Source organism: Herbidospora yilanensis (assembly GCF_001570565.1).
Classification (GTDB): Bacteria; Actinomycetota; Actinomycetes; order Streptosporangiales; family Streptosporangiaceae; genus Herbidospora; species Herbidospora yilanensis.
On the sequence record NZ_BBXE01000034.1, the window covers coordinates 114,548 to 160,009 of the forward strand.

The following is a 45,462-nucleotide window of genomic DNA, read 5'->3' on the forward strand; positions in this document are numbered from 1 at the left end:
GCCAACCGGCTCCGGGCCGGTGTCGTGTGGTCGAACACCTTCAACAAGTTCGACCCCACCTCGCCGTTCGGCGGATACAAGGAGTCCGGCTACGGGCGTGAGGGCGGTCGCCACGGGCTTGAGGCGTACCTGAAGGAGATCTCGTGAGCGAGCGGCTGTCGGTACGGAAGACGTACAAGCTGTACATCGGCGGTGCGTTCCCACGGTCGGAGAGCGGGAGGTCATACGCCGTGACCGGCGCCAAGGGCGAGTTCCTCGCCAATGCCTCCAAGGCCTCACGCAAGGACGTCCGCGACGCCGTCACCGCGGCGCGCAAGGCCTTCGCTGGCTGGTCCGCCGCCACCGCGTACAACCGGGGGCAGATCCTCTACCGGATCGCCGAGATGCTCGAAGGCCGCCGCGCGCAGTTCGTGTCGGAGGTCGCCGAGGCCGACGGGGTGTCGGGGAAGAAGGCCGGGGAACTGGTCGACGCGGCCGTCGACCGGCTGGTCTGGTATGCCGGGTGGTCCGACAAGATCTCCTCGCTGCGCGGGTCGTCGAATCCGGTGGCGGGGCCCTACTTCAACCTGTCGACGCCCGAGCCGACCGGGGTGGTCGGGATCGTGGCCCCTCCCATGGGGCCGCTGTTCGGGCTCGTCTCGGTGATCGCGCCGGTGATCGTCACGGGGAACACCTGTGTGGTGATCGCTTCTGAGCGGGCGCCGCTTCCCTCGATCACCCTGGCCGAGGTGCTGGCGACCTCTGACCTGCCGGGCGGGGTGGTGAACATCCTGACGGGGTCGGCGGGGGAGATGGCGCCTTGGCTGGCGGGGCACATGGACGTCAACGGGATCGACCTGACCGGGGCCGACGCGGAGCTGGCGCAGAAGTGCGAGGAACTGGCGGCGGAGAACCTCAAGCGGGTGCTGCGGCCGAACGGCAAGACCGACTGGGCGGCCGATCCGGGGACGGGGCGGATGACGGCCTTCCTGGAGACGAAGACGGTCTGGCACCCGATCGGGATCTAGGGGTCGAGCAGGCCTTCCGCCTGTGCCCAGGCGATGAACGTGTCGCCGTCGCACGGGAGGAAGGCCTCATGCTCAGCGAGCAGGTCGATTACCTCGCATGCTTCTTCGGTCGAAATCGCACTTTTCCGGATGTTCTGACAGAGCAGCTCCAGTGTGCCGGTCATTTTGACGCCACGGCTCTTGCCATACTTGCGAGCCGACCGATCGTCGATCATGGCGGTTATGCCATGCACCTCGGCATAGGCGAGGGTCATGGATTCGCCGATGTCCCGTCTTCCTCCACCGAGCCGGAGGTGGTACATCGTCAACAGGGCGTAGAAATCCCGGGTGAACTCTTCCGCTACGGTGATCCAGGGCTGGATGGAGACCTGATAAAGCTTCGGATGCTTGGACGCGCCGACCAGAAGCTCTTCCTCCACTGCTTTGGTGATCAGGCAGGAACGTCCGCTGAGCAGCTTCTCCAGAACGGGTAACTGGTTGGAGCGGGCGAAGTAGTTGAGGGGCGAGCTGTCGATGACGAGCCGCTCGCTGCTCACTCCAGTTCACCGCGCAGCTCGGCGCGTAGTGCCTCAAGCGGAATCTCGTTCGGCGGCGGGAGCTCCTCAACGGTGACCTGGTCTCGGAGTATTTCGATGGCTCGGCTGGCTGAGATGTCATAAGTGCGATATGCGCGGATCGCCGCTGCGGACAGGCCGGTGGCGATGTAGGTAGGGGCGAGTTCCTCCACAACGCGCACGTTACATTCCAGGTAGTCGGCCTTGGTGGGAGAACGCGAATCCAAGGTCTTGTATTCATCGCCGGAAATCAATTCGAATCTACGCAATTGTCGTAGAGCGGCCGTCCAGCTCACCCGATATTCGGCGCTGATGATGATGGCCGACTGCCGGGGGCCACCTTCTTCGCGCAGCGTCTTCCAGCGGCGGGCGACCCCTGGGCGTGGAAAGAGCAGGTTGACGGCGAAACTGTCGATGGCCTGTTCGGTCGCACTGGTGCTGGCGCTCCAGTCGAGAGAATGCGCGTCACCGAACAGGTGGTGGCCGAGTTCGTGAGCGAGCGTCGACCGCCTTCGGCCGGCCGGCAGATCGCCGTTCACCACGGCCATGCCGACACCGTCGATCAGGCTGTAGGCGCCGTCGGCCGCCGAATCGCCCAGCGGGAACGAGAAGGCGAGCAGACCGGCGCGCTCGACCACCTCGGCCAGTTCGTGAACCGGCTCGTAGGGGTCGAGGGAGAGCAGAGACCGCGCGTCGGCCGCAGCCGCCTCTGCGGCCCAATCTGAATCGCCGGGCTTGATCGCACGTAGGTATTCGTCGCGCTTGGGCTTCAGAGCCTTCGCGTCGATGAGCATGGAAAGATCGCGCGTCAGGTCTTCGATGACTCGCTCGATCTTGTCTTCCACGCCATCCCCGAGAGACGCGCGACGGCTCACGATGGCCGGATGGGGCGGCAGGATGAACCAGTCCATGGGACGCGAGAGAAGGTCGGACAGGTGGATCAGCTCCATCGCCCTGAGCTGTCGTCGACCTGCCTCCAGCTTGGTGACCGCGGTCCGGTCAAGCTCCAGCGCGTCGGCGAGCTGCTGCTGGGTGAGCTGCTTGGCCACCCGCGCCGCTGCGATGCGCTGGCCGATCTCCACCCATTCTGGCTCTATCTCCATGGTGCTATTTTCGCACATGTACGTGATGAGTCACGGGTGATATACGGATCGTTTCCATGGCCGGGCCTGCTCCAGATGTCCCGCCAGGCTCAGCAGTAGCCTCTCCCCGTCCGGCGGCGCGATGAGCTGGACCCCCATCGGCAGCCCCGAGCTGTGCCGTCCGAACGGGATCGTCATCGCCGGCCAGCCCGCCATGTTCCACGCCCCCGTCAGCGGCGCGAACCTGATGTCGGCGTAGGCGTTGCGCGCCATCCCCCGGGAGGCCCGGCCCTCGGCCGAAGGCGGCAGGTGGGCGATGGTCGGGGTGACCAGCACGTCGATGTCGCCGAACCACTGGTCGGCGCCGTAGGCGCGCCACTGGTCGCGGCGGCGGGAGCCGTCGCGGCGGGTGCGCCGCAGGAGGCGGCCCACGCGGGCCATCGAGCGGGTGCGGGGTTCGAGTTCGTGTTCGTCGAGGTCGTCGGAGTCGGCGGCGGCGCAGGCGTACCAGGCGGCGATCGTCGACCAGCCCAGTGACATCGGGAAGCGGCGGCCGTGGTCGACGACGGTGTGGCCGGCTTCGCGCAGGGTCGCCCCCGCTGCTCGGGCGGCCTGCCGGAACTCCGCGTCGACCGAGAAACCCGGTGGGAGGGGGTTGGGGGCCACGGCGATGCGGAGGTCTTCGGCCTCGGGGAGGATCGGGGTGCCGGCCATCACGGTCAGGGCCAGGATCGTGTCGTTCACGGTCGTGGTCAGCGGGCCGTTCTCGGACATCGCGAACCAGTCGTGGGGCGGGGGCTCCAGGAGGCCGTGGCCGGGTTTGAGGGCGACGACGCCGCAGGCGGCGCCCGGGACGCGTAAGGAGCCGAGGCCGTCGTTTCCGAGGGCCAGGGGGACCATTCCGGCGGCCACGGCGGCGGCGCCGCCTCCCGACGATCCGCCGGCGGTTCGTTTCGGGTCCCAGGGGTTGCGGGTGTCGCCCATGGCGTACAGGCAGAGTTCCGGGCAGTTCGTCAGGCCGAGCACGATCGCGCCCGCGGCGCGGAGGCGGGCCACCACGGGGTGGTCGTCCGGCGCGGGTGCCGGGGACGCGGCCCGGGTGCCGTTGGTGGCGGTCTGGCCGGCCACGGCGAGGTTGTCCTTGACAGCGATCGGCACGCCCGCGAGGGGCAGGTCGGGGCGGTGCCCGAGGGCCTTCGCGTCGGCCATGGCCGACTCCGCCAGGACGGTGCGGAAGGCGCCGACGGCGCCGTCACGTGCGGCGACGGCCTCCAGGTGGTCGGCCACGACCTGTTCCGCGGTCGCCTCGCCGGCGCGCACGGCGTCGGCTATCTCCACGGCGGTTCGTCCGGCCCACGACATGTCCAGAGTGTGGACCGGACGTACCTGCCATTAGAAGCCTCGTAACCAAGACGATGCCTAGTCGGACCTTTTCGGCGCCCGTCCCGCCTGAGTCAGCGCCATGCGGAGCGCGAATTCGATCTGCGCGTTGACGCTGCGGAGATCGTCGGCCGCCCACTTGGCGATCGCCTCGTGGACGGCCGGGTCGAGCCGCAGCAGGAGCTTCTTGGGCTCCTTCTTGGCGGGACGTTCGTCAGGCATACAGACTGCCGGTGTTGACCACCGGCTGCGTCGCCCGGTCGCCGCACAGGACGACCAGAAGGTTGGAGACCATCGCGGCGCGGCGCTCCTCGTCGAGCTCGACGACGTGCTCGGCGCTCAGCCGGTCGAGGGCGAGCTGGACCATGCCGACCGCGCCTTCGACGATCTGCCGCCGGGCGGCGACGACCTGGGCGGCCTGCTGGCGGACCAGCATGGCCTGGGCGATCTCGGGGGCGTAGGCCAGGTGGGTGATGCGGGCCTCCAGCAGCTCGATGCCGGCCAGGTCGGTGCGCTCGCGGAGCTCGCTGGTGAGCTCCTCGGCGACCGTCGCGCCGTCGCGGAGGCTGGTGCGGTCTTCGATGTGGCTGTCGTAGGGGTGGGAGGTCGCCAGGTGCCGCACGGCGGCCTCCGACTGGATGGCGACGAAGTTCTCGTAGTCGTCCACGGAGAAGGACGCCTTGGCGGTGTCGACGACCCGGTAGACCACGACGGCCGCTATCTCGACGGGGTTGCCGTCGGCGTCGTTGACCTTGAGCTTGGTGGTCTCGAAGTTGCGCACCCGCAGGCTGATGCGGTTCTTGTCGGTGAACGGGACCGTCCAGGTGAACCCGGCGGTCTTGACGGTGCCGATGTAGCGGCCGAAGAACTGCACGACCTTGGCCTCGTTGGGGTTGACCACGGCGAAGCCGGACGCCGGCAGGAACACGATCACCGCCGCCACGACCACGCACACGATGAAGAACGCCTCGTCCTGGGTCATGCCGAACAGCACCAGCGCGGCCGCCACGACGAGCAGCGCGACCAGGACGACGAATCCGTTCATCCGGAAGGCCTCTCGCTCCATGCCCTTCCTCCTGACTATCGAAGTGATATCACTAAGATAGCTTCCCGCTAGCATTCAGAGTCAAGAGTTCGGCCACGACGACTCTGTAGTGATATTTCGCGGTCATCCCTTTGATGGTGGTCAGGTACTCGTCGTCGCTGATGCGGTAGACGCTGCGCACGCCGTCGTTCATCGGGTGCTGCGGCCGGTGCCGCACGGCGAGCTCGTACGCGATCGACCGCGCCTCGGCGCGCTCGCCCTTGACCTCGTAGATGTCCGAGACACGCCACTCCTTGCGGGTGGTGGTGCCGACGTTCTCCTCGATGAGGACTCTCCACTGGCTCATGACCGGCGATCATGCCAAAACGCGCCCTCCCCGTAGGGAGGGCGCGTCTAGATGGCTGCCGGGCTACTCGCCCAGGAGGTTCTTCAGGGTCTGCGGGTCGACGTCCTTGACCTGGCCGGCCGGCGGCGTCTGCACGGTGACCGGCTTGTCGTAGTCCTTGACCGTGAGGTTCAGGTTGAACGGCCGGCCGCCTTCCTCGTTGCGGTACTGCTGCCGCCTGACCATGCCCGAGGAGTCGACCCAGGTGTCCACTCGCAGGGTCTTGGGCCAGTTGGTGGGCGTGGGCGTCGGCGCGGGCAGGCCGGCGGCCTGTGCCGCCTCCTGCGTGTCGAGGGTGGAGCTGTAGTGGGTGACGGTCTGGCCGCCGACCTGCTCCTCGCCCTCGTTCTGGACGTCCTTGTACGCGCCGGCCATCTGCTTGATCGTCGAGGGTTCCTGGAGGCGGCCACTCGTGAGCAGATCGGAGATCATCTTTCCGCGTTCGCCGGGCAGTTTGTTCAGCGCCACCCGCCACCAGGTGTTGCCCTGGTTCGGGATCAGGCCGTCGCCGTTCACGTAGGCGGTCTCGCCGTCGACGATGATCTGTGGTTTCGCGGAGTTGGCCTTGCCGTTGAGCGTGAGCTGGTTGACCTTCACGGTCAGGAGGTTGGGTTTGTTCTGGCGGGCCCATGTCCCGCGCGCGTCGATCTTTCCTTGGCTGCTGAAGTGCATGGTGCCCGACGCCGTGTTGGCCTCGGCGCTCTTCGTGAGAGCGTCCTGCAGGGCCGTCGCCGGTTCTGCGGTCGTCGTGGGGCTGGCAGACGGGCTCTCCGAGCCTGATGGGCTCAAGGACGGCTCAGGACTCCCCGCGGGTGCGGATGAGGGGACGTCCGGGACGGGTGTTGCCCATGCCGCCGTCGTCCCGACCCAGGCGGCGGCGGTGACCACTGCCGAGGCCGTGCCGAGAGCGGCGAGCCGAAGACGAGCGTGTCGCATTTGTCCCCCTGGTATGCGATTTGTGCTGTCCCCAGCACCGTAAGTGGACAAATGGGCGAAAAGTAGAGGAATGTCCATTTACGGAATAACGCGGATGATCGCTTGACCGAAAAGGACATGATCTTGACTGATCGTCTAGCGACGCCGGGGATTGGTCCGGGCCGTGGGCGTCGCGGCGAGCGGGTCCTCCGGCCAGGGATGCTTCGGATAACGCCCCCGCAGCTCGGCCCGGACCTGCCGATAGCCTTCCCGCCAGAACGACGCCAGATCCCCGGTCACCGCGACCGGCCGTCCGGCCGGCGAGAGCAGGTGGATGGTGACCGGGACCCCCGCGACGACCGGGGTCGCCGTCCAGCCGAAGAGTTCCTGCACCTTGGCCGCCAGCACCGGCCGCTCGCCGCTGTAGTCGAGGCGCACGTGCGACCCGCTGGGGATCTCCAGTCGTTCCGGCACCACCTCGTCGAGCCGCACCTGCCACGGCACCAGCCCCCTGAGGGCGGCGGCGACGTCGAGCGAGGCCAGATCGGCCCGGCGCCGGACCCTGGACAGATCGAGCCCTTCGACCAGCGCCTTCTCGACCTCGGGCCACGGCTCGCCGAGCGCCTTCCTGGCGAACTCCATCCGCTCCCTGAGCGCCCGGGCGGCCGGCGTCCAGGTGAGCAGCCCCACCCCCTCCTGGCGCAGCCCCTCCTTGACGGCCGCCGAGACGTCGGTCTTCAGGGCTCTGGACGACAACTCGATCGCCCCCAGCCTGCGCACCCGCCGGGCGACGACGTCGCCGTCGCGCCAGGCGATCTCGTCGTCCTCGACGACCGGGCCCGACATGAGCGCGACGCCCTCGTCGACGACGGCGGCCTGGCGGACCCGCGCGGCGGCCCTGCCGGTGGCCCGATCGGCGACCGCCACGGCCAGCCACTCTGCCTCGGCCAGCCGCGACCCCTGCTGGACCTCGGCCCCCGTCCCCGAGGCCATGACGAACCCGCCCCCGGCCCGCCGCCGGGCCACCCGCTCGGGATAGGCCAGCGCGACGACGATCCCGGCGACCTGGTCGTCGGAGAGGCCGCCCCCCTCGGTCTGCGAAGGCGCCTCACGGGCGAGCCGGGCGGCCTCGCGCCGCAACTCGGGGGTGCGGGCGGCCCGCCACGCCGTCACGAGATCGTCGGAGGCGTCGCGGGGAAGCTGCCCGCCGAGCAGGGCGACCACCTCGGCGGCCCGCTGGACCCCGGTCAGCGGCGCGGCGTCGAGCAGCGCCCGCGCCAGGCGGGGATGCACGCCTGTGGTCGCGATCCGGCGTCCCTTCGCGGTCACCCTGCCGTCGTCGAGCGCGCCCAGCAGCGTCAGCGTGTCGCGGGCCGCCTTCAACGGCCCGGCGGGAGGCTGGTCGAGCAGCGACAAGCGGTCGGAGCCCCAGCAGGCGGCCTGGAGAGCGAACGATGTGAGGTCGGCCAGCGCGATCTCCGGCTGCGGATGGTCGGCCCGGCGTTCGGCCTCCGGCCAGCACCGGTAGACGACCCCCGGGCCCTCCCGTCCCGCCCGCCCGGCCCGCTGGACGGCCGCGGCCCGCGACGCCGGAACCGTCACCAGGGACCCCAGCCCCCGGGCGTGATCCATCCGAGGCTCCCGGGCCAGCCCGGAGTCGACGACGATCCGCACGCCGGGCACGGTCAGGCTCGACTCGGCCACCGACGTCGCCAGGATGACCCGCCGCTCCCGGCCGGGGGAGAGCACCGCGTCCTGGACGTGGGAGGGCGACCCGCCGTGCACCTGGAGGACGTCGAGGTCGCCGAGCCGGCGCCCGACCGCCCCGAGTTCGGCCACGCCGGGCAGGAAACAGAGCACGTCGCCGTCGTGCTCCCGCCAGGCCCGCCGGACCGTGTCGGCGACATGGGAGAGGAAGGCCCCCTCGACGCGGGGCCAGATCACCGCGGGCCGGGGCGGCGGCGCCCACACGACGTCGACGGGATGCACCGCCCCCGGGGCCTCGACCACGGGCCCCTCGATCAGGGACGCCCACCGGGGCGCGTCGGCGGTGGCCGACATGGCCAGGATGCGCAGGTCGGGGCGGAGCGCGGCGCGTACGTCGAGAAGAAAGGCCAGTGTCGTGTCGGCGTCGAGATGGCGCTCGTGGCACTCGTCGACGATGACCACGTCGACCCCGGTGAGTTCGGGCTCACGCTGGAGACGCCGCAGGAGGACGCCGGTCGTCACGACCTCGATCCGGGTGCTCGCCGAGACCTGGCGTTCGCCCCGGATCGTGTAGCCGACCCGTTCGCCCGTCTTCTCGCCGAGCGACCAGGCCATCCGCCGCGCGGCGGCCCGCACGGCGATCCGCCGGGGCTCCGCCACCACGACCTTGCGGGGGGCCAGCGCGAGCGGCACGAGCGTGGTCTTGCCGCTGCCGGGAGGAGAGGTCAGCACGGCCGCGCCGGCGGAGTCGAGGGCGGCCAGCAGCCGCGGCAGGGCGTGGGTGACCGGGAGCACGCCCGTCAGCTTAGGCCGCCTGGGTGAGACCGAGGAGAAGCTCGGCGTTGGAGCCGGTGTCCTTCAGCCTGGACAGAAACGGCTCGAAGCTCTCGTGCGTGTGGAGCCTTGCGGAGCTGCCAGACGAGCGGCAGCTCGGCGGGATCGAGGAGGAGCTCCTCACGGCGGGTGCCCGACCCGGTGACGTCGACGGCCGGGAACACCCGCCGCTCCGACAGGGCGCGGCTGAGCCGCAGCTCCATGTTGCCGGTGCTCTTGAACTCCTCGAAGAGGTTGTCGTCCATCTTCGACCCGGTCTCGACCAGGGCCGTCGCGATGATCGTGAGAGACCCGCCCTCACGCAGCTTCCGCGCCGCGCCGAGGATCCGCTTCGGCGGATGAACGGCCCGCACGTCGATCCCGCCGCTGAGCGTCTTCCCGCCGCCGGGCAGGACCATGTTGTACGCCCTTCCGACCCGGGTGATCGAGTCGATGAGCAGCACGACGTCCTTCCCCTGTTCGACAAGGCGCTTGGCCCGCTCGACCGCGAGCTCGACGACGGCGATGTGATCGGCCGGCGGCCGGTCGAAGGTCGAGGCGATGACCTCGCCCTTCACCGACGCCCGCATGTCGGTGACCTCCTCGGGCCGCTCGTCGACGAGCACGACCATGAGATGGACGTCGGGATGGTTGGTGCTCACGGCGTCGGCGACGGCCTTGAGGATCAGCGTCTTCCCGGCCTTGGGCGGGGCCACGATGAGCCCCCGCTGCCCTTTGCCGACGGGCGTGAGCAGATCGATGACCCTGGTGGACAGAACGCTCTTGTTCGTCTCCAGCCGGAGCCTCTCTTCGGGGTGGACGGGCGTGAGATCGGCGAAGTGCGGCCGATCGTCAGGCGGCCCGGCCACGACGGACACGAGTTTGCCGCCCTGGGCGGCGCCGTCGACGACGTCCCCCTGCCGGAGCCCTTTCAGCAGCTCAGGCGGGACGACGACGTCGTCGGGCGATTTGAGGTAGCCGTCGACCCGCAGGTGACGACCGTCGAGGATGCCGCGCACGTTCCGGGCACGGCGAACGAGGGGGGTTGCCATGGTGGGCTCCTTGGGAGCACGGGAAGGCAGGCCACGGAAGGTCAGTGGGATGCCTTCGGTGAATCAGAGTGTGAGGTCTGGGAGCGTGTGCCCGAGAAGGGGCCAGAAACACGCAATCCCGATGACACCGTAACACGGAGAGAGCCGCCGGTGTTCCCCGACTTCAGCCGATCAACCGTGCGGCCAGAAGCCTCGCCACCGCCTCGGGCTTCAGGTCGATCTCGGCCAGCCGGCTGACGGGGATCTCTTCGACGAGGTATTCACCACGCGCCGGATCGGCGAACTCCGGGCCTGTCCTGAGGGTGGGATCCCAGGCGTGGATCCGGCCCAGATAAAAGTGTTCGCGGTCGGCGACGTGGAAGAGCGAGTCGATGACCGCGGCCCCGCCCAGCTCTTCCCGCACCTCTCTGAGCAGCGCTTCTTCCAGGCTCCCGTCACCGGGCTCGACGCCACCGCCGGGAAGGACCCAGTAGGGCGCCCGCCCCGGCCGGACCCGTTTGATCGTCAGCAGGTGCCCGCCGGGGGTGCGCAGAATCGCCCGCACCCGGCTCGTCATGTTCAGGCGGCGGGAACGCGGGGAGTCAGCCGGACCTCCACATCGGCGTCGAGAGCACGTGCCAGACGTTCGAGGACGGGGATCGTCGGAACGGTCCCTCCGGCCTCGAAGCGGGCCACCGCCGACTGGGTCATCGCCGCCCTGGCCGCCAGGTCGCTCTGGCTCCAGCCCCGCTCCTCACGCATCGCCCGGACGGTCTTGCCCAGCTCGTAGGCGATTCGCGTCGCCTCGTAGGCTTCCGCCGCGCCGGGCTCCGCCATCCGTCGGCTCCGGAGTTCCCTGTAGTCCATCCCACTCATCAGACCTCCTCATCGTCGCGGTCCGCCGCTGCTTCGACATACAGGCGTAGCGCTCGCCGGGCACGCTCGACCTGCCGGGTCTCGCGCATCCGTGTCTTACGGAACACCGTGAGAAGCACGATCCGCCGCTCCGGCGCTATCCAGTAGGTGATGCGCATCTGGTCATTGTTCAGATAGAAGCGCAGCTCACGTAGCTTGCCATCGAGTTGGCGCGTGTAGGGCTCACCGAGGAGTGGCCCTTGGTCCTCCAACAGACGAATGTAGAAGTCCGCGCGGACGAAAGCCGCCGTGGTCAGTCCTTCCAGCCAGGTGAACACTTCCGGTTCGAGCTCAACGGTACCCCAGGTCATAGCATTGATGCTATGGACGTATGTTCGACAACGTAGGGGCGATCAAACAAATCGTGACAGACGTAATGCGCAACGTAGTGAGAGTCGGTGTCTATCTGCCCCGACGGATAGGCGGATTTGTCACCGGGACTGCAGCGCGTCCAGGGCCACCGCCATCGCGATCACCAGTCGCCGGTCCAGCCGGGGATCGTTGATCTCGATCGCGTACCTGTCGCGGAGGCCCCACTTGCGGTCGACCGAGAAGGCGATCGACGCGCCCACGCTGAAGTCGAAGTGGTAGGGCAGCCACTCCAGCGAATCGGAGAAACGCCGTAACAGCGCCACCGACAACCGCCGTTCCGTGCCCGTGTAGGTCGGCAGGCCGGGCTGCTGCACGTGCCACGTCGAGCGCAGGAGTGACTTGCCGAAGTCCTTGCGGAACATGCCGATCGAGGTTCCCGACGCGTCGACCACGTCGTAGCCGCTCGCCAGGTCGATGACCTTGCGTGCCTTGAAGGCCGCCAGGGCCTCGGCACGGCTCTCGTCGGTGTAGAACGTCACCTGCTCCTTCAGGGCCAGGCGTTTCTGCTCGGCGAACGCGACCACCGTGTCCTCGGAACCGTCGGGTGAGGTCGTGCTCACCACGTAGCGGTTGACCATCGGGGTGATCTTCTGGCGAAGGATCAGCTTCGACTGGGTCTGGAGGGCCGCCGCGTCCACAAGAACCTCCGTTTTCAGGGCTTTTTCCACCCTATTACCCAAGATCCCCTGTCAGATAGCGCTGGACCGACGGGGCTACGAAGATCACCAGTTCGTCGACGGTCATCGACGCGATGGGCTCCACGGCGAGCAGGTAGCGGGCGAAGGCCATGCCGATGAGCTGGGCGGCGGCCAGGATCGCGCGGTGTTCCGGCTGGTCGCACGGGAGGCTCTTGGCCAGCGGGGCGGCCAGTTCGCCGCCGACGAAGTCGCGCATGATCTGGGCGGCGGCGGGGGTGGAGGCGATGGAGCCGACGACGGCGCGGATTCTGGGGCCGGTCTCGGGGCTCTCCCAGACCTCCAGGTAGCGGCGGGTCAGGCGGGCGCCCAGTGAGGAGACGTCGCCGGCCAGGACGGTCGACAACTCCCTCACCGGCATGGCCTCGCGCAGGGCGGCGTCGAAGAGGCCGTCTTTGGAGCCGAAGAAGTGCATGACCAGGGCCGGGTCGACGTCGGCCGCGCGGGCGACGCCGCGGATGGTCGTGGCGGCGTAGCCCGACTGGACGAAGGAGGCGACGGCGGCGTCGAGGATCGCCTCTTTCGTCTGGGGTGTGCCCGGTCGCCGGCCCGTCTTGCTGCTTTCCATGAGGGCTATTCAACCACGTTGAATTCATCTAAGTTGAACTCAACAGTGTTGAAGTCATCAAGGAGAGAAATCATGCGGAGGCTGATCCCGGCGGTGGTCCTGGCCACCCTCATCGGGATGTTCTTCATCGGCTCGTTCGTGGGCGCCCTGCACTCGCCCGAGCCGCACGACGTGCCGGTGGCCGTCGTCGGGCCCGCCTCAGGCCGCGGCGCAGCTCGCGCCGAAGCTCGCCGGGAAGTTCGAGCTCGCGGCCTACCCCGACGAGGCGGCGGCGCGGGCGGCGCTGGCCGGGCGCGAGGTCGACGCGGTCCTGCTGCCGCAGCAGGGGAAGCTCCTGGTCGCCAGTGCGGCGAGCCGGTCGGCGGCCACGGTCATCACCTCGGTGTTCACCGCCGCCGCGCCGCTGACCGTGGAGGACGCCCACCCGCTGCCGCCCGGCGACCAGGGCGGGATCGCCGGGATGTTCTTCGTGATCGGGCTGGTCGTCCCGGGCATCGCCATCGGGGTGGCGGCCGCGAAGGAGAGGCCGCTCGCCGGCATCGGGGCGATCGTGCTGGCCGGGGCCACCGTCGGGCTGGCCGACGCCTGGCTCGGCGACGTGGTGTTCGGCGCGCTGCCGGGCGCGTTCTTCGGCCTCGTGAGCGTCTCGGCCGCCGTCGTCGTCACGCTGGGGCTGGTCGTCATGGGGCTGGTGCGGCTCATCGGGACGCCCGGCGCGGGGCTGGCCGGTCTGCTCTTCGTGCTGATCGGGGTGCCGGCCAGTGGCGGGCCGCTCGGGGCGCGGTTCATCCCCGAGTGGTACGCGGCCGTCGGCCAGGTGCTCCCCGTCGGGCAGGGGGCCGTCGCCATCAGGAACGTCGTCTTCTTCGACGGGGCCGCGCTCGGACTGCCTTTGCTGATCCTTGCCGGTTGGGCGGTCGTGGGCTTGACCCTGACCCTCTCAGCTGTGTCTCAGGTCAAACGTGCATCATTTGCGAGGTGAGGATGATTCGCCGGTTGAAATGGCCGGCCATGGCGGGGCTGGCCGTGCTGGCCTACCTCACGTTGCGGGACGCCCTGCCGTCACCGTCCGAGGTGTGGGATGTGATCACCGCGGCCGACGCCAACTGGCTGCTGGTCGCGGCGGTGTTCCAACTGCTGGCCATGGTGGTCTTCGCGCGGTTCCTCCGCGGACTGCTGGCGCTGGGCGGGGTCCGGGTCTCCCGGCCCCGCATCCTGGCCGTCACCTTCGCCCGCAACGCCGTGGCGGGGTCGCTGCCGGCCGGGCCGGTGGTGTCGGTGGCGTACACGACGCAGGTCTTCACCAAGCTCGGGGCCGGGAAGCGGCTGATCGCGGCGGTGCTGGTGCTGGCGGCGGCCTACTCCGGCGGCACGTTCGGGGTGCTGGCCCTCCTGGCCCTGGTCGTCTCGCCGGAGACCCGGGTGGTCACGCTGATCGTGCTCGGCGGGGTGATCGTGGTCGGCGCGCTCGTCTTCAAGGCCGGGCACCTGATCGACCGGATGCCCACGGTCGCCAAGCAGTTCCGGGCCACCTTCAACACGGTCGGCGGCACCCGCCGCGACCATCTGCGGCTGGCCCATCTGGCGCTGCTGAACTGGGTGCTCGACGTCATCAGCCTCGGGGCGGTGTGCGTCGCGATCGAGGCGACCGCCAACCCCCACACGGTGCTGCTGGGGTTCGTCGCGGCCAAGACGGCCGCCGCGCTGGCCGTGGTGCCGGGCGGGCTCGGGGTCGCCGAGGTCGGGATGGCGGCCACGTACATCGCGGCCGGGATGTCGGGCGGGCAGGCGGCGGCGGTCGTGCTGCTCTACCGCCTGGTGTCGTACTGGATGAACCTGATCATCGGGTGGATCGCCTGGATCTTCCTGCACGACCCGGTCAGGAAGGCGACCGTCGGGGCGCTGGCCAGGCTCGGATGGTCGCTGAGTCCCTACGTGTACGACCGGCATCCGACCCCTTAGGGGTTTTCTCAGGGTTCGTGGTGGAACGGGGGTTAGTCACCGGTTCGTTCAACCGGTAACCGATCCACACGATGGAGGAACTCCTGATGCACCGATCCCGTCACCACAAGATGATCGCCGGGGTCTGCGGCGGTATCGCCGAGCGGTTCAACATGTCCCCGACGGTCGTCCGGCTCCTGTTCCTCGCCTCCTGCATCCTCCCCGGTCCGCAGTTCATCGCGTACCTGATCATGTGGGTGGTCTTTCCCAAGGCGCCGGCGCAGAAGTACGCGCACCGCTGACCTATCCTCGGTCCCATGGACGCACGGCCGCTGACCCTGATCCACGACGAGCTGGTCGACTATGAGAAGGCCATGGCCACCATGGACGAACTCATCGCCGACCGGCAGGAGGATCGCCGCCCCGACACCCTGTGGCTGCTCAGCCACCCGAAGGTGTTCACGGTCGGCCGGCGGACGCTGACGGAACACCTGCCCGACCCCTCCCACGGCATCCCCGTGGTGACGACCACCCGGGGCGGGCAGCTCACCTACCACGGCCCCGGGCAGCTCGTCGGATATCTGATCGTCAAGCTGCGCACCGGCGAGGGGGTCGTCGACTACATCCGCGAGGTCGAACTCCGGCTGGTCGAGGCCCTCGCCGCGGTGGGCGTCGACGCCGAGCGGCGCGACACGCCGCCCGGCTCCGAGTTGCTCACCGGGGTCTGGACCCGCGCCACCGGCCGGAAGATCGTCTCGATCGGCATGCGCGCCTCCAAGGGCGTGACCAGCCACGGGTTCGCCGTCAACGTCGACGGCGACCTCTCCCCGTGGGACCTGGCGGTGCCCTGCGGCATGCCCGAGGTCGACATGACCTCGGTGTCCCGCGAGACCCACGCCGGCGACATGACCTCGGTGGCCGCCGCCGTGGCGACGGCCTTCGAGGCCCACTAGGTTTCTACGGCTTGACGAAGGGCTCGGGCTCGTCGACGGTCCGGCGCGGGCCGCTGAACCAGTGGCGGGCCGACAACGCCCACCACAGGCCGACGCCGAGCACCATCACGCCCACCACGATCGGCGCGTAGTTCACGGCCGTCCAGGTGAAGTCACCGGTGAACGGCACCCCGGCGGGGGCCAGCGGCATGATGAAGTAGATCGACACGACCACGATCTCGATGATCGCGATCCAGCCCATCACCTTGTACTTGCGCCCGAGCGTCCACGGTCCGGGCTGGAACCGGTCGCCCATGCGCAGCCGCAGGTAGATCGGGATCGCGAAGGCGATGTAGAGGCCGATGACCGCGACCGAGACGACCGCGTAGAACGCGAGCGGGGTGCCCGTCGGGGCCTCCCACAACGCCGGCAGGGTCAGCACCAGGGCGGCCACGCAGCCCAGGATGATCGCGTTCACCGGTGTCCGGTTCCGGTCCACCTTGGACCAGAGCCGCCACCCGGGGACGGCGCCGTCCCGGGAGAACGCGTAGGTCATCCGCGACATCGAGGTCACGCAGCTCATGCCGCAGAAGAACTGGCCGATCGTGGAGATCGCGAAGATCGCGTTGGCCAGGTTGCCCGGCACGGCCGTGTCGAAGATGGCCCCGACGAAGCCGAACTGGTTGTTGATCTCGTTGACGTCGGTGGCCGCGAACAGGAACGCGAGCAGCAGGACCCAGCCGCCGATCGCCGAGTAGAAGATCGACTGCCACAGGCCGCGCGCCGCCGCGGTGGACGCGCCCTGGGTCTCCTCCGACACGTGGGCGCAGGCGTCGAAGCCGGTGATCGTGTACTGGGTGAGCAGGAAGCCCAGCGGCAGCACGAAGAACCAGAAGCTGTTGTCGCTGAAGCCGGAGTTGTTGATCGTCTCGGTGAAGACGAACGACATCGACTGGTGCGAGTCCGGGCCGAAGATCAGGATCAGCACGACCACCGCCGCGCCGAAGACGTGCCACCACACCGAGACGTTCTGCAGCAGGGAGATCAGCCGGTGGCTGTAGATGTTGATCAGCGCGTGCAGCGCCAGGATGATCGCGAACAGGATGAAGGTGTTGGTGAGTGACACCTCGTAGCCGAAGAACCGGTCGAGGGTGATGTTCATGAAGGTCGCGCAGCCGTAGTCGACCGACGCGGTCACCGCCACCAGGCCGATCAGGTTGAACCACCCGGTGAACCAGCCGTGGATCGGCTTGCCCATCTTGGCGGCCCACCAGTAGATGCCGCCCGCCGTGGGATAGGCCGACACCAGCTCCGACATGCACAGGCCGATGATCAGGATGAAGATCGAGATGATCGGCCAGCCCCACGAGATCGCGATGGGGCCGCCGTTGTTCCAGGCCTGGCCGAAGGTGGTGAAGCAGCCGGCCAGGATCGAGATGATGGAGAAGGAGATCGCGAAGTTGGAGAAGCCGCTCCAGGTTCGGGACAGCTCCTGTTTGTAGCCGAGTTCCGCCAGTCGCTTGGCGTCGTCGTCGAGGGATTGAGCCATCGAGGCCTCCTCATGCCGTGCAGTGGGGGGTTACCGGCCGGCGGCCTCCATGAGGGATCCGAAGCCGGGGTCCGTGAGATCGCCCGTCGCCTTGGCGTACTTCGTGGCGGCTTCGGCGCTGTAGTCGAAGTCGCGCTGCTGGGCCACCAGGCGGTCGTGTACGACGAACCAGAGTGTCCAGGTCAGGTTGGACATGATCACGTTCAGTCGTACGCGGGCGATCAGCGCCTCGTCGTGGGTGCCGAAGTAGGCTCGCGTGAGCCGTTCGACGTCGTCGGGGTCGAAGGAGGCCTCGGCGGCGATGTCGCCCAGTTCGAAGCAGGGGTCGTTGTTGCCGGAAAGCTGGTAGTCGACGATCCTGACCCGTCCCTGCGCCTCGATGAAGTTCTCGGGGAGCAGGTCGTTGTGGCAGGGTACGTCCGCTATGTGACGTTTCGCCAGGGTTTCTTCGATCGTCCGGACGGTGCCGGCCCAGTCGGCGAAGCCGCCGGGCATCGGCAGGTCGTGTTCCCGGCAGAGGGCGACGAAGTCGTCGTACTTGCGGAAGATCGAGAAGTCGTTGGCGAAGCGCGGGCCCGCGTGCAGGGTGCGGGCCGCCGCGGCGACCTGGGGGATGCGGGCCCGGACGGCCGGCGCGTCGAGGGTGAGGCCGTCGATGTACTCCAGGATCAGCGCGCCCGGCAGCTCGTGCAGCACCCGGGCGCCCACGCCGGTCTCGGCGGCGACCACGGTGTTGGCGATCTCCTGGTCGAGAGGGAGGCCCAGGCCGGTCGCGGCGATCTTCGGGTCGAGCACCCGCAGCAGCCAGCGGTCGCCGTCGTCGGTCTCCACGCGGGCGATGTAGTGGCTCAGCCCGCCCTTGATCCTCGTGTGGGTGACCGGCCGGCCGGCCCAGGACGCGACCAGACCCAGCGCGGACGCGACGGGATCTGGCATGCGCTGCTCCTTTTGGTCTACGTTTAGACCATTGATCGCATTTTGGGCGTCAGTTGTTACAGGACGGTACCGATGGTGCAACTTCCCGCAGACGCCCGAGCGGTCGTCGTCGGGGGCGGGGTGGCCGGGTGTTCGGTCGCCTACCACCTGGCGCGGCTCGGCTGGCAGGACGTCGTCCTCGTCGAACGGCACGACCTGACCGAGGGCACGACCTGGCACTCGGCGGGCTTCGTCGGGCAGTTGCGCTCGACGGTCACCCAGACCCGCATGATCATGTACTCGGCTGGTCTGTACCCCGAACTGCGCGATCTCACCGGCCTCGACCCGGGCTGGCACGGCGTCGGCGGGCTCCGCCTCGCCACCACGCCCGAACGCCACGAGGAGCTCGTCCGGCAGGCCGGCGCGGCCGAGACCTACGGCCTTGACCTGGAACTCCTGACCGGCGCGCAGACCAAGGATCGACTGCCGCTGCTGGAGACCGGCGACGTCGTCTCGTCGTTGTGGTTGCCCGGCGACGGCTGGCTCGATCCGGCGCGGCTGGCGAAGGCGCTGGCCGAGGGCGCGCGCAGGCTCGGCGTGCGGATCTTCACGGGCGCCGCCGTGACCGGGCTGGAGACCGCGAACGGCGCGATCACCGGGGTCCGGTTCGGCGACCACGTGATCAGGACCGAGACGGTCGTCAACGCGGCCGGCGCGGCGTCGGGGGTGATCGGGCGGATGGCCGGGGTCGACCTGCCGATCGTGCCGATCAAGCACCAATACGTCGTGACCGAATCGACCGGTGTTCCGGTCGACACGCCCACCGTCCGCGACCCCGACAACATCGTCTACTTCCGCGAGGAGGACGGCGGCATCCTGGTCGGCGGCTACGTCCGCACCCCGCAGGTCTGGGACGAGCCCGATCCGCTGGCCACGCCGCGCCACCTGTTCGAGCCGGACATGGCGAAGTTCGGGGAGTCGTGGACCTCCGCCGTCCACCGCCTGCCGCACCTGCGGGAACGCGGGGAGATCGTCAAGGTCGTGCACGGGCCCGAGGCGTTCACCCCCGACGGGGAGTTCCTGCTGGGGGAGACGTCGGTGCGCGGCCTCTGGGTCGCCGCCGGGTTCTGCGTGCACGGCCTGGCCGCCGCCGGAGGCGTGGGCAAGGTGACGGCCGAGTGGATCGTCGACGGCGCCCCCGAATACGACATGTTCGCCATGGACGTCGCCCGCTTCGGGCCGCACGCCCGGTCCTCCTCCTGGGCGCGGGCGAAGGTGCTGGACGCGTACAGCGCCTACTACGACATCGTCTACCCCGGTCAGGAGCGCACCGCGGCCCGGCCGCTGCGCCGGTCGCCCGCCTACGCCCGGCACGCCGCGCTGGGCGCGGAGTTCGGGGAGAAGGCCGGGTGGGAGCGGGTCAACTGGTACGCCCCCACCGGAGACGACGCGCCGCGCCCGAGGGGCTGGGCCGGGCGGATCTGGTCGCCCGCCGTCCGCGAGGAGTGCCTGGCCACCCGCGACGCCGCCGGGTTGTTCGACCAGACCTCGTTCGCCAAGTTCGACCTGCGCGGCTTCGAGCGGCTCCAGGCCCTGGCCGGGGCCGACCTCGACCGCCCGGTCGGCACGGTCGTCTACACCCAGCTCCTCAACGCACGCGGCGGCATCGAGGCCGACGTCACGATCACCCGGCTCGGCGACGACCGGTTCCGCCTGGTGACCGGCACCGCCTTCGGCGGCCACGACGCGGCCCTGCTGCGCCGGCACGGCGTCGACGTCACCGACGTGACCTCGGCCTACGCCTGCTACTGCCTGTGGGGACCGGACTCCCACGACATCCTGAGCAGCCTGACCGACGACGACCTCGGCTTCGGCTACATGCGGTCGCGCGAGATCAGTGTGGGTTTCGTGCCGGTGCGGGCCCAGCGGGTCACCTTCGTCGGCGAGTACGGCTGGGAGCTCTACACGCCGGTCGAGTTCGGGCTGACCCTCTGGGATTTGCTGGCGGAGACCGGCGTGCGGCCCGGCGGTTACAAGGCGATCGACTCGATGCGCCTGGAGAAGGGCTACCGGGTCTGGGGGGCCGACATCACCCCGGAGACGACCCCGTTCGAGGCCGGCCTGGGCTTCGCGGTGCGGAAGTCGGTGCCGCGCACCGAATCCGCCGTGGAACTCGCCTGCCTCGTCGTCGACGACCCCGCCGAGGTCTGCCTCGGCGGGGAGCCCGTGCGGGTCGACGGGGTACCCACCTCACGGGTCACCTCGGGTGGCTACGGCCACCGGGTCGACCGGTCGATCGCCTACGCCTACCTGCCCAAGGGCGCCACCCGGGCGGAGGTCGGCGTGAACGGCGGCTGGGTGGGCGCCGAGGTCGTGAACGGCGCCGTATACGACCCGCAGAACCTGCGGGTCAGATCACGGGGGCAGCTCTGACCTGGTGGGCAGCCCCTGCCAGGTCGAGTGGGCGGCCACCGCGAAGGCCGCCACCGAGATGCCCCGCTTGAGCCGGTCGGAGGGGTGCACGCCGTCGAGCAGCGCGCTCAGATATCCGGCCACGAACGCGCCGCCCACCTCGGTCGCGTCGACGACCGTCACGGGGGCGGCCTGGGTGTCGTACCGGAAGCCCTCGACCGTGGCGCTGGCGCCCTTGGAGCCGCGCATCACGACGAGCTCGGGCACCTGGGCGATGGCGCTCTCGACCAGTCCGAGCTCGTCCTGGTTGGCGAACAGGATGTCGGCCGAGGCGGCGAGCTCCCGGAGCCCGTCGCGGGCCTCCTGCACGCTCTCCCACAGGTTCGGCCGGTGGTTCACGTCGACCGAGACGAGCACCCCGGCGTCCCTGGCCAGCTTCACCGCGTGGTGGACCGCGCTCCACGCGTATCCGCTCAGCGCGGGGGTGATGCCGGTGACGTGGAGGATGCGGGCGTCCTGGACCTCCGTCGGCACGTCGCCGGTCGACACCCGCGACCCGGCCGAGCCGCCCCGGTAGAAGACGGCGTGCGCGACCCGGCCGATCCGGCGCTGGCGCAGGGCCAGGCCGCTGGCGGCGGTCTCGTCGACCCGCAGGTGGGAGACGTCCACGCCCTCGCCGCGCAGGACCGTGGTGGTGCGGACCCCGATCTCGTCGTCGCTGACCCGGCCGACGTAGGCCACCGAGTGCCCGAGCCGGGCCAGGCCGACCGCCACGGTCAGTTCGGGGCCCTCCAGGTCGAGCCGGGCGGACATGTCGTGCCGGATTCGGTCGGCGGTCACGACGCCCAGCACCTCGCCGAGCGTGAACAGATCGGTCATCGCACTCTTCTCCGCAGCTGATCGGGAAAAGCATGGCAGAACCGTTCCAACGGGGGAACGCCGATCGGCCCCCGCCTTGCCTCAGGCGGGGGCCGATCGGTGTGTCCTCGGTTCAGAAGCCGTCGTCGCGGCGCGAGGGGCGTCCACCGGCGACGAGCCGGTCGCCGTCCTCCACCCGGTCGACCGGACGGGTCTCGTCACGGTCGTCGACGCCGTTGTGGTTCCGGTCGACGAGCTGCTGTTCCAGATTCCGCTTCTCGCTCTCCAGCCGGGAGACCCGGTCACGCTCGGCCAGCCGCTCCTCGCGCATCCGGCGGCGCTTGGCGACACCGCGGCGCATGCCGCCGCTGACCATCGCCAGGCCGATGAGGACCCCCGCGGCGGTGGCCGCGCCGAGCAGGAACATCTCGAAGGAGGTCAGCGTGAAGTTCCAGTCGAGCACGGTGATGGGGGTGGCGGCCGTCGCGGTCGTGTCCTGAATGGAGATCTCGATCAAGACTGCACCCGCGACCACGATCAGGAGAAGGCCCAGAAGAACCATGTGTTCTCACCTCGAATGCAGATGTGGCTTGGCCCACTTGTCTGCCCCCGATTCAGCCGTTCATGTCCGCCATGGCGCCTTTCGGAGTTTTACAGGCGCTCGTCCATGATCTCCGTTTGCTTGGGTATGGGGCCGTTATGAGTGAGCTGCAGCAGGTGGAAGAGGAGATCGCCCGCATCCGCGCGGAGGCCCGTTCCCTGCGGGAGCAGATCGGCGACCGGGCGGGTGACGGCCCGGCCGATTCGGCGGAGCTGGCCACCCTCATCGCCAACGCCGATCAGCTCGACACCCTCGCGGAGGAACTGGAGGGCCGGCGCGAAGCCCTGAAGAGCCGGGGCTGACCGGCTGACGGCCTTCGGTGCCGGTCGGGTCCGGCGCGACCCTTCCGGCACCGGAGGCCTGCACCTTCTTGCCGCAAACCCGGGCCCTGCCTTTTGCCCTGCGTCGGGCCCTGTCTCGCGCTCTGTCCCCGGCCGACGCACGCCCGCTCACCTGGGTCGATCCCATGGGAACCTCCTTGGAAGACGGCGTCGAGCCGTACCCGAGAGAACAGAAAGCGCTCTCGCGATCGGATCGTCCTGCGACTTCTGGACTTTTGTCAAGACTAGGTTTAACTTGCAGGAAACCCGCGAGACTTTTGAGAAAGCGCTCTACCTGATTCAGGAGATCCTTGGATCACGTCTGTGACCTGCTGAAACGTGTGAAAACTCCAGGGAACGTTCCCTAGAGGTCACGACGATCGTTATCTCTCAGCCCATTGACAACCCCACGGGCCCAGCTCGACCCTCACTCCAGGGAACGTTCTCTTCATGATCAAAAATAGGAAGGTTCCATCGGCATGTCTCACCCCCCTCGCCGCCGTGCCGCGCGGCTGCTGGCACCCCTGATCGCCGCTTCCCTCCTGGCCGCCGCCTGTGGTGGTGGGGAGAACACGCCGGCCCCCGGAGCCGCCAGCGGCGGTGCCGCCGCCCCCGCCGAACCGGTCAAGCTGACCGTGGCCCTCTTCAGCGACTTCCACTACGGGCCGCTGTACGAGGAGTTCAAGAAGACCCACCCGAACGTCGAGATCACCGAGCGCCGGGCGCAGTTCAACGACCACCACAACAACCTGGTCACCCAGGTCGCCACCGGCGCGGGCGCCGCCGACGTCGTCGCCGTCGAGGGCGGCTTCATCGCCACCTTCCGCGAGGTCGCCGACAAGTTCCACAACCTCGGCGACTACGGCCTGAGCTCACGCCAGTCCGAGTACCTCGACTGGAAGTGGCAGCTCGGCCTGTCGAAGGACGGCTCCCAGCTCATCGGCCTCGGCACCGACGTCGGCGGCCTGGCCATGTGCTACCGGCCCGACCTCTTCAAGGAGGCCGGCCTGCCCACCGATCGCGACGAGGTCGGCGCCCTGTGGCCGACCTGGGAGCAGTACGTCGAGACCGGCAAGAAGTTCGTCGCCGCGGGCGGCAAGGCCGCCTTCACCGACGGCCCCGGCGAGCACTTCCGCGCCATGGTCGAGCAGGCCCCCGTCGGCTTCTACGACACCAGCGACAAGGTCGTCGTCGGCACCAACCCCGACGTGCGCAAGGCCTGGGACATCTCGGTGTCCATGATCCAGAACAAGCTGTCGGGCAAGCTCGTCGCGTTCACCCCCGAGTGGACCACCGGCATCGCCAAGGGCACCTTCGCCACGATGGTCTGCCCCGCCTGGAAGACCGGCGTGATCAAGGACCAGAAGCCCGGCGAGGGCACCTGGGACATCGCGGCCGTGCCCGGCGGCGGCGGCAACCAGGGCGGCACCCACCTGCTCGCCCCCAAGCAGGGCAAGCACCCCAAGGAGGCCGCCGAGCTGATCAACTTCTTGACCAGCAAGGAGAGCCAGCTCACCCTCTGGAAGGACGCCTCGGCCCTGCCGTCGCTGCCCGCCCTCTACGAGGACCCGGCCGTCGCCACCTTCGTCAACCCCTACTTCGGCGACGCCCCCATCGGCAAGATCTTCACCGACGCCGCCAAAGCGCTGAAGCCGCAGTACACGGGCCCCAAGTCCGGTGACGTGAACGTCGCCATGGGCAACGGCCTCGGCCGCATCGAGCTCCAGGGCCAAGACCCCGAAGAGTCCTGGAAGCAGGCCGTCGCGGACTCCGAGAAGATCAAGTAGCCGTACGCCGCGGGGTGGCCGGTCCGGCCACCCCGCCGCTCCGCCGATTCAGTCCCCTGAAAGGAGCCGCCATGGCCACGCGCGCCCCGGAACGCGCCGACGCCGCGCCGCCACGGCGACCGGCGGGCAAGCGCCGGCCGACCGGCCGCCACTGGCGGCACGCGGTCGACGTCAAAGCCTCGCCGTACGCGTACGTCGCGCCGTTCTTCCTGCTGTTCTGCGCCTTCGGGCTGTTCCCCATCGGCTACACGCTCTGGGTGAGCCTGCACGAATGGACCCTGCTGGACGACGAGCACACCTTCCTCGGCCTGGAGAACTTCAGGGTTCTGCTGACCGACTCGTACTTCTGGAACGCCACGTACAACACGCTCTCCATCGGGATCCTCTCGATGGTGCCCCAGTTGCTGCTGGCCCTGTGGCTCGCGCACCTGCTCAACCGGCCGCTGCGGGCGCAGAACTTCTTCCGGATCACCCTGCTGCTGCCCAACGTCACCAGCGTCGTGGCCGTCGTGGTGATCTTCTCGCAGATCTTCGGCCGTGACTTCGGCCTGATCAACTGGGTCATCACGTCGTTCGGCGGCGAGGGCATCGCCTGGCGCGACGCCAGCCTGAGCTCCCACCTGGCCATCTCGACGATGATCATGTGGCGGTGGACGGGCTACAACGCGCTCATCCTGCTGGCCGCGATGCAGGCCGTGCCGAGAGAGCTCTACGAGGCCGCCACCATCGACGGCGCGTCGAGCTTCACCCAGCTCCGCAAGGTCACCGTGCCGATGATCCGGCCCACGATCGCCTTCGTGGTGATCACCTCGACCATCGGGTCGATGCAGATCTTCGCCGAGCCGCTGCTGTTCGGCGCCTACACCCTCACCGGCGGCCAGGACCGGCAGTACCAGACGCTCTCGCTGTTCTTCTACGAGAACTACATGCGTCTCGACTTCGGCTACTCCTCGGCCATCTCGTGGATGATCTTCGTGTTCATCCTGATCATCGCCGGCGTCAACTACCTGCTGACCAGCCGGATGAAGGGAAACCTGCGATGACCGGCCGTCGGGTCAACAACCGGCTGACCTACCTCACGCTCACCGCGGTCGCCTTCTTCTTCACGATCCCGCTCTACTACTCGATCGTGGTGGCCTCCCGCGACAACGCCTCCCTCGCGTCGGTGCCGCCGCCGCTCTTCCCGGGCGGCAACTTCTTCGAGAACGTCAGCCGGGTCTTCGACACCGTGCCGTTCGGCCTGGCGATGCTGAACTCGGTCCTGGTGGCGGGCACGATCTCGATCTCGGTCATGTTCTTCTCGACCCTGGCCGGCTTCGCCTTCGCGAAACTGCGGTTCCGCGGCCGCAACATCCTGCTGCTCATGACCGTCGGCACGATGATGGTGCCGACCCTGGCCGGCATCATCCCGCTCTACATCCTCATGGTGAAGCTGGAGTGGGTCGGCTCCCTGTACGCCGTCGTCGTGCCCGCCCTGGTCAACGCGTTCGGCGTGTTCTTCATGACGCAGTTCCTGTCCCGCGCGCTCCCCACCGAGCTGCTCGAAGCGGGCCGCGTCGACGGCTGCACGACCTGGGGCCTGGTGTGGCACGTCGTCTTCCCGGCGGCCCGCCCGGCGGCGGCCGTGCTCGGCATGCTGACCTTCATGACGGCCTGGAACGACTACATGTGGCCGCTCATGGTGCTGACCCCGGAGAACCCGACGGTCCAGGTGGCGTTGTCGACCCTGGCCGCGGGCTACGTCAACGACTACGTGATGGGCCTCGCGGGGACCGCGCTCGGCACGCTGCCCCTCGTCATCGTGTTCGCACTTCTCGGCAAGCACATCATCGGAGGAATCATGCAGGGGGCGGTCAAGGGATGACGCCGGAAATCCAGTTTCCCGAGAGGTTCATCTGGGGTGCCGCCACGGCGTCATACCAGGTGGAGGGGGCCGCCCGGGAAGACGGCCGCGGCGTGTCCATCTGGGACACCTTCGCGCGCACCCCCGGCAAGGTCGCCGACGGCCACACCGGCGACGTCGCCTGCGACCACTACCACCGCTATCCGGAGGACGTGCGCCTCATGGCCGATCTCGGCCTGGGCGTCTACCGGTTCTCCACCGCCTGGCCCCGGGTCGTGCCCGACGGCTCCGGCCCGGCCAACCCGCGCGGCCTCGACTTCTACGACCGCCTGGTCGACGAACTGCTGGGCGCCGGGATCACGCCGTACGTGACCCTCTACCACTGGGACCTGCCGCAGAACCTGGAGGACCGCGGCGGCTGGACCTCCCGCGAGACGGCCTACTACTTCGCCGACTACGCGGCGGCCGTGCACGCCCGGCTCTCCGACCGGGTCTCGACCTGGACCACCCTGAACGAGCCGTGGGTCTCGGCGTTCCTCGGCTATGGCAGCGGCGTGCACGCCCCCGGCGTCACCGACGCCTCCGCCGCCTTCAAGGCGGCCCACCACCTGCTGCTCGCCCACGGCCTGGCCGCCCAGAACCTCACGGGCACCCTCGCGCTGACGCTGAACATGGCCCCCGTGGTCACCCCGGCCCAGATCATCGACGTCGCCCACGTGCTGACCGACGGCGACGCCGAGGCGGTCAGCCGGGTCGACGCGCTGCTCAACCGGCAGTTCCTCGACCCGGCGCTGAAGGGCGTCTATCCGGCCGAGGTGCTGGACATCGCGGCCCGGCACGGCGGCCTCGACCACATCCGCGACGGCGACCTGGAGATCATCTGCCAGCCGATCGACCTGATCGGGATCAACTACTACAACCCGTGTGTGGTCCAGGCGTCGCCCGGCGCGGTGGCGCCCCTGGCGTGGCCCGGCGCCGACGGCGTCGAGTTCGTCTCCATCGAGGGCCCGCAGACCGCGATGGGCTGGCCGATCATCCCCTCCGGCCTGTCCCGGCTGCTGGTCCGGTTGTCCCGCGACTACCCGGACGTCGGCCTGCTGGTCACCGAGAACGGCGCCGCCTTCGACGACAAGGTCGTCGGCGACCGCGTCCCCGACGGCGACCGGGTCGCCTATCTCGACGGTCACCTGCGCGCCTGCCACGAGGCGATCGCCGAGGGAGCCGACCTGCGGGGCTATCTGGTGTGGTCCCTCTTCGACAACTTCGAGTGGGCTGAGGGATATCACCAGAGGTTCGGTATCGTGCGGATCGACTACGCCACACAGCGCCGCCTGCCCAAAGACAGCGCTCTGTGGTACCGGGACGTCATCCAGCGGAACGGCATCGAGTGAAACGTCCAACCTTGGAGGCGGTCGCCGCCCGCGCCGGCGTGTCCAAGTCGACCGTCTCAAGGGTGGTCAACGGCGACACGACCGTGACGCCGAACTTCCGCGAGCTGGTGCTGCGGGCGGTGAACGAGCTCGGCTACGTGCCGAACTCGGTCGCCCGCAGCCTGGTGACCCAGCGGACCAACTCGATCGCCCTGGTGGTCTCCGACCCGCCTGCCGGGCTGTTCTCCGACGACCCCATGTTCTCGGCCGTGGTGCGGTCGGCGTCGCGGGCCCTTGAGGCGGCGTCCAAGCAGGTCGTCCTGATGCTCGCCGGGTCCGACGAGAGCCGGGTGCGCGTCCAGGAGTACGTCGCCGCCGGTCACGTCGACGGCGTGATGCTGGTGTCGTTCTACGGGGCCGACCCGCTGCCCGCGGCCCTGATGCGGATGGGCCTGCCGATGGCGTCCTTCGGCAAGCCCGTCTCGGCCCCCTCGGTCCCCTACGTCGACAACGACAACCTCGGGGGAGCCCGGCAGGCGGTCGAACACCTGCTGAACCGGGGCCGCCGGCGGATCGCCACCATCTCGGGCCCGCTCGACATGATCGCCTCACAGGACCGGCTGACCGGCTACCGGGAGACGCTGCGCGACACCGGCCGACGGTCGATCATCGCGGTCGGCGACTTCACCCGGGTGTCGGGCGACCAGGCGATGTGCCAGCTCCTCGAAGACGACCCGGGCCTCGACGCCGTCTTCGCCGCCAACGACCTGATGGCGATCGGCGCCCTCCACGCGCTGCGCCGGGCCGGTCGCCGGGTCCCCGACGACGTCGCCGTGGTCGGGTTCGACGACATAGAGGCCGCGCTCTACACCGACCCGCCGCTGACGACGGTCCGCAGCCCGATGGCCGACCAGGCGCTGGCGGTGGTCAGCCTGCTGCTGGGCCTGTTCGAAGACGGGCGCACCGACCCGGTGATACTGCCGACGGAGCTGGTGGTCCGGGAGTCGGGCTGAGGCGGGTCACCATGTCCCGCCGGGGTCGGGACCGTCGCCTCACGACGCCCGCACGTCCCGGCGTGGATCCTCGGAGGGTCGCCACCCAACACGAGGAAAGCCCATGTCATCCACAGGGAAACCGTTCGCCCTCGCCGTCGTCGTCGCCGTCGGCGTCCTGCTCGTCATGGACGTCGCCGGTGCCGTGATCTCGTCGTCCGCCGGACTCAACCGCACGTTCCTCGACGCGCTCGGCTCACAGGCCCGGCTCTCGGCGCCGCTCCCGATGATGGTCGCCCAGGCGATCCTGGCCTTCGCGGTCACCAGGGGGCGCCGCGCCGTCGCGATCCCGGCCGCCACGCTCCTGGTCGTCGCGGGGGTGCTGGCGTTCGTCTCCGGATTCTTCGACGGCGGGTACGCCGCCGACCTCACCCCGGGCCAGCGGGTGTTCCAGATCGCCCTGGTCACGGGCCACCTGATCCTGAGCGCGCTGGCCGGGCTCCGGCTCGCGTGGTTGCTGCGGTCAGCGGCGTAGCGCCCACTCGACCGCCGGGCAGCGGTTCATCACGACGTCGAGCCCGGCCGCCAGCGCCCGGTCGCCGGCCGCCTCGTCGTACACGTCGAGCGGCAGCCACACCGCGCCCGCGCCCACCGCGATCGCCTCGTCGATCACGCCGCCCGCGAAGACGGTGCGCCGGTAGACGGCCACCACGTCGATCGGGACCGGGATCTCGGCGAGGGCCGGGTAGGTCGTCTCGCCCAGGACCGGCCTGCCGCCGGGATGCACCGGGATGATGCGTTTGCCGCGTCGTTTCATGAGTTCCGCCTGGTTGTGGACGGTCCGGCTGGGATCGCCGGAAAGGCCGACGAAGGCCCAGGTCGTCGTGTCGTTCAGCAGGCGCCTGATGACCGTCGGGTCGGCGAAACGATCTCCCATGTCCTGGTGCAACAAGCCGATCACCGGGTCTCTTCCGGCACAGGTCAGGCCGGGTTTCACGACGGCACCCATGACGTTTGCCCACGAAGGATTGATTGAACTTGTAACTAGAAGCTCTTGGGGTTATCCGGAATTCTTCCTGTTAGCAGAAAGCAGGGAGATGGCAGTGAATGACCAGTATGAGCTTTATTGCCTCGCGGACCGGCTTTTCTATGACACCGCCGACCGGCGCGGAACCGACATTCCCGATTTCGCCGTGGCCGGACGTGACATTCCGCGTGGCTGGTCCCACCAGCCGTCCGACACCTGGTTCCACTACGCCCCGACCGGCCATGATGTTCCGCCGCAGGGCTGGAAGATCCACGTGTCGGCCGGGCTGGCCGACGCGGCGCGGGTGCTGGAAATCGTCTGGGACTATTGCGTCGAACGTGATATCCCATTCAAATTCCTGCGCAGCAGGTCGGTCGTCACGATGCTCAACTCGAAAGGCGCGGCGCGGGGCGCGAGCGGCAAACTGGTCACCATCTACCCCCGGCAAGACTGTCTGGAGCTGACGCTCAAGGAGCTCGACGGTCTGCTGGCGGGGGTGCGGGGGCCCTACATCCTGAGTGATCTCCGCTACGGCGAGGGGCCCCTCTTCGTCCGCTACGGCGGATTCACGGCCCGGCGCTGCGTCGCCGCCAACGGCGACCTCGTGCCGGCGATGGAGAACGACCGGGGTGAGCTGGTGCCCGACGTCCGGGGCCCGTCGTTCACGGTTCCCGACTGGGTCGAGCTGCCCGACTTCCTCACGCCCCACCTCGCGGCCAGGAACGCGATCACCACGACCGAGCTGCCCTACGCGGTCGACTCCGTCATGCACTTCTCCAACGGCGGCGGCGTCTACCTCGCCACCGACAGGCGCAGCGGCGAGCGGGTCGTGCTCAAGGAGGCCCGGCCGATGGCGGGGCTCGACGCGGCCGAGCGCGACGCGGTGGCGCGGCTCCAGCACGAACGCGACATTCTGCGGCGGCTCGACGGCCTCGACTGCGTGCCCGGCTACCGCGACTACTTCGTGCTCGGCGACCACCATTTCCTGGTGATGGAGTTCGTCGACGCCACGCCGCTGCAGCGCACCCTGGTCCGCACGTTCCCGCTGACCAAGGCCGACGCGACGGCCGAGTCGATCGCCGAATACACCGTCTGGGCGCTCGACACGCTGCCCAAGGTGCGGGCCGCGATCGAGGCGCTGCACGAACGCGGGGTCGTCTTCTGCGATCTCCATCCCAACAACATCCTGGTCACGCCCGAAGGGCGGCTCGTCCTCATCGACTTCGAGGTCGCGACCTTCGTCGAAGACCGCGGGCGGTCGGTGCTGGCCCATCCGGCCTTCCAGGCGCCGGCCGACCGCCGGGGCGCCGACGTCGACCACTACGCCCTCGCCTGCCTGACGCTGGGCCTGTTCGCGCCGCAGCTCACGATCACCGTGCCGCTGGCGCGGGCGAAGGCGGGCCAGCTCGGGCGGCTGATCGTCGACACGTTCCCGGTTCCGCCCGAGCTGATCAAGCGGGCCGTCCACACGATCAGCGGGCCCATCGGGGGCGGGCCCACGGCGAGCGTGACCCTGGGCGACCCGATGGCCGCGATGGCGCGGGCGATCCTCGCCAGCGCCACGCCGGAGCGGGAAGACCGGCTGTTCCCCGGCGACATCGCGCAGTTCCGGCCCGGCGGCGGCGTCAACCTGGCCCACGGCGCGGCCGGGGTGCTGTTCGCGCTCGACGTGGCCGGGGCCGGGCGCTTCCCCGACCTCGAAGAATGGCTGCTCAGCCGGCGGCCGGAGTCGCCACCCGGCTTCTACGACGGCCTCCACGGCGTCGCCTACGTGCTCGATCGCTTCGGCCACGTCGACCGGGCGCTCGACCTCGTCGACCGGGCGATGGCCGGCCGGTGGCGCGATCTCGACCTCGGCCTGTGGTCGGGGCTGGCCGGCATCGGGCTCAACCTGCTCCACCTGGGGCTCGACGCCCGCCCGCTGATCGAGCTCTGCGCCGAGCGGCTGCCCCACGACGTGCCCGACATCTCGGGCGGCGCCCACCCCAGAGCCGGTCTGCTCCACGGCCTGAGCGGCCCCGCCCTGCTGTTCCTGCGCGCCTACGACCACACCCGCGACCCCGCGCTGCTCGATCTGGCCGAACGGGCGCTGCGCCTCGACCTGAAGCGCTGCGTCACCACGTCAGACGGATCGCTGCAGGTCAACCAGGGCTGGCGGACGCTGCCCTATCTCGACGAGGGCTCGGTCGGCATCGCGATCGTGCTGGCCGACCTACTGCGCCAGCGGCCCGGCTCACCGCTGGCCGCCGCCCTGCCCGACCTGCTGAAAGTGGGCCGCTGCCGGTTCTTCGTGCAGCCCGGCCTGTTCGCCGGGCGGGCCGGCATGGTCCTGGCCGACCGCACCCTGATCCCCGGCCTCGACTGGCACGTCCTGCCCTACCGCGACGGGATCGCCTTCCCCGGCGACCAACTGCTCCGGCTGTCGATGGACTTCGCGACCGGCACCGCCGGCGTCCTCTACGCCCTCAGCGGCACCCCGTTGCCCTTCACGCATCCACTTGGCGCGGAGCCATACGCCGCGCCTGGTGGTGTCCCCGTTCGTCCACCGGCCAAGGAGGTGATCGGGGCCCCGAACAGCTAGCTCCACCTTTCTAAAGATCTCGAATGTCCTCCCGATAGAGAAACTTCACAAAGGAGCATGACCATGGTTCTTCTCGACCTTCAGGCGATGGAGCTTCCCGGCGGCGGCTACCCCGGCGGCGGCGGCCACGGCGGCGGCGGCAGCACGCTGACCCTGCTCGGCTGCGCGTCCCAGACGCCCAGCAACCTGAGCCTGCTGCTCTGCCACTAGGCACCCGATCGGGGGCCCTGGGCTCGCGGGAGCCCGGGGCCCTCCCCGTTTTCGAAATCTCCGCCCACGTGAAGAGAGGGACTCGGCGTTGCGGACGGCCGACCGGCTGACAACCGAGGCGATCAGGCGCAGCGGGCCCGCGGCGGGCGTGCTCGCCGCCGTCGCGCTCATCGGCGCCGGCCTTGAGCTGGCACTGCCGTTCGTGCTCGGCCGTGCCGTCGACACCTTCTCCACGACCTGGGTGGTCTGCGCCGGGGCCGTCGTGGTGCTCCTCGTCGCCTGCGACGGTCTCGGTGTGCACATGAGCGCCATCGGTGGCGCACGGGCGGCGGCCTGGTTGCGCCACCGGGCGCTCTCCCATCTGCTCGGCGCCGGTCCCGGAGTGACCCGGCGCATCCCCGAGGGCGACCTGGTGACCCGGCTCGGCCTCAACGCCGAAGAGGCCGGACGCGCGGCCGACGCCGTGGTGGCCTCGGTGGCGCTGGTGGTGCCGTCGGCCGGGGCGCTGGTCCTGCTGGTGCTGATCGACCCGTGGCTGGCGCTGACGCTGGCGGGCGGGCTGGTCGCGATCGTGTTCGTGCTGAAGCGGTTCCTGAGGGTCTCCACGGTGATCGCCGGCGGCTACCAGGAGGCGCAGGCCGACATCGCCGCGCGCCTGGTCGAAGCGGTCGGCGGCGCCCGCACGATCGCGGCGGCCGGAACCGCCGAACAGGAGACCCGGCGGGTGCTGACCGCGCTGCCGGTGGTGCGCGGCCACGCGATGGCGTTGTGGCGGGCCAACGCCGACGCCGGGGTGCGGGCGGCGATCGTGGTGCCGCTCCTGGAGGTGCTGGTGCTGGCCGTGGGCGGCTGGCGGCTGGCGGCCGGTGAACTGTCGGTCGGCGAGCTCTACGCCGCCGCCCGCTACGTGGTCATCGGCGCGGGCCTCGGCCCCGCGATCGGCTCGCTGGGCCGGCTGGCCCGCGCCCGCGCGGCCGGCGCCCGGCTGGCCGGGGTCCTCGACGAATGCCCGAGGGTCCACGGGGTGCGGACGTTGCCCCCCGGCCCCGGCACACTGACTTTTCACGACGTCCCCGGCCTGGCGCTGGAGATCCAGGGCGGCACCTCGGTGGCCGTGGTCGGCACGGGGACCACGCGGTTCGCGCGGCTCGCGGCCCGGCTCGACGACCCCGAGACGGGGGAGGTCCTGCTCGACGGGGTGCCGCTGCGGTCGCTGACCCGGGAGTCGCTCAGAGCCGCCGTCGGCTACGCCGTCGCCAGGCCCCACCTCGTCGGAGACACCGTCGCCGACGCGATCGGCGGCTCCCGTGCGGCGGCCGTGGCGGCCGGGGCCGACGACTTCATCCGCCGCCTGCCCCACGGCTACCAGACCGCCCTCGCCGAGGCCCCCATGTCTGGCGGCGAACGCCAGCGGCTCGGCCTGGCCAGGGCCTTCGCGAAGGGAAACCGCCTGCTGGTGCTCGACGACGCCACCTCAAGCCTCGACACCATCACCGAACGCCAGGTCTCCACGGCCCTGTCCGCCGACACCCGCACCCGCGTCATGGTGACCCACCGGGCCGCCGTCGCCGCGCGGGCCGACCGGGTGATCTGGCTGCACGACGGGCGGGTACGCGGCTTCGACCGCCACCTCGCCCTCTGGCACGACCCCGGCTACCGGGCCGTCTTCCAGGGTGGGGAGCCGCGGTGATCTCCTTCGGCCACCGGACCCGGATCGGGGCGTTCCTCTGGCGGGCCTGCCACGCCCGGCCGGGCCAGGTGCGGCGGTTCGTCCTCTGGTCGCTGGTCGAGGCCGCGCCGGCGTTCGTCATCGGGCTGGCGGTCGCGCGGGCGGTCGACGCGTTCACCGCCCACCACGCCGTCGCCGGGCTCTCGTGGACGTTCCTGCTCGGCGTCTCATGGATCTTCGCCGCGGTCGGAGCGCGGCAGGTGGTCGTCTCGCTGGCGTCCATCGTGGAGCCCGTCCGCGAGGAGCTGCTGGCCGCGACGATCCGAGGGGCACTGGAGGCCGGGCACGACGACCCGGCCGCCGTCACCAGGGCCAACCTGCAGGTCGAGGTGGCGCGCGACGCGTTCACCGGGGTGATCGGGTCGGTGAAGGCGTTCGTGTTCGCCTTGCTCGGGGTCGTCGCCGGGGTCGCGGCGTTGATGCCCGAGCTGCTCCTGCTGGTGCTGCCGCCGCTGCTGCTCGGGCTGGGGGCCTTCCTCTTCTCGCTGCCCGAGCTGGCCAGGCGGCAGCACGCCTATCTGCTCGCCGACGAGGCCACCGCCGAGAGCCTGGTCAAGGTCGCCGCCGCGCTCGGCGACATCGCCGCCTCCGGCGACGAAGACCACGCCGCCCGATACGCCGGCGCCCGCTTCGACGGCCAGCGGCTCGCGGCGGGCCGGCTGGCGACGGTCACCACGCTGCGCACGGTCGTGCTGGGCGCGGGGGCGTGGGCGCCGATCCTGCTGGTGCTCGTCTACGCGCCCCGGCTGGGGGCGAGCCCGGGGGTCGTGCTCGGCACCCTCGCCTATGTGATGCAGTCGCTCACGCCCGCGCTGTTCAACCTGGCCAGTGGGCTGGGGGAGAGCGGGGTGCGGCTGTGGGTCACGCTGGCCCGGCTGCGGGCCGCGCTGCCGCCGCCCCGGCAGGAGACCCGCAGGGCCCGGGGGGTGCACACCGAGCTGAAGGGGGTCACCTTCGCCTACGGGCCCCGGGCGCTGCCGGTCGTCGACCGCCTCGACCTGGTCATCCCCGAAGGGGAGCACCTGGCCGTCGTCGGGCCGAGCGGCATCGGGAAGTCCACCCTGGCCGCGCTGATCGCCGGGATGATCGTGCCCGGTCAGGGCCGGGTGACCGTCGGCGGGGTGCCGGCCGCCCGGCTCGACCGGGGGCAGCGGACGCTGATCCCGCAGGAGGCCTACGTCTTCCGGGGCACCGTCGCCGAGAACCTCGGCGATCACGACCCCCGGCGGATGCGGCAGGCGCTCGACGCCATCGGGGCCGCGCACGTGAAACTCCAGGCAACCGAGCTCGGCCCGGCCGACAGGCAGCTCGTCGCGCTGGCCAGGGCCTATCTCGCCGACGCCCCGCTGGTCATCCTCGACGAGGCGACCTCCTGCCTCGACCCGGCGGCCGAGGCCCGCGTCGAGCAGGCCTTCGCCGAACGGGGCGGCACCCTCGTCGTCGTCGCCCATCGCATCAGCTCGGCCCTGCGGGCCAAGAAGGTGCTGGTCATGGACGGCACCCGGGTCGTCGCCGGCACCCATCAGGAACTCCTCGCCGCCTCCCCCCTGTACGCGGATCTGGCCGGACATTGGGACCCCAGACTCAGGCAGGTGTCATGATCGAGATCATCCACGGGCACGTCGTCTCCGACCCCTACCGCTGGCTGGAAGACCCGGCCTCCGACGAGACGCGGGCCTGGCAGGCGCAGCAGGAGGTCGTCTGGCGCAGCCAGCTCCTCCCCGACCGCGACCGGTTCCGGGCCAGGATCGCCGAACTGAGCGACACCGGCGTCGTGGGCGCGCCGATCTGGCGGGCGGGCACCGCCTTCCGCGTGCGCCGCGATCCGGGCCGCCGCCTGCCCGTCCTCTACGCCGACGACCGGGTCGTGCTCGACCCCGAGGCGATCGACCCGGGCGCGACCACGCTGCTCGACGCCTGGCATCCCTCGCCCGACGGGAAGCTGGTCGCCTGCCAGCTCTCCCGGGGTGGTGACGAGCGTTCCGAGCTCTATGTCGTCGACGCCCAGACCGGCGCGCTCGTCGACGGCCCGATCAGCGGCCTGCGCCACTCGCCGGTGGCCTGGCTGCCGGGCGGCGACGGCTTCTACTACGTCCGCGACCGCCGGGCCCGCGTCCACCGCCTCCACGGCGACGATCTCGACGTGGCCGCCGCCGACGGCATCGCCCTCAGCGCCGACGGCCGGTGGCTGACCCTCTCGGTCAACCGGGGGCCGGGCAACGACGTGTGGTTGTGCGACCTGGTGAGCCCGGCGCGGCGGGTGGTCCAGCAGGACGTCGCGGCCCGGTCGGCCGTGGCCGTGGGGGGCGACGGGAGGGCGTACATGATCACGACCCTCGACGCCCCCCGGGGGCGCCTGCTCGTCGCCGACCCGGCCGCGCCCGACGACTTCCGCGAGCTGGTCGCCGAAGACGCCGAGGCCGTGATCGCCGACTTCGCCCTGCTCGACGGGGTTCTCCTGGTGGCGTGGGTGCGCCACGCCATCGGGGAGATCTCCGTCCACGATCCCGAGACCGGGGAGCGTCAAGGAGCGGTCCCGCTCCCCGGTCTCGGCTCCATCGGGCGGATGTCCGCCCGCGACCACGAGGTCTGGTTCACCTACTCCGACTACGTCACGCCCGAGAGCGTCTACCGCTACGACGCCCGCACCGGTGAGACCACCCTCTGGGAGGCGGCCCCCGGCCGGGCCGAGCTGCCCGAGATCGAGTCGCACCAGGTCGTTTACCAGTCGGCCGACGGCACACCGGTCCGGATGGTCGTGCTCGGCAGGGGCCTGCCGGGGCCCCGGCCATGTGTCCTCTACGGCTACGGCGGGTTCGGGGTGCCGCTCACGCCCTCCTACTCCTCCTATGTGCTCCCGTGGCTGGAGGCGGGTGGTGTCTTCGCGTTCGCCCAGGTCAGGGGTGGTGGTGAAGAAGGGGAGGGGTGGCATCGGGCGGGCATGCGCGGGCGGAAGCAGAACTCGTTCGACGACTTCGCCGCCGCCGCCGAGACCCTGATCGCGGCGGGCTGGACCACGCCCGCCCTGCTCGGCGTCACCGGCGAGTCGGGCGGAGGGCTGCTCGTCGGGGCGCTCGTCACGCAGCGCCCCGAGCTGGTCGCCGCCGCCGTGTGCTCGGCGCCGGTGCTCGACATGGTCAGGTTCGAGAAGTCGGGGCTGGGCAGCTCGTGGGTGCCGGAATACGGTTCCGCCGACGACCCCGAGCAGTTCGCCTGGTTGCTGGCCTACTCGCCCTACCACCACGTCAAGGAGGGCGTCGACTACCCCGCGACCCTGTTCACCGTCTTCGACGGTGACAGCCGCGTCGACCCCCTCCACGCCCGCAAGATGTGCGCGGCCCTCCAGGGCGCGACGTCGGGCGTGCGGCCGATCCTGTTCCGCCATGAGACCGGTGTCGGCCACGCGGGCCGTTCGGCCGACCGGGCGGCGGGCCTGGCCGCCGACATGCTCGCCTTCCTGGCCCGTGAGCTGGGCGGCCTGGAAGACGACTAGCGGGGGCTCAGGCCGACCGGGGGAGCGGGAGGGCCAGGGCCGTCGGCGGGGTGGTGGTGAGCGAGATCTCGAACCAGACCTTGTTGCGGCCGCCCTCCCTGACGATGCCCCAGCGGTCGGCCAGGGCGTCGAGCAGCGGGAGGCCGCGGCCGTTGGTCGCGGTGGAGGTCGCGTGGCGGGCACACGGGGGTTCGGGCGAGCCGTCGTCCTGCACGCACACCCTCACCTCGTCGGCCGAGAACCAGACCGTCACGGTGAACACGCCGCCGTCGCCCGATCTGGAGTGGACGACCGCGTTCGTGGCGATCTCGCTGGTGAGCAGCACGGAGTCGTCGTGCAGCGGGTGGTCTCTGCCGATCGTCGCCGAGACCAGGCGGCGGGCCACGACGACCTGGTCGCGGCCCCCCGCCAGCCGGGCGACCCTGGTCGTGTCGATGGAGTCGAGTGTGGTGACGTTCCCCGAGCCGTTCATGCGTCCTCCTCGATGACTGCGCAAAGAAGACGCGCCGGCACATGATCCGAGATGTCACGCGAAGGTGCGACTGTGCTTCCCCGGGGGCACCGGCGCTGCCGTAGCGTGGGGGCCATGCTGACGCTGATGGCGGTGCACGCCCACCCTGACGACGAGGTCATGAGCACCGGGGGGAGCTTCGCGAAATACGCCGCCGAAGGGGTGCGTACGGTCCTGGTGACCTGCACGAACGGGGAGCAGGGCGACGGGCCCGGCGGGGTGAAGCCGGGGGAGCCGGGCCACTCGGAGACCGACGTGGCCGAGCAGCGGCTCGCCGAGCTGGCCGAGTCGGTGGGCCACCTCGATATCACCCATCTTGAGCTGCTCGGATACCACGATTCCGGCATGGCCGGATGGGCCGGCAACACCAGCCCCGGCGCGTTCGCCAACGTCGACTTCGACAAGGCCGTGGCCAGGGTGGCGGCGCTGATGGAGGAATATCGGCCGCAGGTCGTGGTGACCTACGACGAGAACGGCAACTACGGGCACCCCGACCACATCCAGGCCCACCGGGTCGCGGTGGCGGCGGCCGAGGCGACCGGGATCCCGGTGAAGTTCTACTACACGGCCGTGCCGCGGCGGATCATCCAGGCGTCGTACGCCGCCATGAAAGAGCAGGGCATGGACCCGGGGTGGGAGCTGCCCGACGACTTCGGCACCCCCGACGAGCTGATCACCACGGTGGTCGACACCCACGAGCAGGCCGACGTGAAGCTCGCCGCGCTGCGGGCGCACGGCAGCCAGGGCGACAGCATCTCCCTGCTCTCGATGCCGCCGGAGACGCAGCGGCTGGCCATGTCGGCCGAACACTTCATCCGGGTGTTCAGCAGAGTCCCGGCGCCCGACCACGAAGACGACCTGTTCGCCGGGCTGCGATGAAGATCCACGTGCCCGACGAGGTGCTCGACGACCTGCGCCGGCGGCTCGAACTGACCCGGCTGCCCGCCGACGAGGGCAACGACGACGGGTTCTACGGGGTGCCGGTCAAGCGGCTGAGACCGCTGGTCGACCACTGGCTCGACGGCTACGACTGGCGGAAGGCCGAGGCGGCGATCAACGCCTACGACCACGAGCTGGTCGAGGTCGACGGCGTGCCGATCCACTTCATGCGGCGCCCCGGGGTCGGGCCGAACCCGACGCCGTTGATCCTCACCCACGGCTGGCCCTGGACGTTCTGGCACTGGTCGAAGGTGGTGGACGCGCTGGCCGACCCGGCCGCGCACGGCGGCGACCCGGCCGACGCGTTCGACGTCGTCGTGCCGTCGTTGCCCGGCTTCGGCTTCCCCGGGCCGCTGCGGAACCGGCCCGAGCTGAACTTCTGGATGGTCGCCGACCTCTGGCACACGCTGATGACCGAGGTGCTCGGCCACGAGCGCTACGCCGCCGCCGGATGCGACATCGGCGCGCTGATCAGCGGGCAGCTCGGCCACAAGTACGCCGACAGCCTCTACGGCATCCACATCGGCTCGGGCCAGAAGCTCACCCTGTTCAACGGCGACCGAGGCTGGGACCTGGCCCAGGGCCAGGTGCTCCCCGACGACCTGCCGCCGGAGACTAGAGACCGGATCATCGCGCTCGACCGGCGGTTCGCCTCCCACCTGGCCGTGCACGTCCTCGACTCCTCGACGCTCGCCCACGCCCTGTCCGACTCCCCGGCGGGCCTGCTGGCCTGGTTGCTCAAACGCTGGGACTCGTGGAGCGACGGGAGCGACGGAGACCCCTTCACCCCCGACGACCTGCTCACCCACACGATGATCTACTGGGTGAACAACTCGATCGGCACGTCGATGCGCTACTACGCCAACGCCAACCGCCACCCCTGGACCCCCTCCCACGACCGCACCCCGGCCGTCGAGGCGCCGACGGGCATCACCTTCGTCGGCTACGAGAACCCGCCCGGCGTCACCACAGACCAGCGGGTGGCCGCCTTCGCGAACAGCGACCGGGGCGGCTGGTACAACCACGTGAACCTGACCGTCCACGACAGGGGCGGCCACTTCATCCCGTGGGAGATCCCGGACGAATGGGTCGACGACCTGCGGCGGACGTTCAGCAAGGCCCGCGGCTAGCCCTGCGCTCGTAGAGGGTCTTCTCCCGGGCGTTCCGGGTGAGCTCGGCGGCCTCGCGGAAGGCCGCCCTGGCCTCCTCCAGCCGGCCGCCGCGTTCGAGGAGGTCGCCCCGGACGGCCGCGAGGTGGGGGTTCCCTTCGAGGGCCAGGCCGTCGACGATCTTCAGTCCCGCCTCCGGGCCCTCCGCCATCCCCACGGCGACGGCGCGGTTCAACTCGACGATCGGCGAAGGGGCCACGTGGGCGAGCAGCCGGTAGAGGTCGGCCATGCGGGCCCAGTCGGTGTCGGCGAAGGTCAGGGCCCTGGCGTGGACGGCGGCGATGGCGGCCTGGAGGCCGTACGGACCCAGGACCCCCGTTGACTCGGCGCGGGCCAGCGCTTCGAGACCCCGGCGGATCAGCAACCGGTCCCACCGCGAACGGTCCTGGTCGGCCAGCAGGACCGGCTCGCCGCCGGGGCCGACGCGGGCGGCCAGGCGGGACGACTGGATCTCCAGCAGCGCCTGCAGGCCCGACGCCTCGGAGGAGGCGGGCATCAGCGCGGCCAGCACGCGGGACAGCCGGAGCGCCTCGAAGCACAGATCGTCGCGGATCCACGAGTCGCCCGAGGTCGCCGAGTAGCCCTCGTTGAAGATCAGATAGATCACTTCGAGGACCGAGGCCAGGCGGGCGGGCAGCTCCTCGGCGGGCGGCAGCTCGATCGGGACCTTACGGAGCGCCGTCTTGGCCCGGTAGACGCGCTGCCCCACCGTCGGTTCGGGCACCAGGAACGCGCGGGCGATCTCGGCCGTGGTCAGCCCGCCGAGCAGCCGCAGCGTCAGCGCCAGCCGTCCTTCGACGGCCACCGCCGGATGGCAGGCCGTGAAGATCAGCGTCAGCAGTTCGGGCTCGGGCCCGGGGGCCGGCCGCAGGGCGAGTTCGCGGAGTTTCTCCTCGTAGACGCCCTGCCGCCGGAGCTGGTCGATCGCTTTCCGCTTGGCCGTCGTGGTCAGCCAGCCGCCCGGGTTGGCCGGCACGCCCTCGGCCGGCCATGTCTCCAGGGCCAGCACGAAGGCGTCCTGGGCCGACTCCTCGGCCAGGCCGATGTCACCGGTCATCCGGGCCACGGTCGCGATGACCTTGGCCGACTCGATGCGCCAGACGGCCTCGACGGTGCGGATCGGATCGACGGAGCCCACCTCCTCAGAATGTCATCGGCTCAGAATGTCATCAGCGGGAAGACGCGGGAGACGCCCTCCCAGCCGGGCCACATGTCGTGGTGCAGCCTCATGAACCGGTTGGCCCACTCGACCGCCTCGGCCTCGTCGCGGACCTCGTAGATCGCGTAGCTGATGAGCTCCTTGGCCTCGGCGAACGGGCCGTCGGAGACGGTCAGCTTGCCGCCGACGACCTCGACCTCGGCGGCCAGCCCCCGCAGGCCGCTCTGGTCGACCAGGACGCCGGCCTCGGTGGCCTCCTGGCCGAGGCGCATGATCGCCGACATGAGCTCGGCGGGCGGCGGGGTCTCGGGCTGGGTGGTCCGGGTCAGCGTGATCAGGTAGCGCATGGGTGTTCTCCGTTCGTTCTCGTGCGAACCTACGACCCCTCCACGAACGGCCGGACGGTGTTTCGACAGCCGCCGGTTACTTTTCCGCAATTTCCGGCCCATGCTTGTCAGGTGAGCAGCAGGCCTCCCTTTCCGGGGCTGGCGGCGTTCGACGCGCCGGACGCCGACGTGTTCTTCGGCCGTGACGACCTCCTGGCCGACCTGCGGCGGCGAACCGGGAGCGAGCAGCTCGTCGTCGTCACGGGCGCCTCGGGCGCGGGGAAGACCTCGCTCGTCGGCGTCGGGCTCCGCGAGCTCGACGGGCTGCGCCTACGGCCCGGCGGTGATCCGGTCGGCGCGCTGCTGGCCGCGTTCGGGGCCACGATGGACCGCGACCGGCTGGCCGCCGCGCCCCATCACCTCGACGAGTTCGGCGACCCCGGGCTGGTCGTGGTCGACCGGTTCGAGGAGGTCTTCACGGCCTGCCGCGATCTCGACGCGCGGCAGGCTTTCGTTCGGGCGCTCACCGCCACCCGGGCCCGGGTGGTGCTCGTGCTGCGGGCCGATTTCACCGGCGACGCCGCCGCCCACCCCGAGCTGGTCGCGGCCCTTTCCCGGCCGCTGCTCGTCTCTCCCCTGTCCGGGTACGACCTCCGCGCCGCCATCGAGCGGCCCGCCCTGGCCCACGGGGTGACCTTCGAAGAGGGCCTGGTCGACGAGATCGTCGCCGACCACAACGGCGACCTGCCGCTGCTGGCCCACACGCTGCGGGTGATGTGGGACCGGCGCGAGGGCGGCCCGCTGACGTTCGAGGGCTACCGGGCCACCGGCCGGGTGACCGGGGCGATCCCCCGCAGCGCCGAACGGGCGCTGGTCCGCAACGACGCCAGGGCGGCGCTGTCGGCGCTGGCCGGGCCCCACGGCACGCTGCGGCCGGGCCCGATGAGGCCCGAGCTCGAACCGTTCGTGGCGGCCGGGCTCGTCCGGGCCGACGGCGAGACGGCCGAACTGGCCCACGAGGCGGTGATCCGGGCCTGGCCCCGGTTCACCGCCTGGACGGAGGCCGATCGGGCGGCCGGTCAGGTGCGGCGCGAGTTCGCCGCCGACGCCGACCGGTGGGTGCTCAGCGGGTTCGCCGCCCCCCACCTCTACACGGGCGCCCGGCTCGCGGCGGCGCGGGCGGCCGTGCGGCGGATCCGGCGAGAGCTGACCCCGGCCGAGGTGGCGTTCCTGGAGGCGAGCGCGGCCCAGGAGTTCGAGGGGCGGCGCGCCGACGAGAAGCGCACGTTCGTCCGGGGCCTGTTCTCGATCGCGGCGGTGGCGTTGCTCGTGCTGAGTTTCGGGGCCACCGGCGCGCTGGCGCTGCTCGTCAACGGGGCCACCCGCGACCGCGACGTCGCCGTGCACCGCGGCACGGTCGCCGTGGCCCGCCACCTGCTGGCCCAGGGCGACGCGCTGGCCGCCGACCAGCCGGTGCTGGCCCGGCTGCTGCGGCTGGCCGGGGCCGAGATCGCGCCCGCGCTGCCCGAGGCGGCGGCGGGGCTGCGCGCGTCGGCGGCGCATCCCGCGCTCGACGTGCTGCGCCCGCCGGGCGTGGAGACCATGGCCGTCAGCGCCGCCGGGTTGCCGGCCACCACCTCGGGCGGCGACGTCACGCTGTGGCGGGACGGCGCCCGGCTCGCGGTCGTGCACGCCCACGACGACCCGATCGGCGCGCTCGCCTTCACCCGCGACGGCCGCCGGTTCGCCACCGCCGCCTCCGACGGTTCGGTGCGGATCTGGGACACCGCCACCCGCGACCTGCTGACCACCGTCGACGACGGCGGCCTCGGCCGCAAGGCCGTCGCGTTCGGCCCCGACGGGCGCACCGTCGCCGTCGCCGCCGCGGGGCGGCCGGTCACGATCTGGAGCACCACCACGGCCCAGCCGGTCGCGGAGTTCCCGGCGGCGGGCGACCGCCCGCTGGTGCTGTTCGGCAACGACGGCGACACCTTCTACACCGCGACCGCGCGCGGCCTGGAGGTCTTCGACCTGCCGACCGGAGACCGGCTGCGCCTGCTGCCCTCCGAGCGGGTCACCTCGGCCGCGCTCACCCCCAACACGCGCACCCTGGCCGTCGGCCGCGCCGACGGCGGCGTCGAGATCTGGGGCGTGGGCGAGCGGGAGTTCACGCTGCGGGCCGACTTCACCGCGCACGACCGCGCGGTCGAGACGATCGCGTTCAGCCCCGACGGCGGCACCTTCGCCACCGGCGGCGGCGACGAGGCGGTGCGGATCTGGGAGACCGTGGGCCGCCGCCGCGTCGGCGACACGATCACCGGCCACACCGGGACGGTCGTCGCCGTCGCCTACACCCCCGACGGGCGCACCCTGCTCACCGCGGCCACCGACCGGACCGTCCGGGTCTGGAACATGGCCGCGTACGACTCCGTGCTCGACCTGACGACCCGGGTCGCCGACCCGAAGACCGGCCGGTTCGCCACGGTCGACGCGATCACCTTCAACCAGGACGGCACGATCTTCGCCACCGGCGACGCCGCCGGCACGGTGCGCCTCTGGCGGACCGCCTCACGCACCCCGCTCGGGGTGCCGATCGAGACGCGGACCTCCGGGGTCCACTCGATGGTGTTCGACCCCACGACCGGCGGGCTGGTCGTGCTGAGCACCGACAACGTGATCAGCCTGCTCGACGTCGACAGCCGCACCAGCCAGCCCCTGTGGGCCAACCCGCCCCAGGAGGTCACCAACCACGGCGTGCTGGGTCCCGACGGCCGGACGCTCGCGCTGGCCTACGGGCCGAGCGTGGAGTTGTGGGACAACCGGACCCGGCGGTTGACCGGCCGGCTCGGCGGCCACGACGGCGACGTGCGCGCGGTGGCGTTCAGCCCCGACGGACGGCTGCTGGCGACCGGGGGCGCCGACCGGGTGATCCGGTTGTGGGACCCGGCGAAGGCGGTCGCCGCCGGTCCGGCCCTCCTGGGGCACACCGGCGACGTGTTGTCGGTCGCGTTCAGCCCCGACGGCAGCGTTCTGGCCAGCGGTGACGCCAGCGGGACAGTGCGCTTCTGGGACATCACGACGGGCCGGCCGCTGGGCGCCTACCACGGGCGGGCCCCGGCCGACGGAGCCCCGGCCTTCGCGGCGAGCGCTCTGGCGTTCAGCCCCGACGGGGGCACCCTCGTGGGCGGCGGCCGGTTCACGGCCCCGGGCCAACCGGCCCTGGAGATCTGGGATTCCACCCTCTACGGCGTGGACGCCCGCAGCCTGGTCTGCGACCAGGCCGGCCGCACCCTCACACCCGAAGAGTGGCGCGCGCACGTACCCGATCAGCCCTATCGGCGGCTCTGCTGACGATCGGGCGGCGGGTCTCGTGGGGGCGGATGTCGCGGCGGTGGACGAGCAGCTCGCCGTGCAGCGGCCAGTGGCCGGGGTCCTCGCGCAGGACGGCGCCGAGTTCGTCGCGCATGCGGCGGCCCTCGGTCAGTGAGCGGTCGAGCTCGCCTGTGAGGCGTCCGGCCTCCGCCGGGCAGCACGTGGTGGCCGCCTCGGCGTAGTCGCGGGTGGTCTGGGCCAGGTCGTGCAGCACACTGGCCAGGCGTTCGCGCACGCCGGTCTCCCACATCCGCAGGGCGGTGCGGTCGCTGATGCTTCGGGCCAGGCCGCGTACGGTCGGGATCGCGCGTTCCAGGGTGTCGAGGGCCTCCCGCAGGGCGCGGCTGTGGCCCGAGCGGGTGCGGCCGCGCAGGCGGGCGGTCTCGTCGGCGGTGTCGACCGCGGCCTCCACCCGGTGGATCTCCGAGGTGAGTTTCCTGGCCTGGTCCATCCAGCGGCCGACGGCCTCGGGGCCGGGCTCGGTGGACAGGCCTCCGGCCATGTCGTCGAGGAGGGCCGCCACCCGGCCGCCGAAGTTATGCCTGGGGGGGATATTTCCTGGTTCCGGCAAAACCGAAGGGCCGGGTGGATCACCCGGCCCTTGGTCTTCCGTTGTTACGGCTTCGCCGTGAACGCCGAGGGGACGTACATCTCGGTCTCCGGCTTGGCCTCGCCGACGAAGGTGAACTTGGCGGCCTCGCCCTCACCCTCGACGTCGACCTTGACGACCTGGCCGGGGCGCAGCTCGCCGTAGAGGATCTTCTCCGACAACGAGTCCTCCAGCTCACGCTGGATGGTCCGGCGCAGCGGCCGGGCGCCCAGGACGGGGTCGTAACCCCGGTCGGCGAGCACCTGCTTGGCGGCCGGGGTCAGCTCCAGAGCCATGTCCCGGTCCTTCAGGCGGGCGTCCACCTGCGCCAGCATGAGATCGACGATCTGGATGATCTCGGTCATGCG

Annotated in this window: 47 protein-coding genes (1 of these 47 running past the window's edge); 22 read left to right on the top strand and 25 right to left on the bottom strand. The window is 70.7% G+C overall.

Features of this window, described 5'->3' with window-relative positions; translation table 11 throughout:
• Positions 1-147, top strand: the end of a protein-coding gene (locus AW273_RS27205; RefSeq protein WP_198168380.1) for an aldehyde dehydrogenase family protein. It extends 1,281 nt beyond the left edge of the window; only the last 147 of its 1,428 coding nucleotides appear in the window; the start codon falls outside the window, past its left edge; it ends in the stop codon at positions 145-147.
• On the top strand, positions 144-1,007 hold the full coding sequence (locus AW273_RS27210; protein WP_062353929.1) for an aldehyde dehydrogenase family protein: 864 nt from the start codon (positions 144-146) through the stop codon (positions 1,005-1,007). The genes AW273_RS27205 and AW273_RS27210 overlap by 4 nt, the downstream gene beginning before the upstream one ends.
• Here AW273_RS27210 and AW273_RS27215 read toward each other — a convergent pair.
• The 15 genes from AW273_RS27215 to AW273_RS37510 form a co-directional block, all read right to left on the bottom strand.
• Entirely contained in the window at positions 1,004-1,543 is a 540-nt protein-coding gene (locus AW273_RS27215) for a PIN domain-containing protein (protein ID WP_062353932.1), read from the bottom strand. The two genes, AW273_RS27210 and AW273_RS27215, sit on opposite strands and share 4 nt — an antisense overlap.
• Positions 1,540-2,664: a helix-turn-helix domain-containing protein gene (locus AW273_RS27220; RefSeq protein WP_198168381.1), complete on the bottom strand. Its 1,125-nt coding sequence runs from the start codon at positions 2,662-2,664 to the stop codon at positions 1,540-1,542. Before AW273_RS27220 ends, AW273_RS27215 begins: the two co-directional genes overlap by 4 nt.
• 30 nt (positions 2,665-2,694) lie before the next feature.
• Positions 2,695-4,005: an amidase gene (locus AW273_RS27225; protein WP_062353938.1), complete on the bottom strand. Its 1,311-nt coding sequence runs from the start codon at positions 4,003-4,005 to the stop codon at positions 2,695-2,697.
• Positions 4,006-4,062: 57 nt separating this feature from the next.
• Positions 4,063-4,245: a type II toxin-antitoxin system antitoxin gene (locus AW273_RS27230; RefSeq protein ID WP_030456990.1), complete on the bottom strand. Its 183-nt coding sequence runs from the start codon at positions 4,243-4,245 to the stop codon at positions 4,063-4,065.
• Positions 4,238-5,089: an SPFH domain-containing protein gene (locus AW273_RS27235; RefSeq protein WP_062353941.1), complete on the bottom strand. Its 852-nt coding sequence runs from the start codon at positions 5,087-5,089 to the stop codon at positions 4,238-4,240. Before AW273_RS27235 ends, AW273_RS27230 begins: the two co-directional genes overlap by 8 nt.
• 31 nt (positions 5,090-5,120) lie before the next feature.
• Positions 5,121-5,414 (bottom strand): hypothetical protein, encoded by a 294-nt coding sequence (locus tag AW273_RS27240; protein WP_062353944.1) that lies wholly within the window; start codon positions 5,412-5,414, stop codon positions 5,121-5,123.
• Positions 5,415-5,477: 63 nt separating this feature from the next.
• Entirely contained in the window at positions 5,478-6,242 is a 765-nt protein-coding gene (locus tag AW273_RS27245) for an SCO4651 family lipoprotein (protein WP_157556206.1), read from the bottom strand.
• Positions 6,243-6,524: 282 nt separating this feature from the next.
• Positions 6,525-8,870, bottom strand: coding sequence for an ATP-dependent helicase HrpB (gene hrpB / locus AW273_RS27250; protein ID WP_232327618.1), 2,346 nt, complete (start codon positions 8,868-8,870; stop codon positions 6,525-6,527).
• Between the two features lie 5 nt (positions 8,871-8,875).
• Positions 8,876-9,940, bottom strand: a complete 1,065-nt coding sequence (gene rho / locus AW273_RS27255) for a transcription termination factor Rho (RefSeq protein ID WP_157556208.1) — start codon at positions 9,938-9,940, stop codon at positions 8,876-8,878.
• A gap of 163 nt (positions 9,941-10,103) precedes the next feature.
• Complete coding sequence (locus AW273_RS27260) at positions 10,104-10,484, bottom strand: NUDIX hydrolase (RefSeq protein WP_198168382.1); 381 nt, start codon at positions 10,482-10,484, stop codon at positions 10,104-10,106.
• A 14-nt stretch (positions 10,485-10,498) separates the two neighbouring features.
• Positions 10,499-10,795, bottom strand: a complete 297-nt coding sequence (locus AW273_RS27265) for a helix-turn-helix domain-containing protein (RefSeq protein WP_198168383.1) — start codon at positions 10,793-10,795, stop codon at positions 10,499-10,501.
• A complete protein-coding gene (locus tag AW273_RS27270) occupies positions 10,795-11,145 on the bottom strand; it encodes a type II toxin-antitoxin system RelE/ParE family toxin (protein WP_062353958.1) in 351 nt (116 codons plus the stop codon). The genes AW273_RS27265 and AW273_RS27270 overlap by 1 nt, the downstream gene beginning before the upstream one ends.
• A 120-nt stretch (positions 11,146-11,265) precedes the next feature.
• Positions 11,266-11,844, bottom strand: coding sequence for an LURP-one-related family protein (locus AW273_RS27275; RefSeq protein ID WP_198168384.1), 579 nt, complete (start codon positions 11,842-11,844; stop codon positions 11,266-11,268).
• 34 nt (positions 11,845-11,878) lie between these two features.
• Positions 11,879-12,469, bottom strand: a complete 591-nt coding sequence (locus AW273_RS27280; RefSeq protein WP_062353961.1) for a TetR/AcrR family transcriptional regulator — start codon at positions 12,467-12,469, stop codon at positions 11,879-11,881.
• A gap of 252 nt (positions 12,470-12,721) precedes the next feature.
• Positions 12,722-12,859, bottom strand: a complete 138-nt coding sequence (locus AW273_RS37510; RefSeq protein ID WP_157556210.1) for a hypothetical protein — start codon at positions 12,857-12,859, stop codon at positions 12,722-12,724.
• Between AW273_RS37510 and AW273_RS37515 the strand changes: the two genes are divergently transcribed.
• The 4 genes from AW273_RS37515 (at position 12,852) to lipB (ending at position 15,363) form a co-directional block, all read left to right on the top strand.
• Positions 12,852-13,451, top strand: coding sequence for a hypothetical protein (locus AW273_RS37515; protein ID WP_062353964.1), 600 nt, complete (start codon positions 12,852-12,854; stop codon positions 13,449-13,451). The genes AW273_RS37510 and AW273_RS37515 overlap by 8 nt on opposite strands.
• Positions 13,452-13,453: 2 nt before the next feature.
• Positions 13,454-14,431, top strand: a complete 978-nt coding sequence (locus AW273_RS27290; protein WP_083950086.1) for a lysylphosphatidylglycerol synthase transmembrane domain-containing protein — start codon at positions 13,454-13,456, stop codon at positions 14,429-14,431.
• Positions 14,432-14,517: 86 nt separating this feature from the next.
• Positions 14,518-14,712 (top strand): PspC domain-containing protein, encoded by a 195-nt coding sequence (locus tag AW273_RS27295; RefSeq protein ID WP_083950090.1) that lies wholly within the window; start codon positions 14,518-14,520, stop codon positions 14,710-14,712.
• 15 nt (positions 14,713-14,727) lie between these two features.
• The gene (lipB, locus tag AW273_RS27300) at positions 14,728-15,363 is read left to right on the top strand and encodes a lipoyl(octanoyl) transferase LipB (protein WP_062353974.1); all 636 of its coding nucleotides are present in this window, start codon (positions 14,728-14,730) and stop codon (positions 15,361-15,363) included.
• Between the two features lie 4 nt (positions 15,364-15,367).
• On the opposite strand, the gene AW273_RS27305 is transcribed toward lipB, so the two are convergent.
• Together AW273_RS27305 and AW273_RS27310 are read right to left on the bottom strand one after the other, a co-directional pair.
• Positions 15,368-16,891, bottom strand: a complete 1,524-nt coding sequence (locus tag AW273_RS27305; protein WP_062353977.1) for an amino acid permease — start codon at positions 16,889-16,891, stop codon at positions 15,368-15,370.
• 30 nt (positions 16,892-16,921) lie between these two features.
• Positions 16,922-17,827 (bottom strand): protein kinase family protein, encoded by a 906-nt coding sequence (locus tag AW273_RS27310; RefSeq protein ID WP_062353980.1) that lies wholly within the window; start codon positions 17,825-17,827, stop codon positions 16,922-16,924.
• 75 nt (positions 17,828-17,902) lie between these two features.
• On the opposite strand from AW273_RS27310, the gene AW273_RS27315 reads away from it, so the two are divergent.
• Positions 17,903-20,239 (top strand): GcvT family protein, encoded by a 2,337-nt coding sequence (locus AW273_RS27315; protein WP_198168385.1) that lies wholly within the window; start codon positions 17,903-17,905, stop codon positions 20,237-20,239.
• On the opposite strand, the gene AW273_RS27320 is transcribed toward AW273_RS27315, so the two are convergent.
• Together AW273_RS27320 and AW273_RS27325 are read right to left on the bottom strand one after the other, a co-directional pair.
• Positions 20,222-21,097 carry a sugar kinase gene (locus tag AW273_RS27320; protein ID WP_062353983.1) on the bottom strand — a complete coding sequence of 292 codons (876 nt, stop codon included), beginning with the start codon at positions 21,095-21,097 and terminating at the stop codon, positions 20,222-20,224. The two genes, AW273_RS27315 and AW273_RS27320, sit on opposite strands and share 18 nt — an antisense overlap.
• A 112-nt stretch (positions 21,098-21,209) precedes the next feature.
• A complete protein-coding gene (locus tag AW273_RS27325; RefSeq protein WP_062353986.1) occupies positions 21,210-21,638 on the bottom strand; it encodes a hypothetical protein in 429 nt (142 codons plus the stop codon).
• 137 nt (positions 21,639-21,775) lie between these two features.
• Here AW273_RS27325 and AW273_RS27330 point away from each other — a divergent pair, with 137 nt between their 5' ends.
• The 7 genes from AW273_RS27330 (at position 21,776) to AW273_RS27360 (ending at position 28,524) form a co-directional block, all read left to right on the top strand.
• A complete protein-coding gene (locus AW273_RS27330; RefSeq protein WP_062353989.1) occupies positions 21,776-21,979 on the top strand; it encodes a hypothetical protein in 204 nt (67 codons plus the stop codon).
• Between the two features lie 497 nt (positions 21,980-22,476).
• The gene (locus AW273_RS27335; RefSeq protein ID WP_062353992.1) at positions 22,477-23,784 is read left to right on the top strand and encodes an ABC transporter substrate-binding protein; all 1,308 of its coding nucleotides are present in this window, start codon (positions 22,477-22,479) and stop codon (positions 23,782-23,784) included.
• A gap of 71 nt (positions 23,785-23,855) precedes the next feature.
• Complete coding sequence (locus AW273_RS27340) at positions 23,856-24,827, top strand: carbohydrate ABC transporter permease (RefSeq protein WP_062353995.1); 972 nt, start codon at positions 23,856-23,858, stop codon at positions 24,825-24,827.
• Positions 24,824-25,648, top strand: a complete 825-nt coding sequence (locus AW273_RS27345; RefSeq protein ID WP_030456968.1) for a carbohydrate ABC transporter permease — start codon at positions 24,824-24,826, stop codon at positions 25,646-25,648. The genes AW273_RS27340 and AW273_RS27345 overlap by 4 nt, the downstream gene beginning before the upstream one ends.
• Entirely contained in the window at positions 25,645-27,018 is a 1,374-nt protein-coding gene (locus AW273_RS27350; protein WP_062353998.1) for a GH1 family beta-glucosidase, read from the top strand. Before AW273_RS27345 ends, AW273_RS27350 begins: the two co-directional genes overlap by 4 nt.
• Complete coding sequence (locus AW273_RS27355; RefSeq protein WP_062354001.1) at positions 27,015-28,010, top strand: LacI family DNA-binding transcriptional regulator; 996 nt, start codon at positions 27,015-27,017, stop codon at positions 28,008-28,010. The genes AW273_RS27350 and AW273_RS27355 overlap by 4 nt, the downstream gene beginning before the upstream one ends.
• A gap of 103 nt (positions 28,011-28,113) precedes the next feature.
• The gene (locus tag AW273_RS27360) at positions 28,114-28,524 is read left to right on the top strand and encodes a hypothetical protein (RefSeq protein ID WP_062354004.1); all 411 of its coding nucleotides are present in this window, start codon (positions 28,114-28,116) and stop codon (positions 28,522-28,524) included.
• Here the strand turns inward: AW273_RS27360 and AW273_RS27365 are convergent.
• Complete coding sequence (locus AW273_RS27365; RefSeq protein WP_232327619.1) at positions 28,513-28,950, bottom strand: CoA-binding protein; 438 nt, start codon at positions 28,948-28,950, stop codon at positions 28,513-28,515. The genes AW273_RS27360 and AW273_RS27365 overlap by 12 nt on opposite strands.
• A 136-nt stretch (positions 28,951-29,086) precedes the next feature.
• Between AW273_RS27365 and lanKC the strand changes: the two genes are divergently transcribed.
• The 5 genes from lanKC to AW273_RS27385 all read left to right on the top strand — a co-directional run bounded on the left by lanKC (position 29,087) and on the right by AW273_RS27385 (position 37,029).
• Positions 29,087-31,597 carry a class III lanthionine synthetase LanKC gene (lanKC, locus tag AW273_RS27370; RefSeq protein WP_062354008.1) on the top strand — a complete coding sequence of 837 codons (2,511 nt, stop codon included), beginning with the start codon at positions 29,087-29,089 and terminating at the stop codon, positions 31,595-31,597.
• Positions 31,598-31,660: 63 nt separating this feature from the next.
• Positions 31,661-31,807: a SapB/AmfS family lanthipeptide gene (locus AW273_RS37520; protein ID WP_156046157.1), complete on the top strand. Its 147-nt coding sequence runs from the start codon at positions 31,661-31,663 to the stop codon at positions 31,805-31,807.
• Between the two features lie 88 nt (positions 31,808-31,895).
• Complete coding sequence (locus AW273_RS27375; RefSeq protein ID WP_062354011.1) at positions 31,896-33,497, top strand: ABC transporter transmembrane domain-containing protein; 1,602 nt, start codon at positions 31,896-31,898, stop codon at positions 33,495-33,497.
• Positions 33,494-35,137 (top strand): ATP-binding cassette domain-containing protein, encoded by a 1,644-nt coding sequence (locus tag AW273_RS27380; protein ID WP_062354015.1) that lies wholly within the window; start codon positions 33,494-33,496, stop codon positions 35,135-35,137. Before AW273_RS27375 ends, AW273_RS27380 begins: the two co-directional genes overlap by 4 nt.
• Positions 35,134-37,029, top strand: a complete 1,896-nt coding sequence (locus AW273_RS27385; RefSeq protein WP_062354018.1) for a prolyl oligopeptidase family serine peptidase — start codon at positions 35,134-35,136, stop codon at positions 37,027-37,029. Before AW273_RS27380 ends, AW273_RS27385 begins: the two co-directional genes overlap by 4 nt.
• Positions 37,030-37,036: 7 nt before the next feature.
• On the opposite strand, the gene AW273_RS27390 is transcribed toward AW273_RS27385, so the two are convergent.
• Positions 37,037-37,501, bottom strand: coding sequence for an ATP-binding protein (locus AW273_RS27390; protein ID WP_062354021.1), 465 nt, complete (start codon positions 37,499-37,501; stop codon positions 37,037-37,039).
• Between the two features lie 114 nt (positions 37,502-37,615).
• Between AW273_RS27390 and AW273_RS27395 the strand changes: the two genes are divergently transcribed.
• Together AW273_RS27395 and AW273_RS27400 are read left to right on the top strand one after the other, a co-directional pair.
• The gene (locus AW273_RS27395; RefSeq protein WP_062354024.1) at positions 37,616-38,419 is read left to right on the top strand and encodes a PIG-L family deacetylase; all 804 of its coding nucleotides are present in this window, start codon (positions 37,616-37,618) and stop codon (positions 38,417-38,419) included.
• Positions 38,416-39,609 carry an epoxide hydrolase family protein gene (locus AW273_RS27400; RefSeq protein WP_062354027.1) on the top strand — a complete coding sequence of 398 codons (1,194 nt, stop codon included), beginning with the start codon at positions 38,416-38,418 and terminating at the stop codon, positions 39,607-39,609. The genes AW273_RS27395 and AW273_RS27400 overlap by 4 nt, the downstream gene beginning before the upstream one ends.
• Here the strand turns inward: AW273_RS27400 and AW273_RS27405 are convergent.
• Both AW273_RS27405 and AW273_RS27410 read right to left on the bottom strand, forming a co-directional pair.
• Complete coding sequence (locus tag AW273_RS27405; protein WP_062354029.1) at positions 39,590-40,786, bottom strand: RNA polymerase sigma factor; 1,197 nt, start codon at positions 40,784-40,786, stop codon at positions 39,590-39,592. The two genes, AW273_RS27400 and AW273_RS27405, sit on opposite strands and share 20 nt — an antisense overlap.
• Positions 40,787-40,806: 20 nt before the next feature.
• Complete coding sequence (locus AW273_RS27410) at positions 40,807-41,154, bottom strand: YciI family protein (RefSeq protein ID WP_062354031.1); 348 nt, start codon at positions 41,152-41,154, stop codon at positions 40,807-40,809.
• A gap of 111 nt (positions 41,155-41,265) precedes the next feature.
• On the opposite strand from AW273_RS27410, the gene AW273_RS27415 reads away from it, so the two are divergent.
• The gene (locus AW273_RS27415; protein WP_062354033.1) at positions 41,266-44,484 is read left to right on the top strand and encodes an nSTAND1 domain-containing NTPase; all 3,219 of its coding nucleotides are present in this window, start codon (positions 41,266-41,268) and stop codon (positions 44,482-44,484) included.
• Here AW273_RS27415 and AW273_RS27420 read toward each other — a convergent pair.
• Both AW273_RS27420 and AW273_RS27425 read right to left on the bottom strand, forming a co-directional pair.
• Positions 44,426-45,028: a hypothetical protein gene (locus tag AW273_RS27420; protein ID WP_062354035.1), complete on the bottom strand. Its 603-nt coding sequence runs from the start codon at positions 45,026-45,028 to the stop codon at positions 44,426-44,428. The two genes, AW273_RS27415 and AW273_RS27420, sit on opposite strands and share 59 nt — an antisense overlap.
• Before the next feature lie 92 nt (positions 45,029-45,120).
• A partial coding sequence (locus AW273_RS27425; RefSeq protein ID WP_500778877.1) for a ClpB D2-like domain containing protein occupies positions 45,121-45,462 on the bottom strand: 342 nt, incomplete at its 5' end.

What these genes read in the sequence shown, in the direction of transcription:
- AW273_RS27395 (WP_062354024.1), top strand. Translation starts at nt 37,616, where the DNA reads ATGCTGACGCTGATGGCGGTGCACGCCCACCCTGACGACGAGGTCATG.
- AW273_RS27385 (WP_062354018.1), top strand. Translation starts at nt 35,134, where the DNA reads ATGATCGAGATCATCCACGGGCACGTCGTCTCCGACCCCTACCGCTGG.
- AW273_RS27240 (WP_062353944.1), bottom strand. Translation starts at nt 5,414, where the DNA reads ATGAGCCAGTGGAGAGTCCTCATCGAGGAGAACGTCGGCACCACCACC.
- AW273_RS27305 (WP_062353977.1), bottom strand. Translation starts at nt 16,891, where the DNA reads ATGGCTCAATCCCTCGACGACGACGCCAAGCGACTGGCGGAACTCGGC.
- AW273_RS27335 (WP_062353992.1), top strand. Translation starts at nt 22,477, where the DNA reads ATGTCTCACCCCCCTCGCCGCCGTGCCGCGCGGCTGCTGGCACCCCTG.
- AW273_RS27310 (WP_062353980.1), bottom strand. Translation starts at nt 17,827, where the DNA reads ATGCCAGATCCCGTCGCGTCCGCGCTGGGTCTGGTCGCGTCCTGGGCC.
- AW273_RS27390 (WP_062354021.1), bottom strand. Translation starts at nt 37,501, where the DNA reads ATGAACGGCTCGGGGAACGTCACCACACTCGACTCCATCGACACGACC.
- AW273_RS27330 (WP_062353989.1), top strand. Translation starts at nt 21,776, where the DNA reads ATGAGTGAGCTGCAGCAGGTGGAAGAGGAGATCGCCCGCATCCGCGCG.
- AW273_RS27220 (WP_198168381.1), bottom strand. Translation starts at nt 2,664, where the DNA reads ATGGAGATAGAGCCAGAATGGGTGGAGATCGGCCAGCGCATCGCAGCG.
- AW273_RS27235 (WP_062353941.1), bottom strand. Translation starts at nt 5,089, where the DNA reads ATGGAGCGAGAGGCCTTCCGGATGAACGGATTCGTCGTCCTGGTCGCG.
- AW273_RS27290 (WP_083950086.1), top strand. Translation starts at nt 13,454, where the DNA reads ATGATTCGCCGGTTGAAATGGCCGGCCATGGCGGGGCTGGCCGTGCTG.
- AW273_RS27270 (WP_062353958.1), bottom strand. Translation starts at nt 11,145, where the DNA reads ATGACCTGGGGTACCGTTGAGCTCGAACCGGAAGTGTTCACCTGGCTG.
- AW273_RS27340 (WP_062353995.1), top strand. Translation starts at nt 23,856, where the DNA reads ATGGCCACGCGCGCCCCGGAACGCGCCGACGCCGCGCCGCCACGGCGA.
- AW273_RS27320 (WP_062353983.1), bottom strand. Translation starts at nt 21,097, where the DNA reads ATGACCGATCTGTTCACGCTCGGCGAGGTGCTGGGCGTCGTGACCGCC.
- lanKC (WP_062354008.1), top strand. Translation starts at nt 29,087, where the DNA reads ATGGCAGTGAATGACCAGTATGAGCTTTATTGCCTCGCGGACCGGCTT.
- AW273_RS27295 (WP_083950090.1), top strand. Translation starts at nt 14,518, where the DNA reads ATGCACCGATCCCGTCACCACAAGATGATCGCCGGGGTCTGCGGCGGT.
- lipB (WP_062353974.1), top strand. Translation starts at nt 14,728, where the DNA reads ATGGACGCACGGCCGCTGACCCTGATCCACGACGAGCTGGTCGACTAT.
- AW273_RS27345 (WP_030456968.1), top strand. Translation starts at nt 24,824, where the DNA reads ATGACCGGCCGTCGGGTCAACAACCGGCTGACCTACCTCACGCTCACC.
- AW273_RS27350 (WP_062353998.1), top strand. Translation starts at nt 25,645, where the DNA reads ATGACGCCGGAAATCCAGTTTCCCGAGAGGTTCATCTGGGGTGCCGCC.
- AW273_RS37520 (WP_156046157.1), top strand. Translation starts at nt 31,661, where the DNA reads ATGGTTCTTCTCGACCTTCAGGCGATGGAGCTTCCCGGCGGCGGCTAC.
- AW273_RS27280 (WP_062353961.1), bottom strand. Translation starts at nt 12,469, where the DNA reads ATGGAAAGCAGCAAGACGGGCCGGCGACCGGGCACACCCCAGACGAAA.
- AW273_RS27225 (WP_062353938.1), bottom strand. Translation starts at nt 4,005, where the DNA reads ATGTCGTGGGCCGGACGAACCGCCGTGGAGATAGCCGACGCCGTGCGC.
- AW273_RS27360 (WP_062354004.1), top strand. Translation starts at nt 28,114, where the DNA reads ATGTCATCCACAGGGAAACCGTTCGCCCTCGCCGTCGTCGTCGCCGTC.
- AW273_RS27265 (WP_198168383.1), bottom strand. Translation starts at nt 10,795, where the DNA reads ATGAGTGGGATGGACTACAGGGAACTCCGGAGCCGACGGATGGCGGAG.
- AW273_RS27230 (WP_030456990.1), bottom strand. Translation starts at nt 4,245, where the DNA reads ATGCCTGACGAACGTCCCGCCAAGAAGGAGCCCAAGAAGCTCCTGCTG.
- AW273_RS27325 (WP_062353986.1), bottom strand. Translation starts at nt 21,638, where the DNA reads ATGGTTCTTCTGGGCCTTCTCCTGATCGTGGTCGCGGGTGCAGTCTTG.
- AW273_RS27400 (WP_062354027.1), top strand. Translation starts at nt 38,416, where the DNA reads ATGAAGATCCACGTGCCCGACGAGGTGCTCGACGACCTGCGCCGGCGG.
- AW273_RS27410 (WP_062354031.1), bottom strand. Translation starts at nt 41,154, where the DNA reads ATGCGCTACCTGATCACGCTGACCCGGACCACCCAGCCCGAGACCCCG.
- rho (WP_157556208.1), bottom strand. Translation starts at nt 9,940, where the DNA reads ATGGCAACCCCCCTCGTTCGCCGTGCCCGGAACGTGCGCGGCATCCTC.